General features: G+C 71.4%; 47 protein-coding genes and 6 pseudogenes. 26 read left to right on the top strand and 27 right to left on the bottom strand.

From position 1 onward, the window contains the following. Window positions 1-150: 150 nt before the first annotated feature. The 3 genes from ACFWJB_RS24850 to ACFWJB_RS24840 all read right to left on the bottom strand — a co-directional run bounded on the left by ACFWJB_RS24850 (window position 151) and on the right by ACFWJB_RS24840 (window position 3,589). Complete coding sequence (locus ACFWJB_RS24850) at window positions 151-1,341, bottom strand: acyltransferase family protein (RefSeq protein ID WP_385472619.1); 1,191 nt, start codon at window positions 1,339-1,341, stop codon at window positions 151-153. 191 nt (window positions 1,342-1,532) lie between these two features. Beyond that, on the bottom strand, window positions 1,533-2,525 hold the full coding sequence (gene rfbB, locus ACFWJB_RS24845) for a dTDP-glucose 4,6-dehydratase (protein ID WP_385472623.1): 993 nt from the start codon (window positions 2,523-2,525) through the stop codon (window positions 1,533-1,535). Next, window positions 2,522-3,589, bottom strand: a complete 1,068-nt coding sequence (locus tag ACFWJB_RS24840) for a glucose-1-phosphate thymidylyltransferase (protein ID WP_385472626.1) — start codon at window positions 3,587-3,589, stop codon at window positions 2,522-2,524. The genes rfbB and ACFWJB_RS24840 overlap by 4 nt, the downstream gene beginning before the upstream one ends. 102 nt (window positions 3,590-3,691) lie before the next feature. On the opposite strand from ACFWJB_RS24840, the gene ACFWJB_RS24835 reads away from it, so the two are divergent. Further along, window positions 3,692-4,111, top strand: a complete 420-nt coding sequence (locus ACFWJB_RS24835; RefSeq protein ID WP_386924942.1) for an ester cyclase — start codon at window positions 3,692-3,694, stop codon at window positions 4,109-4,111. Between the two features lie 14 nt (window positions 4,112-4,125). On the opposite strand, the gene ACFWJB_RS24830 is transcribed toward ACFWJB_RS24835, so the two are convergent. From ACFWJB_RS24830 to ACFWJB_RS24820, 3 genes are all read right to left on the bottom strand, one after another. After that, the gene (locus ACFWJB_RS24830) at window positions 4,126-4,797 is read right to left on the bottom strand and encodes a DUF4232 domain-containing protein (protein ID WP_386924940.1); all 672 of its coding nucleotides are present in this window, start codon (window positions 4,795-4,797) and stop codon (window positions 4,126-4,128) included. A gap of 351 nt (window positions 4,798-5,148) precedes the next feature. Further along, a complete protein-coding gene (locus ACFWJB_RS24825) occupies window positions 5,149-6,120 on the bottom strand; it encodes a Gfo/Idh/MocA family protein (protein ID WP_386924938.1) in 972 nt (323 codons plus the stop codon). Then, entirely contained in the window at window positions 6,117-7,523 is a 1,407-nt protein-coding gene (locus tag ACFWJB_RS24820; RefSeq protein WP_385472636.1) for an NDP-hexose 2,3-dehydratase family protein, read from the bottom strand. Before ACFWJB_RS24820 ends, ACFWJB_RS24825 begins: the two co-directional genes overlap by 4 nt. A gap of 194 nt (window positions 7,524-7,717) precedes the next feature. On the opposite strand from ACFWJB_RS24820, the gene ACFWJB_RS24815 reads away from it, so the two are divergent. Next, entirely contained in the window at window positions 7,718-8,899 is a 1,182-nt protein-coding gene (locus tag ACFWJB_RS24815; protein WP_386924936.1) for a glycosyltransferase, read from the top strand. 153 nt (window positions 8,900-9,052) lie between these two features. On the opposite strand, the gene ACFWJB_RS24810 is transcribed toward ACFWJB_RS24815, so the two are convergent. Next, the gene (locus ACFWJB_RS24810; protein WP_386924934.1) at window positions 9,053-10,630 is read right to left on the bottom strand and encodes a condensation domain-containing protein; all 1,578 of its coding nucleotides are present in this window, start codon (window positions 10,628-10,630) and stop codon (window positions 9,053-9,055) included. 153 nt (window positions 10,631-10,783) lie between these two features. Here ACFWJB_RS24810 and ACFWJB_RS24805 point away from each other — a divergent pair, with 153 nt between their 5' ends. Further along, the gene (locus tag ACFWJB_RS24805) at window positions 10,784-11,377 is read left to right on the top strand and encodes a TetR/AcrR family transcriptional regulator (protein WP_386924932.1); all 594 of its coding nucleotides are present in this window, start codon (window positions 10,784-10,786) and stop codon (window positions 11,375-11,377) included. A 46-nt stretch (window positions 11,378-11,423) separates the two neighbouring features. Here the strand turns inward: ACFWJB_RS24805 and ACFWJB_RS24800 are convergent, their stop codons facing one another. The 3 genes from ACFWJB_RS24800 to ACFWJB_RS24790 all read right to left on the bottom strand — a co-directional run bounded on the left by ACFWJB_RS24800 (window position 11,424) and on the right by ACFWJB_RS24790 (window position 13,830). After that, on the bottom strand, window positions 11,424-11,882 hold the full coding sequence (locus ACFWJB_RS24800) for a DUF2871 domain-containing protein (RefSeq protein ID WP_385470636.1): 459 nt from the start codon (window positions 11,880-11,882) through the stop codon (window positions 11,424-11,426). A gap of 129 nt (window positions 11,883-12,011) precedes the next feature. Next, window positions 12,012-13,460 (bottom strand): AAA family ATPase, encoded by a 1,449-nt coding sequence (locus tag ACFWJB_RS24795; RefSeq protein WP_386924930.1) that lies wholly within the window; start codon window positions 13,458-13,460, stop codon window positions 12,012-12,014. Window positions 13,461-13,659: 199 nt separating this feature from the next. Continuing rightward, on the bottom strand, window positions 13,660-13,830 hold the full coding sequence (locus ACFWJB_RS24790) for a hypothetical protein (RefSeq protein WP_386924928.1): 171 nt from the start codon (window positions 13,828-13,830) through the stop codon (window positions 13,660-13,662). 324 nt (window positions 13,831-14,154) lie between these two features. On the opposite strand from ACFWJB_RS24790, the gene tap reads away from it, so the two are divergent. From tap to ACFWJB_RS24755, 7 genes are all read left to right on the top strand, one after another. After that, entirely contained in the window at window positions 14,155-16,371 is a 2,217-nt protein-coding gene (tap, locus tag ACFWJB_RS24785) for a telomere-associated protein Tap (RefSeq protein WP_385470630.1), read from the top strand. A 12-nt stretch (window positions 16,372-16,383) separates the two neighbouring features. Further along, the gene (tpg, locus tag ACFWJB_RS24780; RefSeq protein WP_385470628.1) at window positions 16,384-16,941 is read left to right on the top strand and encodes a telomere-protecting terminal protein Tpg; all 558 of its coding nucleotides are present in this window, start codon (window positions 16,384-16,386) and stop codon (window positions 16,939-16,941) included. Between the two features lie 379 nt (window positions 16,942-17,320). After that, a complete protein-coding gene (locus ACFWJB_RS24775) occupies window positions 17,321-17,521 on the top strand; it encodes a hypothetical protein (RefSeq protein ID WP_385470626.1) in 201 nt (66 codons plus the stop codon). Continuing rightward, window positions 17,518-18,177: an RNA polymerase sigma factor gene (locus ACFWJB_RS24770; RefSeq protein ID WP_385470624.1), complete on the top strand. Its 660-nt coding sequence runs from the start codon at window positions 17,518-17,520 to the stop codon at window positions 18,175-18,177. The genes ACFWJB_RS24775 and ACFWJB_RS24770 overlap by 4 nt, the downstream gene beginning before the upstream one ends. 4 nt (window positions 18,178-18,181) lie before the next feature. Further along, on the top strand, window positions 18,182-18,811 hold the full coding sequence (locus tag ACFWJB_RS24765; protein ID WP_385470622.1) for a hypothetical protein: 630 nt from the start codon (window positions 18,182-18,184) through the stop codon (window positions 18,809-18,811). A gap of 290 nt (window positions 18,812-19,101) precedes the next feature. Continuing rightward, window positions 19,102-19,590 (top strand): hypothetical protein, encoded by a 489-nt coding sequence (locus tag ACFWJB_RS24760; RefSeq protein ID WP_386924924.1) that lies wholly within the window; start codon window positions 19,102-19,104, stop codon window positions 19,588-19,590. A gap of 380 nt (window positions 19,591-19,970) precedes the next feature. Then, window positions 19,971-20,195, top strand: a complete 225-nt coding sequence (locus ACFWJB_RS24755; protein WP_385470616.1) for a hypothetical protein — start codon at window positions 19,971-19,973, stop codon at window positions 20,193-20,195. A 32-nt stretch (window positions 20,196-20,227) separates the two neighbouring features. Here the strand turns inward: ACFWJB_RS24755 and ACFWJB_RS24750 are convergent. Beyond that, window positions 20,228-20,692 (bottom strand): annotated as a pseudogene (locus ACFWJB_RS24750) (FAD:protein FMN transferase); the annotation flags it as partial. On the opposite strand from ACFWJB_RS24750, the pseudogene ACFWJB_RS24745 reads away from it, so the two are divergent. Next, window positions 20,689-21,324: pseudogene (locus ACFWJB_RS24745) on the top strand (sensor histidine kinase); the annotation flags it as partial. The pseudogenes ACFWJB_RS24750 and ACFWJB_RS24745 overlap by 4 nt on opposite strands. A gap of 365 nt (window positions 21,325-21,689) precedes the next feature. Here ACFWJB_RS24745 and ACFWJB_RS24740 read toward each other — a convergent pair. Next, on the bottom strand, window positions 21,690-22,322 hold the full coding sequence (locus tag ACFWJB_RS24740) for an ATP-binding protein (protein WP_386924922.1): 633 nt from the start codon (window positions 22,320-22,322) through the stop codon (window positions 21,690-21,692). 203 nt (window positions 22,323-22,525) lie between these two features. On the opposite strand from ACFWJB_RS24740, the gene ACFWJB_RS24735 reads away from it, so the two are divergent. From ACFWJB_RS24735 to ACFWJB_RS24710, 6 genes are all read left to right on the top strand, one after another. Continuing rightward, window positions 22,526-22,834, top strand: coding sequence for a hypothetical protein (locus tag ACFWJB_RS24735; RefSeq protein WP_386924920.1), 309 nt, complete (start codon window positions 22,526-22,528; stop codon window positions 22,832-22,834). A gap of 243 nt (window positions 22,835-23,077) precedes the next feature. Next, on the top strand, window positions 23,078-23,815 hold the full coding sequence (locus ACFWJB_RS24730) for a lytic polysaccharide monooxygenase (RefSeq protein WP_386924918.1): 738 nt from the start codon (window positions 23,078-23,080) through the stop codon (window positions 23,813-23,815). Window positions 23,816-23,952: 137 nt separating this feature from the next. Further along, the gene (locus ACFWJB_RS24725) at window positions 23,953-25,575 is read left to right on the top strand and encodes a carbohydrate binding domain-containing protein (RefSeq protein WP_386924916.1); all 1,623 of its coding nucleotides are present in this window, start codon (window positions 23,953-23,955) and stop codon (window positions 25,573-25,575) included. A 347-nt stretch (window positions 25,576-25,922) separates the two neighbouring features. Then, the gene (locus ACFWJB_RS24720; protein ID WP_386924914.1) at window positions 25,923-26,486 is read left to right on the top strand and encodes a hypothetical protein; all 564 of its coding nucleotides are present in this window, start codon (window positions 25,923-25,925) and stop codon (window positions 26,484-26,486) included. Next, a complete protein-coding gene (locus tag ACFWJB_RS24715) occupies window positions 26,486-27,625 on the top strand; it encodes a hypothetical protein (RefSeq protein WP_386924912.1) in 1,140 nt (379 codons plus the stop codon). Before ACFWJB_RS24720 ends, ACFWJB_RS24715 begins: the two co-directional genes overlap by 1 nt. 4 nt (window positions 27,626-27,629) lie before the next feature. After that, window positions 27,630-28,118 (top strand): hypothetical protein, encoded by a 489-nt coding sequence (locus ACFWJB_RS24710; RefSeq protein ID WP_385471184.1) that lies wholly within the window; start codon window positions 27,630-27,632, stop codon window positions 28,116-28,118. Between the two features lie 226 nt (window positions 28,119-28,344). Here ACFWJB_RS24710 and ACFWJB_RS24705 read toward each other — a convergent pair whose 3' ends face one another. After that, window positions 28,345-29,205 carry an alpha/beta fold hydrolase gene (locus tag ACFWJB_RS24705; protein ID WP_386924910.1) on the bottom strand — a complete coding sequence of 287 codons (861 nt, stop codon included), beginning with the start codon at window positions 29,203-29,205 and terminating at the stop codon, window positions 28,345-28,347. Between the two features lie 965 nt (window positions 29,206-30,170). Between ACFWJB_RS24705 and ACFWJB_RS24700 the strand changes: the two genes are divergently transcribed. Further along, window positions 30,171-30,365: a hypothetical protein gene (locus ACFWJB_RS24700; RefSeq protein ID WP_386924908.1), complete on the top strand. Its 195-nt coding sequence runs from the start codon at window positions 30,171-30,173 to the stop codon at window positions 30,363-30,365. 349 nt (window positions 30,366-30,714) lie between these two features. Here ACFWJB_RS24700 and ACFWJB_RS24695 read toward each other — a convergent pair whose 3' ends face one another. After that, complete coding sequence (locus ACFWJB_RS24695; protein ID WP_386924906.1) at window positions 30,715-31,803, bottom strand: alcohol dehydrogenase catalytic domain-containing protein; 1,089 nt, start codon at window positions 31,801-31,803, stop codon at window positions 30,715-30,717. Between the two features lie 102 nt (window positions 31,804-31,905). Here ACFWJB_RS24695 and ACFWJB_RS24690 point away from each other — a divergent pair, with 102 nt between their 5' ends. Then, window positions 31,906-32,799, top strand: coding sequence for a LysR family transcriptional regulator (locus ACFWJB_RS24690; protein ID WP_386924904.1), 894 nt, complete (start codon window positions 31,906-31,908; stop codon window positions 32,797-32,799). 506 nt (window positions 32,800-33,305) lie between these two features. Here ACFWJB_RS24690 and ACFWJB_RS24685 read toward each other — a convergent pair. Together ACFWJB_RS24685 and ACFWJB_RS24680 are read right to left on the bottom strand one after the other, a co-directional pair. Beyond that, window positions 33,306-34,280 carry an NADP-dependent oxidoreductase gene (locus ACFWJB_RS24685; RefSeq protein ID WP_386924902.1) on the bottom strand — a complete coding sequence of 325 codons (975 nt, stop codon included), beginning with the start codon at window positions 34,278-34,280 and terminating at the stop codon, window positions 33,306-33,308. 54 nt (window positions 34,281-34,334) lie between these two features. Further along, window positions 34,335-34,730 carry a MerR family transcriptional regulator gene (locus ACFWJB_RS24680; RefSeq protein ID WP_383146718.1) on the bottom strand — a complete coding sequence of 132 codons (396 nt, stop codon included), beginning with the start codon at window positions 34,728-34,730 and terminating at the stop codon, window positions 34,335-34,337. A 152-nt stretch (window positions 34,731-34,882) separates the two neighbouring features. Between ACFWJB_RS24680 and ACFWJB_RS24675 the strand changes: the two are divergent. After that, window positions 34,883-35,128, top strand: a pseudogene (locus ACFWJB_RS24675) (GAF domain-containing protein); the annotation flags it as partial. A 146-nt stretch (window positions 35,129-35,274) separates the two neighbouring features. After that, complete coding sequence (locus tag ACFWJB_RS24670; RefSeq protein WP_383146720.1) at window positions 35,275-35,466, top strand: hypothetical protein; 192 nt, start codon at window positions 35,275-35,277, stop codon at window positions 35,464-35,466. Between the two features lie 908 nt (window positions 35,467-36,374). Here the strand turns inward: ACFWJB_RS24670 and ACFWJB_RS24665 are convergent. Next, window positions 36,375-37,631 (bottom strand): hypothetical protein, encoded by a 1,257-nt coding sequence (locus ACFWJB_RS24665; RefSeq protein WP_386924899.1) that lies wholly within the window; start codon window positions 37,629-37,631, stop codon window positions 36,375-36,377. 207 nt (window positions 37,632-37,838) lie between these two features. Then, window positions 37,839-38,813, bottom strand: a complete 975-nt coding sequence (locus ACFWJB_RS24660) for an NlpC/P60 family protein (RefSeq protein ID WP_386924897.1) — start codon at window positions 38,811-38,813, stop codon at window positions 37,839-37,841. A 423-nt stretch (window positions 38,814-39,236) separates the two neighbouring features. Between ACFWJB_RS24660 and ACFWJB_RS24655 the strand changes: the two genes are divergently transcribed. Further along, complete coding sequence (locus ACFWJB_RS24655; protein WP_385471164.1) at window positions 39,237-39,668, top strand: hypothetical protein; 432 nt, start codon at window positions 39,237-39,239, stop codon at window positions 39,666-39,668. A 173-nt stretch (window positions 39,669-39,841) separates the two neighbouring features. Then, window positions 39,842-41,035: a hypothetical protein gene (locus tag ACFWJB_RS24650; RefSeq protein ID WP_385471898.1), complete on the top strand. Its 1,194-nt coding sequence runs from the start codon at window positions 39,842-39,844 to the stop codon at window positions 41,033-41,035. A 329-nt stretch (window positions 41,036-41,364) separates the two neighbouring features. Here ACFWJB_RS24650 and ACFWJB_RS24645 read toward each other — a convergent pair whose 3' ends face one another. The 5 genes and pseudogenes from ACFWJB_RS24645 to ACFWJB_RS24625 all read right to left on the bottom strand — a co-directional run bounded on the left by ACFWJB_RS24645 (window position 41,365) and on the right by ACFWJB_RS24625 (window position 45,915). Continuing rightward, complete coding sequence (locus ACFWJB_RS24645) at window positions 41,365-41,796, bottom strand: hypothetical protein (RefSeq protein WP_386924895.1); 432 nt, start codon at window positions 41,794-41,796, stop codon at window positions 41,365-41,367. 356 nt (window positions 41,797-42,152) lie between these two features. After that, on the bottom strand, window positions 42,153-42,734 hold the full coding sequence (locus tag ACFWJB_RS24640; protein WP_386924893.1) for a suppressor of fused domain protein: 582 nt from the start codon (window positions 42,732-42,734) through the stop codon (window positions 42,153-42,155). Window positions 42,735-42,799: 65 nt separating this feature from the next. Continuing rightward, a pseudogene (locus ACFWJB_RS24635) lies at window positions 42,800-43,033 on the bottom strand (ATP-binding protein); the annotation flags it as partial. 309 nt (window positions 43,034-43,342) lie between these two features. After that, window positions 43,343-43,552: pseudogene (locus ACFWJB_RS24630) on the bottom strand (hypothetical protein); the annotation flags it as partial. Between the two features lie 1,352 nt (window positions 43,553-44,904). Beyond that, window positions 44,905-45,915, bottom strand: a complete 1,011-nt coding sequence (locus tag ACFWJB_RS24625) for a replication-relaxation family protein (protein ID WP_386924891.1) — start codon at window positions 45,913-45,915, stop codon at window positions 44,905-44,907. 740 nt (window positions 45,916-46,655) lie between these two features. Between ACFWJB_RS24625 and ACFWJB_RS24620 the strand changes: the two genes are divergently transcribed. Further along, the gene (locus ACFWJB_RS24620; protein ID WP_386924889.1) at window positions 46,656-46,865 is read left to right on the top strand and encodes a hypothetical protein; all 210 of its coding nucleotides are present in this window, start codon (window positions 46,656-46,658) and stop codon (window positions 46,863-46,865) included. Between the two features lie 1,056 nt (window positions 46,866-47,921). Here ACFWJB_RS24620 and ACFWJB_RS24615 read toward each other — a convergent pair. Then, window positions 47,922-48,091 (bottom strand): annotated as a pseudogene (locus ACFWJB_RS24615) (transposase); the annotation flags it as partial. 411 nt (window positions 48,092-48,502) lie between these two features. On the opposite strand from ACFWJB_RS24615, the gene ACFWJB_RS24610 reads away from it, so the two are divergent. After that, complete coding sequence (locus ACFWJB_RS24610) at window positions 48,503-49,057, top strand: hypothetical protein (protein ID WP_386924887.1); 555 nt, start codon at window positions 48,503-48,505, stop codon at window positions 49,055-49,057. Window positions 49,058-49,152: 95 nt separating this feature from the next. On the opposite strand, the gene ACFWJB_RS24605 is transcribed toward ACFWJB_RS24610, so the two are convergent. From ACFWJB_RS24605 to ACFWJB_RS24595, 3 genes are read right to left on the bottom strand one after another with little or no spacing between them, the layout of a single operon-like run. Further along, the gene (locus ACFWJB_RS24605; protein WP_386924885.1) at window positions 49,153-51,831 is read right to left on the bottom strand and encodes a Helicase associated domain protein; all 2,679 of its coding nucleotides are present in this window, start codon (window positions 51,829-51,831) and stop codon (window positions 49,153-49,155) included. Beyond that, on the bottom strand, window positions 51,828-52,409 hold the full coding sequence (locus tag ACFWJB_RS24600; protein WP_386924883.1) for a hypothetical protein: 582 nt from the start codon (window positions 52,407-52,409) through the stop codon (window positions 51,828-51,830). The genes ACFWJB_RS24605 and ACFWJB_RS24600 overlap by 4 nt, the downstream gene beginning before the upstream one ends. Before the next feature lie 40 nt (window positions 52,410-52,449). Continuing rightward, window positions 52,450-53,055, bottom strand: coding sequence for an ankyrin repeat domain-containing protein (locus ACFWJB_RS24595; RefSeq protein ID WP_386924881.1), 606 nt, complete (start codon window positions 53,053-53,055; stop codon window positions 52,450-52,452). Window positions 53,056-53,232: 177 nt separating this feature from the next. Here ACFWJB_RS24595 and ACFWJB_RS24590 point away from each other — a divergent pair, with 177 nt between their 5' ends. Next, a complete protein-coding gene (locus ACFWJB_RS24590; RefSeq protein WP_386924879.1) occupies window positions 53,233-53,529 on the top strand; it encodes a hypothetical protein in 297 nt (98 codons plus the stop codon). Window positions 53,530-54,129 lie beyond the last annotated feature (600 nt).

Here is a 54,129-nt window from a genome sequence, read left to right as displayed (position 1 = left end):
GCGCTGGGCCCGCCCCTCGTGCTCGGGGGGGGGGGCGTCGGGGGGGTGGGGGCCTGGGGCGCACTCCCCCCGGGCCCCGGCCGCCGCGGGGGCGCGCCCGGCCCGTCCGCGGCCGTGCCCCCGGAAGAAGGGACGCCGGGCCCCGATCCCTCAGCGCACCGGCGCGGGCGCGGCTGCGGGCCGGGACCGGCCGAAGCGCCGCACGAGCGGGGACTCGACCAGGGCGTAGAGCACCCACGACGCCACCACCGTGGCCACCACCGTGCCGGCCAGCATCGCAAGGCCCGCCGCGGTCGAGTACATCTGCGTACCCAGTTCCTTGCGCAGCCAGGACAGCGCGATGTAGTGCAGCAGGTAGAAGGCGAAGGAGATCTCGCCCAGCCACACCATCGCGCGGTTGCGGAACAGCGTGAAGCGGCCCTCGACGTCCGCGCTCGCCGCGGCCGCGATCAGCAGCACGATCGGCACGATCATCGCCGCGCGCTGGCCGTAGAGGTAGGGGACGTGGAAGGTCAGCCAGTACCCGCCGGCCAGCAGGGCGGCGGACCAGAACATGCCGATGTTGCGCCAGCGCCCGTGCCGCACCGCGAGCGCCACGAGGATGCCGAGGGCGAAGTCCGCCATCCGCACCGGGGGCAGCACATAGCTGAACCAGTACTGCGCCACCGACAGGTCCTGGCCGCTGGGCACCAGCTCGGCCTTCGAGAACAGCCCGTACGCCAGCGCGGGCGTGGCCCACACCGCGGCGATCCCCCCGGCGATCCAGTACTTCAGGTGCGCCGCGTCGATGCGGCCGAACAGCCGCAGCAGCAGCGGGAAGCACAGGTAGAAGAACGCCTCCACGCCCAGCGACCAACTGGGGGAGTCGACACTGAAGTTGGTGAAGTACTCGGGCACCCACACCTGCACCATGAACAGGTTGGCGACGGCGGTGCCGTCGGAGGTGGCCGGCGCGGCGAACAGCCACATGGCGAGCGCCCAGGCGACCACGTAGACGGGGTAGATCTTGACGAACCGGCGCCGCCAGAACGACGTCGTGGTGTCGTCGTGGCGCGCCGACCAGGTCAGCACGAAGCCGCTGAGCACGAAGAAGAACGACACACCGAGCCCGCCGGCCTGGTTGAACCAGCGGTACAGGCGGAACTCCGTGGCGTCGTCGGCCAGCAGCCGCAGCGGCGGTATCGGCAGGAACGCGTGGTGGGCGAAGACGGCCAGTGCGGCGAGGAACCGCAGGCCGGTGAGGGACGGCAGCCGGGACGGCGCGGGGCGCCCGGGCGCGGCGGCTTGCCCGCCGCGCACACCGGCCGGCGCCGAACCGGTCAGTACCTGGTCTGTGGCCATGGGGGTCCGTTCTCACAAGGGGACGGGGAGGACTGGTGCTGTTCACCGTTGTAGGGGCGCCCGCTCGCACAACGCTCGTGAACGGCCCCAGGACCGGGCGCGCCGTCCTCGCGACGCGCGACGGCCGCCCCGGGAATCCGGGACGGCCGTGTTCGCGCTCGTGCTCGTGGCGGCCGGGGGGCCGTTTCCGTTCACAGGGCGGCGCGTGCCTTCAACGGCTCCCACCAGGCGCGGTTGTCGCGGTACCAGGCGAACGTCTCCTTCAGACCCTCGGTGAAGTCCTTGCGCGGACGGTAGCCCAGCTCGGTGGAGATCTTGGTGCAGTCGACCGAGTACCGCAGGTCGTGCCCGAGCCGGTCGGGCACGTGCTCCACGCTCTCCCAGCCCGCCCCGGCCAGCTCCAGCAGCAGCGCGGTCAGCTCCTTGTTGCTCAGCTCGGTGCCGCCGCCGATGTTGTACACCTCGCCGGGCCGGCCCGAGGCGCGCACCAGCTCCAGGCCCTGCACGTGATCGTCGATGTGCAGCCAGTCCCGCACGTTCAGCCCCTCCCCGTACAGCGGCACCGGGCGCCCGTCGAGCAGGTTGGTGATGAACAGCGGGATGACCTTCTCCGGGAAGTGGTGATGGCCGTAGTTGTTGGAGCAGCGGGTCACCCGCACGTCCAGGCCGAAGGTGCGGTGGTAGGACAGCGCCATCAGGTCGGAGGAGGCCTTGGACGCGGCGTAGGGGGAGTTCGGCCGCAACGGGTCGCTCTCCGGCCAGGAGCCCTCGGCCAGGGAGCCGTACACCTCGTCGGTCGACACGTGCAGGAACCGCGCACTGCCGCCGGGCCGGCGCAGCGCCGCGTCCAGCAGCGTCTGGGTGCCCAGCACGTTGGTGGTGACGAACTCGGCCGCGCCCAGGATGGAGCGGTCCACGTGGGACTCCGCGGCGAAGTGCACGATCTGGTCGTGCTCGGCCACCAGGCCCGCGACCAGGTCCCGGTCGCAGATGTCGCCCCGCACGAACCGGAACCCGGGATGGCCGCGGACCGGGTCGAGGTTGGCCGGGTTGCCGGCGTAGGTGAGTTTGTCGAGCACGGTGATGCTCACGTCGCCCGGCCCGCCGGCGCCCAGCAGCCGGCGGACGTAGTGCGAACCGATGAATCCCGCGCCGCCGGTGACGAGAATGCGTGTGAGGGTCATGACGAGATCTGTACCTTGCTGTGGTCGCCGAGGATGAGCCGGTGCGCGGCGGGCGCCCGCGGGGCGGGCGTCACCTCCACGTTGCGTCCGATGATCGACGCCTCCACACGCCGGGCGCCGCGCACGGAGGAATTGTCCAGGACGATGGAGAACTCGATCTCGCTGTCGGTGATGTCGCAGTCGTTCGAGATCGACGTGAACGGGCCGACGTAGGAGGAGCAGATCACCGTGCCCGCGCCGATCACCGCCGGGCCGACGATGCGCGAGGCGGTGACCTTGGCGCCCTCCTCGATCCGCACCCGCCCGATGATCTCGCTGACGTCGTCGACGTCGCCCTCGATGCGCGGCTCCGCGGACTCCAGCACGGACCGGTTGACCTCGAGCATGTCGGTGACGTTCCCGGTGTCCTTCCAGTATCCGGACACGGTCGTGGAGCGCACGTCGTGCCCGTGGTCGATCAGCCACTGCAGGGCGTGCGTGATCTCCAGCTCGCCGCGCCAGGACGGCTTGATGGCGCGCACGGCCCGGTGCACCGCGGACGTGAACAGGTAGACGCCGACCAGGGCCAGGTCGCTCTTGGGCGTGGCCGGCTTCTCCTCCAGGCCGATCACGTTGCTGTCCGGGCCGAGTTCGGCCACGCCGAAGGCCCGCGGGTCGGAGACCCGGGTGAGCAGGATCTGCGCGTCGGGGCGCTGCGCGCGGAAGTCGTCGACGATGGAGGAGATGCCGCCGACGATGAAGTTGTCCCCGAGGTACATCACGAAGTCGTCGTCGCCGAGGAACTCCTGGGCGATCAGCACGGCGTGGGCGAGCCCCAGCGGGGCTTCCTGCGGGAGGTAGGTGACCGTCAGACCGAACTTCGAACCGTCGCCGACGGCCTGCCTGATCTCGGCGGCGGTGTCCCCGACGACGATCCCGACCTCCGTGACACCGGCCTCCGCGATCGCCTCCAGGCCGTAGAAGAGCACGGGCTTGTTGGCCACGGGCACCAGTTGCTTGGCTGATGTGTGGGTGAGGGGGCGCAGGCGGGTTCCGGCCCCGCCGGAGAGTACGAGAGCCTTCATGCCACCGACCCTAGGAACGCGCGCTAGAGCGGGAGTGGGGGATCGCACGCGCCCTTAGGGGCCCTCCAGGGCCGCTCGAGACGCGGCCGTGATGCTCCAGGCATGGCAGACAACCACCGTGCACTCATCCAGGCCTTCGTCGACATGATCAACAACCATGACGTCGGCACCATCGGCGAGCACACCGCGCCGGGCCACATCGACCACAATCCGGTCGTCGCCGACGGCGTGGAGGCCAACGCGGCCTTCTTCCAGGCGATCTTCGACGCGTTCCCGGACGTGAGGGTCGTCGCCCACGACGTGATCGTCGACGGGGACCGGATCGCGGGCCGCTTCGAGTACTCCGGCACCCACCGGGGCACCTTCTTCGGCGTCGAGGCGACCGGGCGCCCGCTGACCTTCCAGTCCATCGACATCTGGCGGGTCGAGGACGGCCTGCTGGCCGAGCACTGGGACCAGCTCGACATGGGCGGCATGTTCCGCCAGCTGGGCGTCGACTTCTACGCGCTGCAGAAGGCCTGACCCACCCGCCGAGGTCAGCTCTCCCCGCCCTGGCCGGCGCTGCCGATCGGGCCGACCCGGACGGGGGAGCCGGCGCCGTCGGTGACGGGCAGGGTCGCGGCGCCCGGCCAGTCGAGGGTGACCGACTTCGTCTCGTCGGGCGGGGTCACCACGAGTGCGGTGACACGGACGCCGGAGCCGCCCGAGTCGTTGACGGGGTAGCTGACGGTGAAGGACACCGACTTGCCGTCCTTGAGCGTCATGGGGCCGGCCTCCTGGCCGGTGCGCTCGGCGGACAGATCGCCCGCGTTGGTCTTCAGGTCGACGCCCGCGTATCCGGTCAGGGCGCAGTCACGGCCGCCGCCGTTGGTGAACGTGATGGCGACCGAGCCCTCGGTGTCGCCGTCGATGGTGCTGTCCGACGCGGTGATGTCCAGTTCGTCGGTGCGGCACGCGCCGGCCCCGGCGGACGTGTCCTGCCCGCCGGAGCCGCCGTCCGTGCTCTGCTCGCCGGAGCTGTCCTTCCCGCCGTCCTGCTCCGCACCGCCGGTGCCCGCACCGCCCGTGCCCGAGGCGCCGTCCGAGGAGGCCGGCGAGGACGCGGACGGGCCGTCGCTCTGTGCCGTGCTGTCGTCGCCGTTGCAGGCCGTGAGCGACAGACCCGCTGCAACGGCCAGGGCGGCGAAGGTGAGCTTGCGAACGCGCATCGTCTTTTTCCTCAGTCTCGGTGACAGGTGCCGGCCGCCCGGCCCCGGGGGGACGAGCGAGCGTCTGTGACCACCAGGACCGCCGCCAACCGGTGAAGCGTTCCGCTCAACGGCCCGCCAGGACATGCCTGTTACATACATCGAGCGCCACGCGCGGGAACGGTGTGCCCCGGCACGCCGGGACACACCGTCTGCGGGCCCCGCCGGCCCGTGTTCCGCCACCGGCCGCGCCCGCTTGCGCAACGCCGCTCGCTGGGACGAACCCGTGACCCGGCAGACCTTGACCGCACCGGCCGTCACCGGCTCCCGGCCCGCCCGCACCGACGGCACGAAGGCCGAAAGGGCCCCCGCTCAGCCGGCCGCCGCCCGCTCCACCTCCTCCACCAGCGCCGCGTGCTCCAGGATGTCGCGTGCGTGCGGGGCGAAGTCCCCGCCCTCCAGCACGGTCCGGGCGAACACACCGGCGATGTTGGTGAAGTGACGGTCCGGCCGCAGGGCGATCTCCCGCACCGTCCCCTCGCGTTCCACCCTCAGCACGGGCGTGTGCTCGTCGGGGGTGCTGAAGGCACGCTCCAGACGCAGCCGGCCCCGGCTGCCCCACAGGCTGTAGCCGCTGCGGTAGGCGTGCTCCACGCCGTAGGCCACCTGCGCGGCCGCACCGGAGGCGGACACCAGCAGCGCACTGCCCGCCGGCCGCGGCCCCAGCGCGCTCGCCGCCCGCTCCTGGGCCCCGGCCACGCGCAGCGGACCCAGGAAGTGCCGGGCCGCACGCAGCGGGTAGGCGGCGACCTCCGGGAGGGTACTGGCCCGCTCCCCGCCGCCGCCCGGCGCGGGACGCAGCGGGATGCCGAACTCGGAGGAGAACAGCTGCACCTCCCCGATCAGCCCGTCCGCCACCAGCTCCCGCACCCGCGCGTGCTGCGAGTGGTGCAGGAACATGAAACTCTCCATCAGCAGCAGCCCCCGCTCCCGGGCGGCGGCCACCGCCTTCTCCGCCTCGGCCGCGCTGGGCGCGAACGGCTTCTCGCACAGCACGTGCTTGCCGGCCTCCAGCGCCCGCAGCGTCCACCGGACGTGCAGCTCGGGCGGCAGCGGAACGTACACCGCGTCGACGTCTTCGCGCTCCAGCAGCCGCTCGTACGACCCGAGAGGCACACCGCCGAAGCGGTCGGTGAACCCCCGGGCCCGCTCCGGGCTCCGGCTGGCCACCGCCGTCACCGTCACCAGCGGCTGGTGCTCCAGCGAGGGCAGCATCCGCCGCCGGGCGATGTCCGCGCAGCCCAGCACCCCCAGCCGCAGCGGCCGCACCGCAGCGGCGCTCACCGGGCGTACCCCCCGTCCGGCGCCCACACCCCGCGCAGCACCGCCAGCAGCGTGCGCGCCTCGATGTTCAGGTAGTTGCTGTGCCGCATCAGCTCGGCGAGCTGACCGGCCGTCAGCCACACGAACTCGTCGGGCACGTCCAGCGGGAAGTCGTCCCCGACCTCCATGAGCACGTACCGGTTGCCGGCATGGTGGAAACGCCCGCCCTCCTCGGACTGCACGACGTCGTACAGCAGCTCGTGCGGCTGCGCCCGCATGACCAGGTCCAGGTAGCGCGGCCGGAGGTGGACGGGCAGGGTGAGCGCCCGCCCGGGCTGGCACTGCACGGTGGGCCCGAACTCGGCCACGTCGAGCACCCCCGCCTCCGACCGCGCCCGCGCCAGAAGGTGCGGGACACCGCCCACCCGCCGGATCAGGAACGCGACCAGCCCCTGCTCCTTGGGCGCCAGCAGGGGCTGCGTCCAGCTGGTGACCTCACGGTTGGCGGCCGACACGGACGCGGCGATGACCGCGAAGTGGTGCCCGCTCTCGTGCTCGATCTCGTAGTCCGTGCGACGCCACCGCTCCACCTGCGCCAGCGGCACCGAACGCTGCACCAGCTCACGGCGCGCCCTGATCTCGGTGAGCCGGCTCAGCACCTCCTCCATGGAGTACAGCGACGGCCCGCCGCGCCCGGCCGGGGCCGGAATCAGCGACAGGACGGTACGCGCGTCCATGTTCACCACGTTCGGCTCGTACAGCAGCCGGTGGATCTGGCCGAGCGTCAGCCACACGAAGTCCTCGTGCAGCTCCACCTCGCCCAGCGCCTCCACCACCATGTTCCGGTTGCGCTTGCACAGGAACCACGAGCCCTGCTCCGACTGAAGCGAGTCGTACAGCACCCGCGACAGAAGCCGCGGCGGCCGGAAGTAGTCGATGTAGCGCACGGCGGAGCCCTTGTGGACACCGGTGTAGTTGCTGCGCGTGGCCTGCACGGTGGGCGACAGCTGCACCGTGTCGAGGTTGCCGGGCTCCATCTTGGCCTGCATCAGGCAGTGCAGCACGCCGTCGAACTCCTTGACGACGATGCCGAGGATGCCCACCTCGGGCTGGTTGATGATGGGCTGCGTCCAGGACAGCTCGTGCCCGTCCCAGGCGCTGCGCACGCTCAGGCCCTCGACGGCGAAGAACCGGCCGCTGTCGTGCACCAGGTTCCCGCCCGGCTCCTCGAAACGCCAGCCGACCAGCTCGGAGAACGGGATGCGGCGCACGTCGTAGCGGTTGGTACGGCGCTGCTCGGCGAACCACTCGCGGAAGACCGCGTTGGGCGTCACCGGACTGTCGGCGGCCCGCGCCGACAGCACGAACCGCTGCACCGTACCCGGGGCGGCGCCCACGGACGCTGCTGCCTGGGTGATGGTCATGAGCGCGACTCCTTCGACTCGTTCCGCTCGCCCTCGGGCAGGCGGCCGCAGCACGACCATGGTCCGTCCCGATCGGGGCGGACCGGAGACCGCCTCGACGCCCGCCGGATCCCCCCTCGAATCCGCTTACTTACCGACGACAGGTTTCCTGTCACTGCTAGACACCGGGGGGCGGCGACCCTACGCTCGACGGCATGAGAATCCTCTTCGCCGGCGCCGGAAACTTCGGCCACGTCTACCCCCTCCTCCCCCTGGCGAAGGCCGCGCGGGCCGCCGGCCACGAGGTCTTCTTCGCCACGGGCGAGCAACTGCACCCCGCCGTCACCGCGGCCGGCCTCGAAGCCGTGCCCGCGGGCCGCTCGGTGCCCGAGGGATTCATGGAAGCAGCCCGCTCCGGAGGCCTCCTCGCACCGGGCGACGCCGACCTCAAGCCGCAGGACGTGCCGCCCGAGGTCCTGGCCGACCTGCACGTGCAGGTCTTCGGCTCCGTACTGCCCCGCTGGGTCACCGAGGACCTGACCGCCGCCCTCGGCCGGCTGCGCCCCGACCTCGTCGTCTACGAGGCACTCAACCCCGGCGCCGCCTTCGCCGCGCACCTCGCCGGCGTACCCGCCGTCGCCCACGGGGTGGGCCCCATGACCGTCGGGCCCGACGACGCCCGCGTCATGGAACAGCTCCTCGTCACCGCCGGCGACCTCGGCGTCGACGTGCCCGGTGGCCAGCTCCTGGCCCTGGCCCGCGCCTTCGTCGACATCTGCCCGCCCTCCTTGCAGGACCCCCACTTCCTCGCCGCCCCCCTCCACCGCATCGAGCAGCGCCCCGTGCCCTACGCCGAACCCGGCGGCGAGCTCCCCGAGCGCATCCGGGCCGCCGAGGGCCGCTTCGTCTACGTCACCCTGGGCACCGCGTTCGCCTCGGCCGAGGTCCTGCGCACGGTCGTCGAGGGCCTGCTGCCGCTCGACGTCCCGGTCCTCGTCGCCGCCGGGCCCGTGGTGCCCGTGGCCGCACTCGGCGAACAGCCCGAACGCGTCGTCGCCGTCCCGTGGGTGGCCCAGCCCGAGGCGCTGCGGCACGCCGCACTCGTGGTCCAGCACGGAGGCGCCGGCACCACCCTGGCCGCCCTCGCCGCCGGCCTGCCCCAGCTCGTCCTGCCCCAGGGCGCCGACGGCCCGGCCAACGCCGCGGCCGTCCACGCCGCCGGCGCCGGCGAGTACGTCCTCGCCCCGGACCTGTCGCCGCAGGCCGTCGGCGAAGCCGCCCGCCGCCTGATGGCCGACGAGTCCTACCGCACCGGCGCCCGCAAGGTCGCCGCCGAGATCGCCGGGATGCCCGACCCCGCCGCGACCGCCGCGAAGCTCCCGGACCTGGCCGCCTGACCCCCCTCCCGGCACCCGCGGGCGGGCGGCCCGCCGGTGCCCCACGACTCCCGGTGCGCGAGCCGACTTCCCCCGCGGCCCGCGCACCGGGCCACACCCCCCGCCCCCGGCGCCGGCCCCGCACCGGGGCCGGCCCGGGCCCGGCGGCGGCACCTAACCGGGCAGCGACGGCAGCGTCGCGCCCGCCACCCGGGCCGCCGGCAGCAGGTCGTCCACCGGGGTCGAGGGAGCCGACAGCGCAAGCGCCAGCAGCGCGGCGCTCACATCCCCGGCCAGCCGTGCCGCCTCGACACGGGTGAGCACCGACGAGGCGAAGTCCAGGCACAGCAGAGGCCGCTCCCGCCACCGCACCAGCGTCAGCGCCGCGTCCGCCTCGGCACCGCCCAGGTGCCCGGGGTGGAAACGCGCCGACACACCGCCCGCCCCGGCGGCCGCCGCAAGCAGCTCGTCGTGCGCGGCGAACGCCACCTGCGCCGGCCCCGGCCGGGACCGGTCACCGCCCGTGCCCAGCGCACGGGCGAGCTCCTCCTCGTCCGTACCCGCGTGGGCCAGGCCCTCGCTCAGCGCGCAGGCGATACCGCGCAGGAAGTAGTCGGCCGTGCCCTCCAGCACGCAGCGCACCGGGTGCGTCACCGCACACGGCACCACCGTGCGGGGCAGCGCGGCCACGGGCCGGCGGGGCAGCTCGGCCCCCACGAGCAGTTCCTCGCGGCCCGAGCGCCGGCCCACGGCCAGGGCCCAGGCGGCCAGCACCACGGTGCTGTGCGGGACCCCGGCCCGCCGGGCGGTGGCGTCCACCGCGTCGCGCACCTCGGCGTCCAGCAGGAACGGCAGCCGCCCGCCGCGGAAGTCGAAGACCGCCGGACGTCGCTCGGGCCGCCCCAGGTCCACCGGCCCGGCGGCGTCGCGCAGCAGAGCGGCCCGCCGCGCCGCCCCGCCGGGAGGAAGCTCCGGCGCCTCGGGCCCCGGCGCCGGGGCCCGGCCGACCGGCAGGCCCCGCGCCGCGCGGCCGTAGTCGGCGAGCAGCTCCCGCCACACCAGCGCGGCCGACCAGGGACCGGCGACGGCCCGGTGGTACAGGAAGGACAGCAGATGCCGTCCGGGTGCCAGCGGCGCCAGCACGAAGGCGACGGGTGGCCGCCCGGCGCGTCCGGCCGGCCACCCCCCGTCCACGGCAAGCCGCCGGTGCACCGCCGCCACGCCGTCCGCGTCCCCCGACGCCGGGGGAGCGGCGAGAAGCGGCACCGTGTACGCCTCCAGCACCCGCCGCACCGGCCCGCCGGCCGACGGGACGAAGAAGGTCCGCAGCCCCTCGTGCCGGGCGCTGAGCGCGGCGACGGCGGTGCGCAGCGCGGCCAGGTCGAGCGGACCGGACAGCTCGGCACTGAGGACACGGTGAGCGGCCCGCCGGCCGTGACGGCCCGTCAGTGCCGCACGCTGCCCGGGCAGGAGGGGACGCAGCGGCCCGCTCTCCGGCGGCGGGGGAGCGGGCAGGGGCACCGCCCGGGCCAGCGCCTCCGTGAGCGGAGCGGGCCCCAGCAGCGCCGCCAGGTCCAGGGACAGCCCCAGCCGCTCGCCGGCCCGCCGCTGGAGCCGCATCGCCTGCTGGAGGGTCCCGCCCAGGGTGACGAACGGCGCCCCCGCCGCCCGGCCCCGCACGGTGCGCCGCTCCTGGCCGGTCACGTCCGCGGCCAGGTCGAGCAGCGCGTCCAGGCACGTCGGGGTCAGCATGAGGTCCGCCCTCTCTGTGGCCGTCTTGCCCCGCATGCTGCCCACCGGCCCTCGAAGGCCGCTCGAGCCGGCCCGGCGCACCCGTACGCTGTCAAAAGCAGAATCCCTATCAATGACAACTTGAGTATCGCTGAAAGTGCTATGGTGGGCGGCATGACCGCCCGTGACCGCCGCCTGCGCGAACAGGCCCGCCGCCACCAGCTCATCCTCGCCACCGCACGCGAGATGGCCGAGTCGGAAGGCTGGGACAGTGTCACCACGCGGCGTCTCGCGGACCGCATCGAGTACAGCCAGCCCGTGCTCTACCAGCACTTCAAGAACAAGGACGCCATCATCCGCGCGGTGGCCCTGGAAGGCTTCGCCGAACTCGCCGCCGCCCTGCGCGCCACCCGCCGCCAGTACACCGGCGATGCGCGCGAGACCCTGCGCGAACTCGCCCGCGCCTACGTTGGCTTCGCGTCCCGCTCACCCGTCCTCTACCAGGCCATGCTCGTCCTGGACACCGGCGACGAGAACGACGGCGCCCGCACCCCGGCCCCGCTCGCCGAGGTCCTGGCCGAGATCGAGGAGACCGTCGCCCCCCTGGCCGCGGGCCGCGACCCCCGCACGCTCACCCAGGTCCTGTGGAGCGCCTGGCACGGCATGGCGACCCTGGCCAACGCAGGCCGCCTCGACGCCGAACAGGCCCCGGAGCGGCTGGCCGTGCTGACCGACGTGCTCACCGGCCCCGCCGCCCAGCCGGCCTGAACCGGACGCGCCACCCGCCGGCCCGGGGCAGCCCCCGGCCGGCGGCTCAGACCGAGGTCCTCGCGTGCTCCGGCTCCCCGGCGGGCGGCCGGTGCTGCCCGGCCGGCTCCTTCAGCCGCTTGCCCAGCAGCACGAACAGCAGGATCAGCCCGACCGTGAGCAGGATGTGCCCCAGCCCCGCGACCAGCGACAGCGCCTCCGGCATCTCGTGCCCGAGCACCGTCAGGCAGCCGTGCACGCCCATCATGCCCACGGACACCACGATTCCCGCGTTGTAGAACCAGAAGAAGTTCGTGAACAGCTTCGACGAGGACAGCCCGAACTGCTTGTCCAGCCCCAGGACGATCAGGAAACCGAACATGCCAAGCGTCAGCAGGTGCGTGTGCATCACCGACAGCTGCGTGTCCCCGGTGAAGTCCTTGATCTTGGTGAACTCCCGGTAGAACAGTCCCGAGACCACCCCGACGATCATGTAGACGTGCGCTGCGTAGAACGACTTTCGCATCGCGGTGCTCGCTCCCTGCGGTCGGTTACCGTGCCGGCACCGCTCATTCAAGCACCCCCGATCGATCCCAACTGCCCCTGACGCAGGCCGTCTCGAGCGCGCGTCCAGTGAAACTCGAGCGGCCCGGCGTCAGCCGGCGACCGCGTCCGCCCGCGCCCCCTGCACCAGCGCCTCCGGCAACTCCTCCCGTCCCCGGATGCGCAGCTTGCGGTAGATCCGCGTCAGCCGCTGCTGAACCGTACTCACCGACAGCAGCAGCCCCGCCGCGATCTGCCGGTTCGTCAGCCCACGCGCCGCCAGCGCCGCCACCCGCTGCTCGGGGGCCGTCAGCGGCTCCCGCTCCACCACCGCCGCCGGCGAACCCGGCCACAGTGAGATCTCCGCCATCCGCAGCTCGACCGCGGCCCGCGTACCCGCGTCCGGGCACACATCGTGAGCCAGCCCCAGGATCCGCCCGGCCTCCTCCGGCAGCCGCTGCGCCAGGAGTTCCTCCGCGACGTCCCGCAGCACCTCCAGATCACCCGGCCGCACCGGCCGCCGTACTCCCTGCGCGACCGGCGCCAGGAAATGCCCCGCCACCACCGCGGCCGGTGCCTGCGCCTCACGCAACGCCAGCGCGGCCCGCCGGTGCAGACCCGCACGGGTACGCGGCGCGGCAAGCGCCAGCACCACGTCCCGCACCGCCGGATGCCCGAAACGCAGCCCGTGCAGCACGCCGCAGGCACGCAGCGCCGCGAGCCCCGCCCCCGGTGTCCCCGTGCCGAGCATCCGCGCCAGCACCGGCTCGGCCGCACCCGCACCCAGTACGGCCACCGCCCGGGCCGACGCCACGGCAGCCGGGCCGCAACGGTCCAGACACGCGGCGACAGCCCCCGCGAAGGGCCCGTCCGGGGCGAACCCCACCGTCCCGTCCGCGTCGTCCTCCTGGAGCAGTGCCCGCAGCAGCGCCGGGTTGCCCCCACTGATGCGGTACGACTCCTCCGCGGCGCGCGCCGAGCGGCCCCCGACGGCATCCGCCACCTCCCGCGGCGACAGAAGCCCCAACGCGATCCGCCGGACACCGGCACGTCCCGTCAGCTCCGCGACGGCCGCCGCATGCCGCTCCTGCGCGTGCGCGGCGACCGTCACCACGAGCAGCACCGCCGCCGGCCGGGCGTGCCGGGCGAGGTGATCCAGATAGCGCAGCGACTGCGGATCGGCATACTGCACATCGTCCACGCACAGCACCACCGGCCCCTCGACCGCCAGCGCACACAGCCGCGCGCAGAACTCCCGCACGGCCTCCTCGCGCAGCGCCCGGTGCTCGGGCCCGATACGTCCGAGTGCGGACGCCGGCGCACTGCCCACCGCCTGACGCAGCACCCCCAGCGGCGTCCGGAGCCCCTCCTTTGTCGCGGCCGCCCTGAGCACCAGGGCCCCCGCGGCACCGGCCCGCTCGGCCACCGCACCCAGAAGACGGCTCCTGCCGCACCCGGCAGCCCCCTCGACGACCACCGTCCCCGACCGTCCCGCCGCACACATCGCGAGGACCGTCTCCAGGGCCCCGGCCCCCGACACCCCGCCCGCCGCCTCCGTCATCGAGCCGCCCCTTCGCCGTCGTCCGCATACGTCCACTGATGCAGCACGAGGATCCGAGCGGCCGCTCTAGACCGGGTCGAGGACCGACGGAGATCACCCGCGACCGCACAGGCCGAAGCCCCCGCAACGGCCACGAGGACCGGACGGGGGCATCCCGGCGAACGCCACCGACGCATCCGCATCGACGGCCGGGCCGGCGTCAGAGGACGCTGTCCTGCGGAGCGGCGGGCCAGCCGACGTCGTTCGTGCTGTCCTGCGCCGCAGTGGGCCGGCCGATGTCACCGGCCGTGGCCGCGGAGGCGGTACCCGCGGTGGTGAAACCGGCGACGACGACGGCGGCGACTGCGGCGATCCGGGCGATGCGCTTCATGGCTGGCTCCTGGGGGGTGACAAGACCGTGTTCGCTGTTTGGCAACCTCTTGCCCCAAGGCTGGCAACCCCCCCTCGTGACCCGTTGGAGAACCGGCCGAGAACCGCTCGAGAAACACCCCGGACACCGCCCACCCCGGCACGAGGACCCGCGCCCACCTGCGAGGCCCGGCCGGCCGGAAACCGGCACACCTGCTTGGCAACGCCTGGCAAACCGCGGACACCGGACACGGGACGCGTAAACGCAACGCCGGACGAGGTACGAACCGGGTACGTGGTCCGTACGCGATCCGTACGGAACTAGGGTGTGGGCAGGAGGTGCTCCATGTCCGAGTTGTTCGACGCGGTCGACGCGCTCGTCGCTTCCCGCTCCGCGCTGCCGCCGGCGGAGGAACGCAAGCGGCTGCGCACCGCGCACGGCCTGACGCTGGACGAGGTCGCCGCCGCGCTGAAGGTCCGCCGGGCCACGGTGTCCGGCTGGGAGTCGGCCAGGAAGCCGACCGAGCCGCGCGGCCCCGAGCGTGAGGCGTACGCGCGGCTGCTGAACCAGCTCGCGGAGCTCTACCCCGCACCGAAGGAGCCGCCCGCCCCGGCACCCGCCGCGTCCGCCCCGGGGGACGCACGGACACCGGCCGCGGAGCAGTCATCCGGCGCCCCGGCCACGCCGGCACCCCGCAAGGACCGGGCTCCCGCCCCGGCCGCCTCGCCGGTGGCCGCCGCCCCGGCCGCCGCGCCGCGTCCGGCACGCAAAGCCACCCCGTCGGCGGCGCGCCGTGCGGACGTGCCGGAGGCCGCCCCGGCGCAGGGCAGCGATCCGCGGTTCCGAAACGGGCCGCTGGCGGTCGTCGACGTGGACGCCGACGGCAGGGTGCTGGCGTACTGCACCGGCGGCCCGGTCCTGGACGTGCCCGCCAAGTCGGTCCCGGCCCTGGTGGAGTGGGCCCTGGAGGAGGCGCGGCTCGGGCAGCCGAAGCTGTCCGGTCCGGGCAAGGACGCCGACCCGCTCCTGGTGCTCACCGAGGCAGCGCTGGAGCGCTACGGCCTGCCCGTCGCCCTCACCGAGGAGGAGCGTCACGCCGGGCGGCTCCCGGAGGGTCACAAGGTCGTCAAGCAGCTGGTCCGTGCGGAGTGGAAGCTCACCAAGCGCGGGTTCGGGCCGTGGGCGCGGATCTACCGCCCGGCCACCGGCCCGGACCGCCGGTGCGTGCAGCTGTGCATCCCGTCGTGGAACGCGCTGGACACCCGGCACTGGGGGAGGGCGGGACAGCTCCCGCCGGCGGACCTCGCGCGCGTGCTGGGCGTGTACGCGTCCCGGGTGATGACCCCGCGCGGCTCCACCGCCGTGACCGGCCTCGAGCTGATGACCGCCCTGCACCCCGCGACCCGCGCCTCCGAACCGGACGCCGACGGCCGCCGGCACCCCGAGCACAACCCCGGCAGCCTGGGCAAGGACCCGGTCGACCCGGCGCCGTGCGAGGCCCCCGACGGGCACCCGCTCCTGGCGGACCTGCCGCGCTTCCACGTCCGCGGCCCCGGCGAGAAGCTCTTCGAGGAGGCGTACGACTGGGCGCGGCCGATGACGGACGACGAGTGCACCCTGCGGTACCTGGTCGGCATCGACGTGAACATGGCCTTCGCGGCGGGCGCCAACGGACTGACCGTCGGCCTCGGCGCGCCGACGCACGTCAAGGCCCCGGCGTTCGACCCGAAGCTGCCCGGCTCGTGGCTGGTGGACCTCTCCCGCGCCGACCTGTCGAGGGTGAGGCTCGGCAAGGAGTGGGTGGAGCTGGACGCCTCGATGCTGCCCAGCCCATTCACGCCGAAGGGCGAGCGCCCCGAGGGCCCGGCCTGGTACGCCACGCCCACCGTCGCCTACGCGGTGGAGCTCGGCTGCGAGGTGCGCCCGATCGAGGCGTGGGTGCGCTACGAGACCGGCCGCTACCTGGACGGCTGGTACAACCGGCTGCGGGACGCCTACCTCGCCACCATGGCCGACCTCGGCGTCACCGCCGACCTGACGCCGGCCGGCTTCCTCGCCGCGATGGACGGCCACCGGGACCGTGACCCGGAGCTGGCGGCCGTCGTCTCGGCGATCAAGGCGACGGTCAAGGGCGGCCTGGGCAAGCTGCGCGAGCGGCCCCGCGGTGAGGGCTGGCGGCCCGGCCGGCCGTGGCGCGCCCTGTCCCGTCCCACCTGGCGGCCGGACATCCGCGCGGCCGTCATCTCCCGCACCCGCACCAACCTCCACCGCAAGATCGTCAAGCATGCGGCGTACACCGGGCAGTACCCGGTCGCGGTGCTCTCCGACTGCGTCGTCTACGCGGCCGACGGGCCCTCACCGCTGGACTTCCTGCCCTACCGCGACGGCAAGCCGCTGCCCGGCGGCTTCAGGCTCGGCGTCAACCCCGGCCTGGTCAAGCACGAGGGCACCCAGACCGTGCTGTGGGGCGAGGAGGTCCGCGAGCGGTTCGACGCACCCGGCCTCAACCTCGCCCGGTACATCAAGGACGGCACCGTCACCGACGCCGACGGCGGAGAGTAGGAGGAGGCGCCCATGAGCCTGTTCGGGGACGGCCTGGACGCCGCCGTGCAGAAGGCGTTCACCCGCCCGGCGCCCAAGGGCGCCGGGGCGCGGATGCGGTACCTGGTCCGGCAGCTGGGCGGCACCAGGGCGGCCGCCCGGCTGCTGCGGATCTCCCAGCGCACCGTCGAGCGCTATGTGAAGGACCAGATCAAAAGGCCCCGCCCGGACCTCGCCGCGCGCCTGGAGCGCGAGGTGAAGGCCCGGTGGCAGCCGCAGGTCCGGGCCAGGGCCCGGCGGCAGGCGGCCACCACGAGCGGCATCGTCATCGACACCCGCGCCCGCATGGGCTACACCGCGCCGGTCGGGTCCACGGACCAGGACCGCGTCCGGCACCTGACCGTCGCCCTGCCCCCGCAGTACGCCGCCCGCCTCTTCGACGCCCGGGAGGCCGGCGCCGGCGAACACGAGCTGCGGGAGATCGCGGCCGAGGGGCTCAAGGAGGTGTACTTCCAGGACGGCGGCCGCCGGGCCGGCTCCCTGGAGGAGGTCCGGTTCACGGACATCGAGCACCTGGAGTTCGGCCTGTAGCCCTCCTTCCCGGCCGAGGACCGTGCGGCGACCGGCCTGTTCGGCTCCGGAAACGTTCCACCCATGTGATACCCGTCACGTGTTCGATGGTTCGGCAGTACGTTCGGAGTGGCGGGAGGGACCGGTTCCGTGCGGCGCGGGAAGCACGTTCCCGCAGCTCACGCATGGTGTCCGAGCGGTAACTCAACGCCGTGGTCTATGCCTGTGCGTGCTGAAGCGATCACGAGCCGTAAAAATTTGGTCGAGAAGGGCATGCGCGTTTGACCCCTCTCATCGGAAATCCTGCAGCCGAGGACCCAGAGCGGCGTCCTCCGCAGCGTCATCTCACCTTCCCACGGGCGGAGTTGACGCCGTGTTGGCAGGAGAGGACCAGGTCCCGATGACCGTGAACGATCTGCTCGCGCTGCTGGCGGCCACCACCGCCGTGCGCGTCTTCCTCCCCGACGTCGTCGCGGGAGCGCGCCGGATGCTGCGCGCCGGCGCCCGGGTCGGCATCGCCGAGCTGCTGAGCACCCAGCCGGCACGCACCGCGGCCACCGAGACCCCCGGCGCGGCACCCGTCCGCAACGAGGAGGCATGACGATGGCCATCCCCGAGGACAGCAACGCCCCGCACACCCTCCCCGAGGACGGCAACGCCCCCTTGAGGGAGCTGAACTCCCTGCAGGGCGTCCACTACGAGATGCCGTCCGACCTGGACGCCTTCTACCGCATGTACGCCCGGCCGCAACTGCGCTACGCCGCCACCGTGCTGGGCGACATGAAGGCCGCCCAGCAGGTCGTGCGCCGCCTCTACAGCCACCTCGCCCTCAACTGGGCCGTCGTCCTGCTCGAGGACGGCGGACCGGAGGCCTACGCCTGGCGCCTGCTGAAGATGCGCGTCGAACTCCACCTGCGCATGAACCTCGGCCCCGCCGCCGACGGACGCAGCACCGCGCCCGCCGGAACCGCGCGAACCACCGCCGTCCACGACGCCGTCCGTGCCACGCTGGAACGCATGCGCACGCAACTGGCGGCCATAGAGTCCCCCCTGGGCCTCTACACCGCCATCGCCACCCTGCCGGAGCGCCAGTTCGACGTCATCATCCTCCAGTACGTCCTGGGCTACTCCTGCAAACAGGCCGCCAACACCATGGGCATCACCCCGGCCACCGCCCGTACCCACCGCCGCCTGGCCCGTAAGCGCATCGCCGCCAAACTCGGCATAGACCTGGGTGACGACGAGGAGAAGGAGTAACACCGTGCCACGCAGCATCGACGACCACCTCGATCGGACCGCCCTCGCGGACACGGTCACCGACGCCGACCTCGACACCCTGCGCCAGGAGATCGTCCGCGACGTCACCGCCACCCTCATGTTCGGCGCCCGCCCGGCCCCCGAGGGCTACTACCCCACCGCTCTCGACGAGGCGCGGTCGGCCCTGACCGCGCTCTCCAGCGAACTCATCCGCCGCACCGACGCCGCCGGACACCTCGCCCGCATCGCCGACGTCCCCTACGACGCCGACGGCGCCCTGTACTTCGGCTGCCTGCTGAGCCTCGCCCAGGAACCCGACAGCGCCCTGTGGTGGTGGCAGTTCGCCGCCGGCGCCGACAACGCCACCGCCGCCTACTGCCTGCACCTGCACCACCTGCTGCGCGGTGAACTGCGCGACGCCGACCACTGGGCCCACCAGGCCCTCCACCTCGACGACGCCATCCCCCTCGCCCCCGCCGCCGCCTGGCCCGCCCGCCGCCTGCCGCACCCGGCCCTGGCGCTGCGCGAGGCCGTCGAACGCCTCAGGGTCGAGGAGGAACTGGCCGGCGCCCCCTTCCACCACCCCGACCACCGGCTCGCCGACCAACTCGAGGAACTCACCGGCGCCTGCTGAACCCGGAAGACGAACCCGGCAGACAGAAAGGTCCCGCCCCCCGCATCGGGGGACGGGACCTGATGGAGCGCCGGGCAGGCCTTGCACCTGCATTTCCCCGCAGGAAGCGGGGCGTCCTTCCTTAGACGACCAACGCACAGCGGACGGCCGCCGCAGCGGCCCGCCTTGCAAGATCAATCATACCGGCAACCGCCCCCCGGTGCACACCGCCCCCGACCGCGCTGAACGTCCGGCACCCCGGCCTTGCCCCCCGGCTCTCGGCGACCGGCCCGACTCGCTACCTTGAGCGCATGTCAGGCAACGTCAAGCTCCGCCTCGTCCCGGCCGGCATCGCCCAGTACGCCGTAGCCGGCCTCGCCGCCGCCCTGCTTCTCCTCACCGCGTGCGGCAGCGATGCCGAACCTGCTTCCACCAGCCGCCCGGACGAGGTCACCGAACCGCTGACGGAGGAACCGGCCGCCCCCGAACCCGCCGTCGAGTCCCAGGACACCTCCGTGCAGGACTACCTGGACGAACACGGCATCACCGACGCGATGGTGAGGCGGCTGGCGGCCGTCGCCGAGGCCAACAACTACGCGGACCCGCCGATGGGCGACGAGAGCGCCAGGCTGTTCGCCACGGTCATCGGGGACCACTGCGAGACGGTCGCCTCCGGTGAGCGGACGTGGAACTACTACAAGGAGGACGACAAGAGCACGGGCGGCACGCAGGCGCAGGTGGATGCGTTCTACGGGTTCACGCAGGACACCTTCTGCCCGTCGATGAAAACGGGGGAGTAGGGGCGTCGCCTGCCGCCGCTCAGCCCTCCGTGCGGGCGGGGCCGCCCGCCTCTTCGTGCGGGGCGTCGTCCCGGCCGCGGCGGCCGGCCCGGAAGGTCGTGCCGGCCACGACGCAGCCGACGGCCAGGATCCTGCCGGCCCCGTGGACTCCGCGCCGACCTTCTGCTGGTCGACGGCGACCCGCTCAGCGACATCGGCGACACCCTCAACACCCGTGCCCTCTGGCGCCGCGGCACCCGCCTGGCGGCATGACCGCGGCACTCCCGAGGCCTCCACGGCAGGCCGGCCCCCCCTCGTGCCGCCGGGCATCACGCCGCAGCGCCCGGCCGGACCCGTCACCCGGCTCGCCGCAGGGCCGCCTGCGGGCGCAAGCTGGAGGGGTGGGCAGTGCGCCGATCGTCGTGCACGGCCGTTCCCTCTCGGGCGGCCGGAGGGTCACGGTGCACCGTCATGGCGGGGACGAGGTCCTCGGTACCGCCTACAGCGACCACGACCTGGCCGTGTTCCTCGAAGGCGCCGGCATCGCCGACCCCGGGGCCGTCCTGGACGATCCGCGGTGGGTGGAGTGGCGCGACAGCCCCGCCCACGACTTCGCAGCCGCCTGACCCCTCCCTCCCGCCGCCACCAGGCACCCCGCTCACGCCGCGGCCCCGGACGGGCCCCGCGCCGTCCAGGTCCCCCCGTCCGCCGTCACGGCGAACGCGGTGACGCCGGGCAGCGAGGAAAGCCAATCCCGGGCCCCGGCCCCCATGCAGTACGCCGCCGTCGCCAGCATGTCGGCCTCCGCCAGAGAGGGGCAGGTCACGGTCAGCGAGGCCAGGGCATCAGCGGGCGGCGCCCCGGTGTGCGGGTCGACGAGGTGGCAGCCGCGCTCGGCGGGACCGGAAGTGGCGATGGCCACAGGCCCGCCGGCGGACTCGACGACCGCGGCGCACCTGCCGGGCAGAAGCGGGTGGGAGATCCCCACGCGCCACGGCCCGCCGTGCAGCTGGACGTCACCGCCGCCGTTGAGACACAGGTGCTCCCCACCCGCCTCGCGCAGCAGGAGCGCCGCGCGTTCCACCGCCCAGCCCTTGACCAGACCACTGGGGTCGAAGACTGCGCACCCCTGTGGCATCGGTGCGCGGCCACGCCGAACTGGCACTGCTGCACCCCGGCCCCGTGCCGCCGGAGGTGACCCGGGCGCTGGAGCGGATCGCCGCGGAGTCCACGCGCATGGGCGCCATGGTCGACGACCTGCTCCTGCTCGCGCGCCTCGACGCGGGCCGCCCCCTGCGGCGCGAACCCGTCGACCTGGCACGGCTCGTCCTGGACGCCGTCACCGACGCACGCGCCGCCGGCCCGGAGCACCACTGGTTCCTGGAACTGCCCGAGGAGCCGGTCCTCGTGCCCGGCGACGAACACCGCCTGCACCAGCTCCTGGCCAACCTCACGTCCCATGCCCGGCTGCACACGCCTCCCGGCACCACCGTCACCGTCGGCGTCGCCCCGGGCGACGACGGCACGGCCCACCTGACGGTCACCGACAACGGCCCGGGAATCCCGGCCGCGCTGCGCGGCGGCCTCTTCGAACGATTCGTCCACGGCGAAGGCCCGCGCGGCGCCGACGGCGGCGGCACGGGCCTCGGCCTGTCCATCGTCGTCGCCGTCGCCGCCGCCCACGGCGGCACGGCGACCGTGACGAGCGACCAGGACACGACCCGCTTCACGGTCCGCCTCCCGTACCCGGACCCGGACACCGCCCATGACCCTTCAAGATCACCCCCCGCCGCGCGTCCTCATCCGGTCGAGAGTGCCGTCCAGACCCCCGGCGGGTGCTCGGCCGGCCCGAGCCACAGCCGCGGCTGCGACTGCCGGTAGCGCTCGCCGGTCCCCGGCTGCCAGAGGAAGCGGCCGTCGGCCTTCGGCGAGGGACTGGGGTCCGGCCATGGAATCGGTGGAGGACGGTGTCCGCAGTCGACGCACCCTCGCTGGATACTGCTTGCCACCGTTAAGGTCGCCGCCCCGAGGGCCGTATCGCAACCGTGGAGCGCCGGCGTCCAACCCGTCGCTGATCGTCGCGCTGCCGCTCTTCTCCCGGGCCTCTGCACGAAGCGAGATCATGTCGCCCTGCCGCGTCGGTCGTCGACGTGGACCTCCAGGTCGGACCAGTGCGCGGTCCACCGCGTCAGGGCGTCAACGGTCAACGCCCCTGGCGGGCGAAGCGCGCCGGCCGGCAGAAAGCGGACGAGCGTCCCGGTGGTTGCGTCGGCCTCGATGGGCATCGGCTCGGTCACCGGAACGCCGTGCTCATAGCGCTGGCTCCAGGCCCCGTTGCGACGCCGGTTGGTGTGGATCAGCCACTCGCTGAGCGCCGCCACGACGGACATGCCGCGACGCGGATGCCCGTCCGGAAGGCGCTGGGCATCCGGGGCGTCGAAGAACCGCAGGTCCTTCGACGCCATGACCGGTTTCTTCACGACCCGTCCGTGATCATCGATGCGGGTGTCGGTGCCTCGTCCGTCGTCCGCGACGGACACGGAGCCGTCGTCGTGCAGAGTGATCAGACATCGGCCCTGCCCTCGACTCGATGCCTCGTCGGCGGCATAGGCAACGGCTTCGAGGACAAGGTGTCCCGGGCCACCGGGAGCGAACTGCTCCGGCGCCCGGCGGATCCGGGCGAGATGAACCAGGTCCACGTCACGGGCCCAATCGTGAGTGGTGTTGACCCAGCCGGCCCTCGCTCCGTCCATCCCGCGAGTATCCGGCATTCCGGTCCGTCGCAGAACGCAGCACCACCCGGCCCACATCACCCGCCGTGCGGCAGTCAGCCCCCGAACCGCGAACGCCGCCTCGTCGACAAGCGATGCCGCAAAGGTGATCGAAGGCGGACAGAGCGTCACTGCCGTCCAGTATCCTCGCCTCCGACTCGCCACAGACCAGGACAGGAGCCGGCATGCCCACCCCCACGGAGACGGCCTTCACCTCCGGTGACGCAACCCACCGGCTCACGGGAGACAAGGTCCGGGCTGCCGCCGCTCACCTGACACCCGCCGACTCCGCCCATCCGCACCCCAACCGGAGCTGGTACGGCCTTGTCGGTACCCACCTGTACTACGTGGTCGACCTGGTCGAGGAGGCCACCGGCGCTGCGGACGTGAAGGTCAGGACGGCTCGTCTCGCCCTCGCCGAGCTCGGCTTCCCCGTCTTCGCCCTGGCCTGGAACACCCTGCTGACACAGGGCCATCCCGGCCACACCGGCTGAGTCTCCCGTCCGGTTCCGACGCCAGGAAGCACCTGACGTCACCTGGTGCGACCGCCACCGATCCCCGTGCCGAACCGGCCCTCCCGGCGCCCGACTTGGCCTGCCGACGCCCTTGACGCTGCCTGCCGTGGCGCTAAGGTCTAGACCTGCGCACGTAGGTCTAGACCTACGTGGTGTTGCCTGATCGGCAACGTCGTGGTCCGGGGCGGGCTGGTTCGACGTGACCGAAGGGATAGGAATGTCATGAGCATGAAAAGAGGGGTGGCCGTCGCGGTCGGGGCGCTGATCGCCCCGCTGGTCGCCGTCAGCCTCCCGGCCAGTACGGCGAACGCCCACGGCTGGGTGGTCTCACCGAACAGCAGGCAGGACCAGTGCGCCTCGCGTGTGGTCAACTGCGGCCAGATCAAATGGGAGCCCGCGAGCGTCGAGGGCCCCAAGGGGCTGCGCAACTGCAGCGGCGGCGACGCCCGGTGGGCCGACCTGGATGACGACAGCAAGCCCTGGAGGGTCTCGCCGGTCGCCACCAACCAGACCTTCACCTGGCGCATCGAGGCACGGCACGCCACCTCCAACTGGCAGTACTTCATCGGCAACCAGAAGATCGCCGAGTTCCCCGGGCGGGGCGCCCTGCCCCCCGTGGAGGTCAGCCACCAGGTGAACTTCGGCGGCTTCACCGGCCGCCAGAAGGTGCTCGCCGTCTGGAACATCGCGGACACCGCCAACGCCTTCTACGCCTGCATCGACGTCAACATCGGCGGCCCCGGCGGGGGCGGCGGAGACGGCGGCGGTACCGGCGGCGGAGACGGCGGCGGCGAGTCCGGCGACTGCACTGCGGCGCCCTGGGCCCCCGGCACCGTCTACAACGGCGGCGAGACCGTCTCGCACAACGACCGCAACTGGCGCGCCAAATGGTGGGTCACGGGCGAGGAGCCCGGAACCACCGGCCAGTGGGGCGTCTGGGAAGACCTCGGCGCCTGCTAACACCCCCCTGCCGCCCGGAACGGCCGAGGCCGGCGCACACCCACCCGGGCGCGCGCCGGCCTCGGCACACACCCTGCCACGCCGCACCGCCACTCCACCGGCTGCGTCCTCCCCCCTTCCCCCAGGAGCCCCTCGCCATGAGAGTCCGACACAGAATGCTCGCCTGCACCGTCGTCGCTCTGCTCGGCGGTGCCGGCACGCTGGCCACCCCTACCGCCGCGCAGGCCGCCAACGTCCTGTCCAACCCCGGTTTCGAGTCCGGCAACCTCCAGGACTGGTCCTGCTCGGGCGGTACCGGATCGGTCGTCCCCAGCCCCGTGCACGGCGGCACCAAGGCACTGGCGGGCGCGGTGACTTCCGCCGACAACGCCCGGTGCGCACAGACCGTCACCGTCCAGCCGAACACCCAGTACACCCTGTCGGCCTGGGTACGCGGCAGCTACGTGTACCTCGGCGTCGGCGTCGGCGGCGGCACGTCCACGTGGACCGCGTCCGCAACCGACTGGAAGCAGCTGAAGGTCACCTTCACCACCGGCGCCTCCCAGCGCACCGCAGAGGTCTACCTCCACGGCTGGTACGGCCAGGGCACCTACTACGCCGACGACATCAGCCTGGACGGCCCCGGCGGCACCGACGACCGCGAGGCCCCCTCCGTCCCGGGCTCCCCGCGAACCACCGCGGCGTCCGCGACCAGCGTCTCCCTCGCCTGGAACGCCTCCACCGACAACGTCGGCGTCACCGGCTACGACGTCTACCGCGACGGGACCCTGGCCACCTCGGTGACGGGCACCACCGCGACCGTCTCCGGCCTGACGCCCAGCACCGAGTACCGCTTCACCGTGCGGGCCAAGGACCGCGCGGGCAACACGTCCGCGGAATCCACGGCCGTCATCGCGAAGACGGGTGAGAAGGGCGACGACGGGGACCGCTTCATCCAGGCCGCGCCGTACCTCTACCTCGGCTGGGGCAACCCGCCCAGCGCGACCGAGGTCATGAACGCCACCGGCATCAAGTGGTACACGATGGCCTTCGTCCTCGCGCAGAACGGGTGCAACCCCGCCTGGGACAGCCAGCGCCCCCTCACCGGCGGCGTGGACGAGTCGACCATCCGGGCCGTCCGGGCGGCCGGCGGCGACGTCGTCCCGTCCATCGGCGGCTGGAGCGGGAACAAACTCGGCCCCAACTGCTCCACCACCGAGGCACTGGCCGGCGCCTACCAGAAGGTGATCGACGCCTACGGCCTCAAGGCGATCGACATCGACATCGAGAACACCGACGAGTTCGAGAACCCGGCCGTCCAGGACCGCATCCTCGGCGCCCTGAAGATCGTCAAGCAGAACAACCCGGGACTGCGGACGATCCTCACCTTCCCCACCCTCAATACCGGCCCCAACTCCTGGGGCAACCGCCTCATCGAGCGCTCCCAGGCCCTGGGCGCGGACATCGACAACTTCACCATCATGCCGTTCAACTTCGGCGGCCAGGCCGACATGTACGGCAGCACGGTACGCGCCACCGAAGGGCTGAAGACCAAGCTCATGTCGGTCTTCGGCTGGTCCGAGGCACAGGCCTACGCCCACGTGGGCATCTCCGGCATGAACGACGGCAGTGACACGGGAGAGGTCACCACCGCGCAGATCTGGACACAGATCCGCGACTGGGCCAACTCCCACCACATCGGCAGGCTCTCCTTCTGGGCCGTCAACCGCGACCGGCCCGAGTGGAAGTTCACCTCCATCACGGCCGGCTTCACCGGCTGACGGGGGACCGCGCAGCCGCCGAGCCGTCCTGTGGCCCCGGCGGCTGCGCGGTCCCGCGGCCCCGCGACCGTGGCGAACCGGCCACCGCCACGGCCGCGTCCCGTGCCGCCTGCGACCACGACAGCCCCGCTTGCCAGTGCCGCAAGCGACGCCCCTCAGCCCCCGGTGGGCCGCCCAACGAGCGCCCGCAGCCCCCGGCGCGGGCCCCTACCGAGAAGACGCGCCGCAACCGGCCCCGACGCAGATGCGGGGCCCGGCCCGTGCGCGACCGCGGCAAGGCGGAGCGATGTGATCACCCGGCCTTCACCATGATTACCTGAGGGGCGACACCGAACGGGGGACCACACATGAGCGAAAGCAAAACAGCAGGCAGTGACGGCAAACCCACAGGAGACGACCGGCTTCCGGAGCCCGACGGGGCGAAGCTTCCGCTGTCCCCGGACGAGATCGAGCGGCACAAGGTCCTCCCCGGCTGGGAGGGCCACTACACCGCGCCGCCCGCGGACAGCACCGCCGACCCGCTGAACCGGCCGCAGCTGCTCCCGGACCCTCCCGGCCTCCTCCGCCCACCGCCCTCCGGCGGACGACCGGTCGACCTGAACATCGCACCAGGAGTCCTCAAGAAGGCCGCCGGCCAGATCGACGACATCTACGACCACTTCTACAAGCCGGCCGCGTCGCTGGAGGAGCCCGCGCTGAAGGCGGTGGGCGCGCTGGAGGGTCTGGAATCGGCGCGGGCGGTCCGGCTCGCCCACCGGCAGTGGGAGCGGCAGGCCGGCACGGTCACGGCATGGCTCGCGCACATCGCCGAGAGCCTGCGCCTCAGCGACGGCAGCTACACCCGGGCCGACATGGCCGTGGAACAGGCCGTCGGCCAGGTGCGGCTCCGCTCGGCGCTGGAGGACTACTGATGGCGGAGACCTTCTACCTCACCCTGCTGGCCGTGGACCTGTCGGCGCTGGACGGCCTGGCGGACCGCTGGGAGAGCATCCACCGGGACATCAAGGGCCTCGGCAAACGCATGCACGACGAAGCCCTCACGCCGCTGCGCGACAAGGGCTACTGGGAAGGGGCGGCCGCCCCCTACGCCTGGAAGATGATCGACGACATCGAACGCCAGCTGGAGAGCGCCGCGAAGGTGGCGGACGCGGCCCGGCGCGTCGTCGAGGACGGCGTGGGTGATCTGAGGTCCGCCCAGAAGGACCTCAAGGACGCCACCCGCCGGGCCACTGAGAAGGGCCTGCACATCAAAACGGACGGGACACTGTCCCCGGACGTCATCGGCAACGTCTGCAAGGTCGAGCTGACCGACGAGGAGAAGAAGACCATAGAGGCGGCGGACCGGGAGATCGGCCAGATCCTCAAGCGCGGTGTCACGGCCGACCGCAACCTCGCCTTCAGCCTGATGGCCGACATCGGCCTGGGCCAGTGGTTCAACAAAGAACCGGGACTCACCGACATCGACTCCACGAAGAAGATCAGCGAGGACGCGTACAACGCGCTGGACCTCGCCCTCCAGGGAAAGAACCCCTATCCGGGGCTCAGTTCGGACGACCCGTACTCACTGGGCTGGGACTGGGTGACCGGCGACGGCGCCCGGCACCGCGACTACTACTACGGCGACGAGATGACCGAGCTGATCAGATCCAGCGACAGCATGGAGCAACTGCGGCTGGACACGCTGGAGCAGTGGCACTCCACCGGCCAGCCGCAGGGCAGCGTGGCGTACTCGATCTCGGAGAGCGGCAAGCTGGGCGCGTTCAAGAAGCTCATCACCACCGACCTGCCGGCGATCGTCACCGGCGACGAGGACCACCTGGGCGAGGCGTTCACCGGCTCCTACAACCTCAACTACACGGTCAAGGGCCAGGACCCCGACGGCTCCCTGGTCGTCGAGTACACCCTGAAGAACAACACCAGCAACGCGTCGTTCCTGCACTACATCGGCTACTACGACTGGCTGGAGAAGGCCAACCGCGAAGAGGGCGCCTTCTCGTCCGTGGACCAGAAGGTCGTCTGGACCGAACGCATCCCGGCGAAGGAGAAGTGAGCCGGTGTCCCGAGTACGTCTGCCGGCGGCCGCCGCCGTGCTGGCACTGCTGACCTGCCTGCCGGGCTGTTCCTCGGCGCCCACCGCCGTCGAGGCCTGCATGGGGAAGCAGGCGGTCGGCGCCACCTCCGGGCAACTCGCCGGCACCTACCGGGGCGAGGGCGACGCGGAAGGCGTGACACTCACCCTGAAGGCGTCCGGCAGCAAGCCGGGCAGCGGCACGGTCACCGTGCACCACTGGCCGACCGGTGACTGGTACCGGAGCGAACTCGGCGAGACCTTCGACGGGTCCGGCACCTGGTCCGTGGTACAAGGCGGAACCTCGGCCACCGAGTTCGCGCACATGTCCCTGTCCTTCACCACACCGAAGCGCTTCCTGAACGGGGACACCCTCGACTCCCTGTCGATCGCCGACGGCGACGGGCGCACCTACCTCTACACGGACGACGACCCGGACGTCTGCCCCGCCTTCCGGCTGCGGCAGAGCAGCTGACCCCCCGCACCGCACCGCGCGGCAGCCGGTGAGCGCCCCCAGGACCCTCGGTGCTGTGACCGGACACGTTCGCCGGGCCGGCGGTTTGAGCGGGTGAAATGACGTCCGCTGCGACCGCTGGAGGCGCGGTGGCCGAGCCCGTACGTGTACGCAGAAATGCGTGCGCTACCGGCGGGCGAAGATCTCGGCCGGGAAGGGGCCTCTCCGGCGGCGGAGCAAGGCAGCGTCAGCCGTTGAAGAAGTCGCCCAGGCTGGCGGAGAGCGGGCCGGGGGCCTCCTCGGCCACATGGTGGCCGGCGTCGATGCCGTGGCCCCGGACGTCGTCGGCCCAGTCGCGCCAAATGGCGCGCGGGTCGCCGTACAGGTCCTCCAGATCGTCTCTCAGCGACCACAGGACCAGGACGGGACAGTCGATCCGCGTGCCTCGGGCGCGGTCCGCCTCCTCGTGTTGGCGGTCCACGGTGAGCCCCGCGCGGTAGTCCTCCAGCATGGCACGGACGACGTCCGGATTGCGGGTGGCGGCCCGCCACTCGTCGTGGTTCTCCCGCCCCATGGCATGGGGGTCGCCGCGGTACCAGGCGTCGGGGTCGGCGTTGATGACGCGTTCGGGGATCTCCGGCTGGGCGAAGAAGAACCAGTGCCACCACGCGGTGGCGAACCGGGCATCCGCACGGGCCAGGTGCTCGCTCAGGGGCAGACCGTCCACAAACGCCACCCGGGTCACCGCCGAGGGGTGGTCCAGCACCATGCGGAGCGCCACGGCAACCCCCCGGTCGTGGCCGACGAGACCGAAGCGCTGGTGCCCGAGCGTCTGCATGACCTCGATCATGTCCCTGGCCACGGCGCGCTTGGAGTGCGGAACATGATCCGCCGCCGGCGCCGGGCCGCGGGAACGCCCGTACCCGCGCAGGTCGGGGCAGACGACGGTGAAACCCCGCCGCACCAGGACGGGCGCGACCCGGTGCCAGGTCGCCGACGTGCGCGGGTGGCCATGCAACAACAGGAGAGGCGGGCCCTCGCCCCCGTACCGAACGAAGACGGACGCCTCACTGGTGCGCACCGTCCTGGTGGCGAACTCCTCGAACACGAGACGACCCTTCCGCTCCGGGGCCAGGCCGGCGCCACCCCGCCGTCCCACCTGCCCGTGATGAGCCCCGGCACTCCGTTCATCGCCAACCAGCGTGCTCAGGCGCCAGATATCGCGCTCGGTCACAGCAGCCTGCGAGGCGGGCCTACCGGGAGCGCCTCACCTGGCGTTCACTTCTCGGTTCGAGGCGGCCGACGCCGGCCGCCGAGACGGGGAAGTCTTCCAGCGGCTCATATCGTCCAGCCGGTCCCGAAGCTCCTTGTCCAGCTTCAAAGGGTTGGGAAACTCGGTGACCTACTCCGGTGAGAACAGGCACGGCTCCGGGAGGTACCGACTGTCCTGGACGATCGGCGGCTCGGGTGCGCGTCGAGACGTCGGTGACGGTGGCGGAGGACCGCCAGAAGAGGGCGGTCTTCGGGTAGGCCATCTAGCGCTACCAGCCGGGCCGCCGGGGCTGGATCAAGGCGTCGGCCCGGGCCGGCGCGGAGGCCCGTGGTCACCGTCGTGACGGGCCGGGTGACCGCGCCGTCGACGCTGCTGCTGGGCCGCTACGACCCCTCGGCCGGCTCCGGTTCATGGCCTCGCGGGTGCCCCAGCCGACGGAAAAGCGGCGTCCCGCCCAAGGGTGGGTGTCGTCGCCCAAGTAGAGGAGGCCGTCGAGCTCCTGGCGGGCCGTCGCCGACAGCGGTGCCGTCCGGACGCCGCGCGCTGCCGCACCTCCGCGACCCGGCCGACCCGGCTCGCATCGACCGCCGCGTTGGACGCCGTCAGGCCAGGGCATGGACGCCGGCGCCATCGGGGCGGCCCCCTGAGGACTGATTTGGTCTGGACCATTGCTCTCCGGGTCGGTGTGCGGGAAGCTGCTCACCAAGCGCCGGATCATCACGAACGGAACGCCCGCACGCTCGCCCCCGGAACAGGAAGGCAGCACCACACCCATGCGCAAAGCGATCTCGACCCTGAGCTTGACCGGACTGCTTGCCGCGGCTTCCCTGCTGCTCGCCCCGTCCGCCCAGGCCGCCGGCCTCGTCTACGTCGGCATGTACCCGACCGCCGCCGCCTGCGACGCGGCCGGCAAGGACTACGTGGCGCGCGGCCTGACGGTCAGCTACTTCTGTGACGTCACGCCGTACGCCAGCCGCCTGTCCATCTGGGGCTGACCGCACCGGTTCCCGCCCAGCCGAACCACCGGAACGAGGACCCGGCCGACGACCCGCGCGGCCGGGCGGAAGCCAGAGAAGCGGGAGTCGACCTCGACCTCGGCCTCGGCACCGGGCCCTGGGGGTCTGCGGGACGAACGCGTCGGCCACACCCTTGCCGGCCTCCAGGCGGATCTCCTCACGGCGGGCAGTGACGTAACCGCGAACCGTCCGACATGAGATGCCGACGGCGTTGCACTCGTCCAGCAACCGGTCGCAGATCCGCTTGACCGTGTGCCGCTGCTTCCGCGGAGCGGTCAGGTCCGCCTCCAGGACGGCGTCGATCGCGGGGCGAGGCCCCTCGGTCTTGTCAGCGAGCCGGTGGGGTGAGGGTGGTGCGGTCGAACGGGCCGCCGTGTGCGGCGGCGTACGCGACGGCGTAGTTGACGTCGTCGAGGCGGAAGGACCGGAGCCGTTCAGGGGTGAGGTCCAGGGCGCCTGAGGCGAGGAGCCGGATGATGCCGACGTTGGCTGCGCGCGGGTACATCCACTGGCCGCGGACGGTGATCGAGTTGCGCATGATCCATGGGTACGGGAGTGCGAGGTCGTCGCCGCCGAGCATGCCGACGCCGCCCATGAGGACGACGCGGCCGTACTCGCGCACGGTCATGGCCGCCGTGCGCGCTGCCGAGCTGGGTGCGCTCGGCGGTAGCAGGTCGATCACCATGTCGATCGGGCCGCCGGCCGCAGCGGACATCGCGGTGCGGTCGTCGGTCTCGTCCCCGGTGAGGGACACCGGGCGCACGCGCGGACCGAACCGGTCGGCGAGGAGGTCGAGTGCGGCCCGGTTGCGGCCCGGGGCGATCACGCGGCCCGCCCCCATGGCGAGCGCGACCGCGACCGCGCTGCTGCCGAGGTTGCCGGTGGCCCCGCTGACGAGCAGCGTCTCGCCCGCTGTGAGCCCGCCGGCCAGCAGCCCGCCGTAAGGGATGACGTGTATGCCGAGCGCGGCCCAGCGCGCCGGGTCGTCCCCCGCCGCTGCGGGGAGCGGGAAGACGTTCTCCGTCGGGACCCGCATGCGCTCGGCATACGACCCGTCGTGCAGGTAACGGGCCAGGCGTGCGCCGCCCTCGCCGCGCGAACTCCAGCCCTGGAGCGTGATGTCGGGTGTCAGGGCGTCGTCCCTCGCGCGCACCGTCGAGTCGCACCACACCAGATCCCCGGGGCGCAGCCGAGTGGCGTCCGGACCCACGTGGACGACCCGTCCCACGCCGCCGATTCCGGGCACGACGGGAGGTACCAGGGGGTATTTCCGTTCGCCGCTGAACACCTCGGCCGCATAGGGCGCCACGCCGGCGGCGAGGACCTCGACCACCACCTCGCCCCCGCCGGCCTTCGGTTCGGGGACCTCCTGCACCGTAAGCGGGACCCCGAACCGTGTCAGAACTGCTGCTCGCACGTGATGACCTCCGTGTCCGTCCGTGTTCGTCGTGACCGACATTAGGTACGCGGCGGGCATGCAGGAAGCGACGATCAAGCATGTGTGGTATGCGTTTTCCGCATGGACGTTTCCAGTACGGGCCTGCGGGTCCTGCGGCAGATCGCCGAGTCCGGCAGCTTCACCGCAGCAGCCGCCCGGCTCGGCTACACCCAGTCGGCGGTCTCACGGCAGGCGGCCTCTCTTGAACGAAGCGCGGGCACCGCCTTGTTCGGACGTCGTCCCGACGGAGTGCGGCTCACCCCCGCCGGTCTGACTCTGTTGCGCCACGCCCGCACGATGCTGGACTGTCTGACGGCGGCCGAGCGCGACCTCACCGGCAGTACCTCGCGACCCGAACCGGTCAGGCTCGGGCTGTTCCTGAGTGCGGGGGCGGTCATCCTGCCTCCCGCACTCGCCCGCCTCGCGGCGACCGACCCGCAGATCACGGTCACCACCACCGAGGGCACCACGCCCTCCCTGATCCGGGCCCTGCGCGCAGGCTCGATCGACCTCGCCGTGCTGACGTCCCGGCCGCCCCACCGGTCTTTGGACGGCGAGTCACCGCGCCTGCACGTCGAAACCGTCACAGACACGGAACTGGTCGTGGCGGTGGCAACGACCGGAGAGTTCGCCGGCCGTAGCGCGGTGCACATTGACGAACTGATCGACGCCCCGTGGATCGCCGCCCCGGCGTCGCACGCCGAGCCCCTGCTCGGCGTCTGGCCCGGTCTGCCCGGACGGCCGGACATCGTCCACTGCGCGCGCGACTGGCTGACGAAGCTACAGCTGGTCGCCGGTGGCTTCGGAGTGACAACGGTGCCCTCGCGGCTCTCGCCGGTCCTACCGCCCGGGGTGAGCCTGCTGCACGTCGAAGGCGCACCCCCCGAGATCCGACGGGTTCTCACGGCGCGACTCCCCGGCCGCCCCACCCCGGCACTCACGGCCGTCGCCCGGGCGATTGTTTCGAGCACCTGATACGTGCCGCCGACCGTCAGATTCGGTGCCGTAGCCCGCCGAGCGCGCACCACGTGAACAAGCGGAGACGGAACGCGAGGATGACTGGTGTGTGCGCCGTGCCGGCCGTAGGGCTGCTCATCGGCGCCGGGGGAGGGCCCGCGATGGCGGCGGCTCCCGGCGCGGGCCCTGCCCACGGCAGAGCGGTCGCCGCCCAGGCGCGGCACCGGACGCCCCCCCCAGCGGGACGAGCACCGGCACGCCGACGGCCGACGCTGAAGCAGCGCCAGGCCGTGGACGCCCCGTGGGATCGCGCACCGACTGGCCCTCTTCGGGCTGTCCGCCCACTGAACCCCCCGGGGCCGATTCACCTCAGAGAGCGCTCCAGCCGCCCCACTGATCGTGAGATCGAACGCCCGGCACAGAACGGCGGCTGCGGATGACCACGACGCCTGCCGTACGACACCTACCGTGAGGTGCGGCGGACGGGCGAGCGACGGCCGGCAGTGTCAGCGGCCGGGCACCTCTCATCCCACCTTGATGACAACCTTGCCCGAGGCATGACCGTTCTCCACGGTGGCGAGGGCGGCCGGGGCGTCGGAGAGCGGATGGACCGCGGTGATGACGGGTGCGAGGAGTCCGTCGAGGGCCAGCCGGGCCGACCGCTCCAGGTTCTCGCGGTCGACGCGACGCTCGACGAAACGCCCACCGAGATCAGGCACAGACATATCACCCACAGCGATGACGTTGCGGGGATCCTGGGCCAGCGGAGCGACCGTCCGCAACGAGGTGCCTCCGGCCAGATCGACGATCCCGTCGAAGCCGTCCGGAACCAGCTCGCGTACCGCGGCGGCGACATCCTCGGCGGTGTAGTCGATGAACTGCACCCCGATGGCCTCGGCATGCTCGCGTTTGGCGGTACTCCCGGTGCCGATCACACGCAGCTCGCGCCCGATAGCCAGCCGGGCGACGGCTAGGCCGACCCCGCCCCCGACTCCGTTGACCAGGACCGTGGCACCGGCAGGGAGGCCGAGCTGGTCGAGCACGTCCACCGCGGTCGTCCCGGCCACTGGCAGCGTTGCCGCCACGATCGCGGACAGGCCCTGCGGGATGCGCGCGGTGTTCGGCGCGGACAGCACCGTCGTCTCGGCGTAGGTGCCGCCACCGGTGAGTGCGAAGCCGAAGACCGCGTCACCCACCTCGAGCCCGCTGGCGTCCTCGCCCCGGGCGAGAACGGTTCCGGCTGCCTCCATGCCCAGCACACGGGGAAACGGACGCCCGCCGTCGAGCCCGTCGACCAGACCCGAGCGCAGAAGGTGGTCGAGGGGATTCACACCGGCGACCTCGACCCGGATCAGCACCTCGCCGCGACCGGGAACAGGATCGGGACGATCGAAGAACTCCTGCACCTCGGGCCCGCCATACCTGCCGAAACCCCACGCCTGCCCCATCTTCACCGCCTCTCGTACAACCGCCCCGGTGATTCCGGGCGTTGTCGCCATCCTCACCTCTGACATTGATGTGAGAGGCAACCGGCTGAGACGCAGATCACAGCATCAGGCCGACTGCGCCACCGATTCCGGGGCCGTGGACAGCTCCGCCCGGTGTCGGCTGTTTGCCCTGATCAGCACGTCGAGTGCATCCCGGGTCTCGATCAGGTGCGCGATGCCGGCGTCGATCCGGTCGCGCTCGCGCATCATCGCCGTGAACGTCTCCTCGGCAACGCCCACGTCACCCGGGACGTCCACACACGGCAGCACAGTCACGATCACCCTGCTGGACATACCGGCGTCGAACAGCTGGCGGATGAGCGACACGCGCTGGACCGCGCCATCGGAATAGTGACGCTGCCCCGCGTCGGAGCGTGAGCTGGCGAGCAGGCCCTGCTCTTCGTAGTACCGCAACGAGCGCGGACTCACGCCCGTGCGCCTGGACAACTCACCGATCCGCATCCTTCAGAGCCTACGCCCGCGCGCTCCAGGTCCAGACCGCCGACGAGTCATGGACGCTCGCGGACACCCCCACGGCCGCAGGGCTGCCCTCCCGGTCCCACGACTGAGCACGCTCGTCTGTACACGCCTGAGCACTTTTCCCGGTACGCCGACAGCTGGGGGAGGGGCCGTGTTTCGACGCTGCCCGCCTGAAGACGGGGGAGCGGACCTACCGCATCGCGGACTTCACCCAGGAGCAGCCCCGCTGGCCCCCCTACGCGCCCCGGGCGCATGAGCTGGGCGTGGGCAGCACGATGGGCTACCTGCTCTACATCGACGATGAGGAACTCGGTGCCCTGGACCTGTATTCCCGAAAGCCTGGGGCCTTCACCGAGATCACCGCTGCCGGCGGGTCCCTGGGCGAGCCGCTGGTCCTCGACGGGGAGCTGGTCGTCGCTACGGAGGGCCGTGTCGACTTCGGCGGGCCCGGGCCTGTGCCCTCGACACTGCTGACGGCCCGCTGCTGGACGAGCCGTACCGGGCGCGGAGGGCCCGGCTGGAGGCGTTGTTCGCCGAGGGGGTGCTTGCCGCGCCGTTCGTCCTGTGCCCGGCCACCACCGACCGGGCGACCGCCGAGGACTGGCTGGATCCGGCGTGGGGCGCGGCCGGCATCGAGGGCGTCGTCGTGAAAGGCCTGGCCCAGAAGTACCAGCTGAGCCGCCGGGGCTGGATCAAGGTGCGGGCCTTTGGTCGGTAACGCGTCCTCAACGGCCGGAATCATGCAGGATCATTCATGTCTGGTGTCCGGCTATGAGTTTCGGTGGGTGTGAATGGCGTTGTGTGGACGATCCGACGTGTATGAAGGGCCCGCATGATGGAAGGCACCACGCACGTATTCGGCGTACAGCTGCCTGACTCCTATGTGCTTATTGGCGTCAGCTTGGTGGTGCTGCTTGTGATGGCGCTCCGAGGACGAAGCGCGCTCCGACGCCGGGGCCTTCCGTCGCGGTCAGCGCGGTCTGCTAGTGGACAACCTCAGACGCGGCCAGAGGGGCGGCCGTTCCTGACCATTGCTGCGGAGGTTGCGGGCGTCATTGGGCTGGTGATTGCTGTAGTCGGCCTCATCAAGCAATGAGGGCGGGCTACGCGTCGTCGTCCTCGACGGGTGGGCGCGGCGGCGCGGCGCGTACGTAACCGCTGGCCTACGCGGTACGCCGTAGATCCTCGGTGACCCACACATGGCATCCCACTGTCTCGTTGCGCTGGCTGCCTGGCTGTATCCACTCATGCCGATTGGCGTTGCCCCACGCCCGCTTGTCCACGACCGCATCTTGAAACGCCGCGGCCGCGTCGGTGACGCTCACCGTCTTCTCGCCATGCGGCCCCTTGAGCCCGGGCCCAGTGTCCTCGCAGCCGCTGATGGCCGACACAGTCCAGGACCACGCCGACGGCCGTCTTCCCCCATGCTCGTCTCCCCATGGCCGGGGATCATCGCACGAGGGGGCGGACACGGACACGAGGCGGGAACGTCCGCCTCACCGAGACTCCGCCCACCGAGCCCGGAGCCGCCCTGTGCGCCCTCGCCGAACACCTACGCGGGCAGGGGGGCGCCGGCCATGTAGCTTGGGCCAGCCGGCGTCGCGTTCAGTCGATGCGAGCCGTGAGTCAGGCTGTGGTGATGGTGAATGCCTGGTCGGAGTCTCCGGTGCAGGCGGTCTGTATGGCTTCGGCGCCGTCGGCGACCGGGGGGAGGAACCCGATGCACAGGCCGCTGTGGAGCGGCCGGAGCCGGAAGCCGCCGGTGGAGGCCTCCAGGCGGAATTTCTGGCTGTCGTTTGCCTGGCAGTTGTCCCACGGGACGAGGAGGGCGCCGGGAGAGGTGGAGGCGTCGTCGACGGTGAGGCATCCCAGGCCCTTGTCGGGATCGGGGTGGTACCAGCGGATGCGGTAGACGTCCTGGCTCAGCTTTTCGAGTGTGACGCGGGGCAGGGGGGAGTCGGCGCAGGAGCGCTGGACGGCGATCGGGTCGGTGCGCCCGTTGCGTTCGCGGCCTTCGGTGAGGCAGCGGGAGGGTGCGGAGGCGGGATGGATGCGGGCCGCTCCGGAGGCCGGCATCCGGGCGGTTGTCGCTGTGCGCGCGTGGGTGGGGTCGGTGCTCGGCGTCGTTTCTTCCTGCCCGGCCGGCGGGTCGGCAGGCGGGGGGACAGGCTCGGTGGTGGGGGAGGGGCCGGGGTCCTTCGTCTCCCCTCCCGTGCCGGGCGCGGTTGCCGAGGGCCGGTCGCTGGTGGGCGCGCTGGTCGTGGTGCCCGAGGAGGGAACGCCGGTGGGCGCACGGTCCGCGCGGTTGCCGTCGGAGTGGTTGTCGTGTGGCCAGAACGTCAGTGCCAGCACCCCGGCGACGGCGCAGGCGGCGATCGCGACCTGAGGGTTGTGGCGCCGCCACACCGACGGGGCGGGCGTGGCACGGGCCGGGTTCCCGGCCGGGTGAGGGTCTGCTTGCTCCGCCGGGTGGGACGCGGGTGTCGCGTCACAGGAGCCGGTTTCTTCGGCGGGCTGGTCGCCGTCGCCGGTGTCCGGGGCGCCTTGGTCCTCGTGGGCATGGGCCGCGAGGTCCCGCGGTGTCTCCTGGGGGGTGTCCTCGTCGTCCTGGGCAGCGGCGGTGGCGGGCGCGCCCTCGGGAACGGGCGGTGGTGCCATGGGGTCGGTCATCGACAGGCGCCGGCGGGCCTCGAGCCAGGCGGCCACCGTTTCGTCGTCGCCGCCGCAGGCTCGCACGTAGGCGGCCAGGAGTTCCTCGCGGGGCAGGTCGTCACGGCCGAGGGCGGCCGAGATCGTCGCGCGGGGCAGGACGTCGCCGGCATCGGTGGCGTTGCGTTCCAGCTGCCGGTAGCTCACGTCCGCCCAGCGGCGTAACTGCCGCATCACTGCCACGAATTCAGCCGGGCTGCTTGCCGCAGCCGGATCCGGCCCCTGCCCCATCAGCTCTCCCCTGTTCCTCGGGTACCAGGGGAGCCTAAAGCCCGTTGATCTGTTCATGAGTACCGTTTCCCAGCTTCGTTCGAATACGTTCGACTGCTCGGTGGCAGGACCTGTCCACGACCGCGTCAGCACGCGCTGCGTGCGGCTCGGTCAGGCCCGGATGTGTCGGTAGGCGACGACGTCGCCGGGGGCGGGCAGCGGCGCGACGGTGACCGTGGTGCCGGGCCGGGGGGCGTGGATGACCCTGCCCTTGCCGATGTACAGCCCCACGTGGCCGCCGCCGTAGGACAGGACCAGGTCACCGGGCACCAGGCGGCCGCGGGTGGTGGCGCTGCCGGCGCGTATCTGGTCCCAGGTGGTGCGCGGGAGCTTCACCCCGGCTGTGGCCCAGGCCCGCATCACCAGCCCGGAGCAGTCGAAGCCGCGAGGACCGGCGCCGCCCCAGACATAGGGCTTGCCCAACTGCTTCCTGGCGAACGCGATGACGGTGCTCGGCGCCGACTTCGCGGACCTGGAGGTCTTGGGCTCGGCCGTCTGGGGCTCGGAGGTCTTGGGCTTGGCCGTCTGGGCGGACGGCCTGTCGTGCGCGGAAGCTGACGCCGGGGACTGCTGCTGTTCCGGGTGGGCTGCCGTCTTGCCGGCGGGCACGTTCAGTTTCTTCCCGGCGTAGATCAGCGTCGAGGAGCCCAGACCGTTGAGCCGCTGCAGGATTTCCACGCTGGTGTGGTGGGTGCGGGCCAGCTTCCACAGCGTGTCACCGGACTGCAGGGCGACCTTCTCGACCTTCTTCGGTTCCTTGCCGTCATCGGGCTTGGCGGGCGCGGGCGGCACCTGCGAGGGCTCGGTGCTGGACGGCGGTTCCTGCTGGAGGGTGACCGACGAGCTGTCGGCAGCCGACGACGAGTCCGTCGGGCCGTGCACGGCCAGCAGCACACCGGCGATCAGGGACAGCACGAAGGCCACGGCCAGTCCGGCCGTGCCCCACACGATGCCGCGGCCCCTTGTGGTGCCGGTGTTTCGAACGCGTGGCTTGCGGTGCGCCCGTGGTGCCGGCCGGGCCTGGGGCTTGGGGGCCGGCTTCCGGTGAGTCCGCGCCGGGGGCGGGAGCAGGGTCCGCTGTGCCATGACGACCTCCTTGGGCAGGGCCGCGATCTGCGGCCTGGAAGGAGGCTGTTGCGCCGTGCGGGTGTCTCGCTAGCTCTGGTGGCGTCCGGGACAGTCCCGGCCTGTCCGCGCCCCGCAGCACCGCGGCGAGAAGGCGGCGTCTACCTGCGGGCACCGGCTGTGACCTGCATGGACGATGCGGGACTGTCCGAGCCGCCGCTATCTGTTGCCCCGCCCTCAGCGGCCGGGCAAAGCTTTCCTCACCGCCCCGAACCGCCCGGTCGGTGCCTCGTTCAGGCGCCCTCCCGGCGACGGGTGCTGACCCCTCCCGCCCGCCCGGCATGCGCTCTCACCCGGGCCCGGCAGGAGCGTCCCTCTTCCCCGCTCGGTCGCCGTCCTTCGACCGATGCGAGGAAGTCCATCACTGTCACGAGGAGCATCAGCATGCGCAGCACACGAATGTCCAAGACCCGGGCGATGGCCGTCGCCGCCGTCGCCACGGGGCTGCTGGCCGGCGGGGTGGCCGCCGGCACGAGTGGCGCCTTCACCACCGCCAAGTCCGCGAGCACCACCACCGACACGGTCGTCAACGCGGGCTCCGTGGCGGCCCAGAAGAAGTTCTACGGCACCTTCCAGCAGATGGACGGCTGCCCGTACCTCGTCACCTCGGGTGGCACCCACTACTACCTCGAGGGCTACACGATCGGCGGCAACGGGGGGCTCTACAAGAAGCGGGGCGGCTTCATCGCCTACCCCGGCTGGCGCATCCAGGCCAACGGCACCAAGAAGTACCGCTCCGCCAGGAGCACGACCCTGTGCACCACCTGGGGGGCCAGCCCGTACCTCAAGGCGAAGTCGATCTACAGCATCCGCTGACCCACACGTGGCATCCCACTGTCTCGTTGGGGCCGGGGGGCCCGGCCCCCCCCCCCCAACGAGACACCGCCACCCGCAGCGAAGCCTGCAGGACGAGAACCACCCGCAGCGCGATGCCGTCACCGCCCTGCGGCATGGCATCGCACCATTCCTCACACACAAGGAGCATCAGCATGCGCAGCACCCGTACGAGAAGGACCCGCGCGCTGGCGGTGGTCGCCGTCGCCTCGGGGCTGCTGGCCGGCGGGATCGCCGCCGGCGGCGTCATTACCGTGGCTGGACCCACGGATACCGCCACGGACACCATCGCCAACGCAGCGGCGGGCGAACCCGGGAAACCGTCTGCCGTGAAGGGGCTGAAGTTCACCCTGGGCGACCGTTCAGTGAAGCTGGACTGGAACAAGGTCGCCGGTGCCGACGACTACCGCATCTACGCCGAGTACTCCTGCGACAACGTGCCCCACAGCACCAGCAGCTACCAGCTCATCAAGGACCGCCTCGGGAAGACGACCGAGTGGATTCACCAGAACATCAAGACCCCCTGCGTCAACTACGCGGTCGCCGCGGTGCGCGACAGCCAGCAGGGCGTTCTGCCCTCGGTCGGCAAGCGGGTGGTGGTCTTGATGTCCAACCGCGACCACTCCGCGGCCGAACAGCGGTTCTTCAGCGCCGTCCCCCGCTCCGGCGACCAGGTCGCCAGGACCCGCGTCGCTCCCGGCAAGGACCGCGGGATCGTGCTGACCCGCGCCTACATCCGGAACAAGACCGGTTTCACCGACGCCATCGGTGACCACCGCAGCTGGACCGCAGACCCGGCCGCCTCCGCGAAGATAACCGTCGCATGGAACACCGGCACCGGTGAAGTCGCCGCATACGCCCACAAGTCATGCGCCGTCGGCGCCACCGTCCCCAGCGGCTCCGTGGAGACCCTGTGCCGTGATGCCCTCCCCCTCGCGTTCGTCTCCGATGCCGCCTCCGTGGGCGACCCGTCAAAGGACGCGCGCAACCTGATCAGCGTCTCGCGCACCGGTTCCGGCGGCCTGTCCGTAGGCGTCTCCGCCATGAACTCCTGGGAGCGCACCTGCGTCGGCGATACGTGCGTCGGCCCCGGCTTCGGCCGGATCAACGCGCGGTTGACCCTGTCACCGAGAAAGGACACCTTCACCGCCTCCCTCACCGCCGACAAGTTCCCTGCGTGGGAAATCCTCCGCTACCCCCACTTCGTTCAGGGCGCACCCCTCGGTGAGGCCCAGATCATCGGCTTCCGCGACCAGACCGAGATCGGGGACCTCACCAGCGGCCGGCAGTCCACCTGCACCAGCAAGGGACCCGAGACCCTGCAGTTCACCAACCCCATGTCCTGCTGACCCCAGTACAGCGCAACAGGCCGTTCCCCCCGCGACACAGGGCGAGGCATCGGGCCGGGGCCCCGCCCCGGCCCGAGCCCGTCCCCGCGGGCGGGACCTGGTTCGGGTTCGTGGACCAGGCGGCCAAAGCTGCGGGCGTCCTGTCCGACGGCTTCGCTGTAGCGGACGATGGTGTCGAAGAGGTACGGCGCCGAGTTCTTCGGCGCCCCGCTTGCGGGCGTTGCGGTGGATCTGCCTGGATGCGCTGCCAAGAAGGGCGCGCAGCAAGCACCAAGCGGTCACAGAGGCGCTCTCTCGCCCAACCGCCTCCACACGTGCCCGGGAGCGGCTCACGTGCTCCCGTCGTGGTAGAAGGTCGTGCTGTCGCAGTTGAAGTCCCTACCGCCGGCTCCGTCGCGCAGGCACACTGTCAGTGTGTAAGTGCCGGTTATCGGCGCATCCAGCCAGCCACCGGTCACCCCGTCCTGAGCGCCGCCGACACAGCTTCCGCTTCCGCCGGCCGCCTGCCGCTGGACGTAGAAGCTCCCCTTGGTCAAGCGGCCGACCGCCCGGTAACCGTCTGCCGTACCTCTGTCACAGACCCGCAGCCAGAACGCGTCACTCGACAGCATTGCATTCGCTGTACCCCAGCCGCCCTTCGTGGACGAATACGAGACGACCGATGCCTGCGAATACGCGCTGGCCGGGGCTGCGGCAAGCAGCGTCACCGCAGCCGCGGATGCCACACTCCCCACACAAAGACCTCGACTGATGAAACGCATGTCCCCTCCCCAGCCGATCCCAAGACTGCTGCCGGGTCCATCGTGGGCGGCGTCCGACCCTCGGCAAAGAATGGAATCGGCCCTTTGTACAGACACCTGGCATGACCGGGAGTTGTCGCCAGCTCTCGAATCGGCTTGCCCAGTCAGAGGCCTACGAGGACCAGCGGGCTGTTCCTCATGCGGACGACGCCGTCCAGGTAGCGAGCAAGTGGCTTCGCTCATGATGAAGACGGACAGCGTTTGTCGATGACTCTGGGCAGCGATCGGTGATCACTGGCCCTCAACAGGTCGACGAGTTCTGACGGCACTGGAGGACCTCCCGGCTGCCATCTGCGCCCGGACTGTGCCCGCGAGGTTCAGGCGACGGACGGACGCCAGGGATCGGTGGGGACGATCGCGTGCTCGTCGAAGAGCTGTTCAAGGGCTTCGTGGCCGTGTTCACGGCGGTATGCCATCTCGGCTTCGGTGACCGGCAGGGCCCGGAGGATGCGGGCATGGCCGTCCGGCAGCGGGCAGTGCTCCAGGTCAGGGCCATGGAGGTAGGGGAGGCTGATCAGCAGGTGGTCGCAGTGGGACCCGGGCAGCCACGGCTCCCCGATGGGCAGGCTGTGCTCGAGATCGAGGTGGTGATCGGCGTGGTAGTAGGCGGTCATGGCCAGGAGATCAGCGAAGCGTTCGTCGCGGACGGGAGCGGTAAGAACGAATTCGAGGCCGTGGCCGTCCGTCTCCACGGTGGACCAGCAGCCGGCGGTGATGTAGGCCCAGCTGTCGGCGCGCGGTCCTGGGCTGACGGTGAGGATCCTCAGGTTGGGAACCGCTTCCCTTCGCCCAGGTCCCAGGTCGTAATCGCTGACGGTGATCGCCTGGCCGGTGAAGAAGTCGCGAACGTGGGCCTCGACGCCTGCTATCGCCCGCTGGCTGCGCTCGCTCTCGAACATGATGGAGAGGATCTCACGGCTGGCCCAGATGTCCTGGTTGTGTGTCCGCCCCCGCCGCAGGCGGGGCGGTCCTGACGTTCGGTGAGGACTTGGAAAAGGAACTCGGCGCCATGGCGGTCAAGTTCCATGTAGACGAGTTCGTCGATGCAGAGGAGACCGACACGGCCGTACTGGGCGATCGTCTTGTTCAGCTGTTTCTCGTCCGCGGCCTCGACCAGCTCATTGACCAGCTTCGTCGCGAGCGTGTAGCGGACTCGGTAGCCCTTCGTGGTCGCCTCGGTTCCCAGCGCGATGAGCAGGACGCGGGTACGGGGTTCGGGGAGGCGGGCACGGCCCCAGCCGGACTTCTGCATGGTCGGGGACGTCGTCAGTTGACTTCCCACGCGGTGCTGTGACCTGCGGTGGTCGGGTCTGGCGGCCCGGGCCCGGCGTCCGTGGTCGGGCCCGGGAGGGCGTGCTGTGTGTGCATCCAGTCGACGCGGTGGTTGGGGTCGGTGACGGGGTGCCAGACGGGTGTGGTCGGGCCGTGTTGGAGTAGGTCGGTCATGGCTGCGGCGAGGACGGGGACGTCGCGTAGGAACACGGCGAGGTCCGGCTGCCGGGCGGCAGTCGCCGTCCATGAGGACGCCGGGTGCGATGTCGGGCAGAACGCCATGGGGTTCGTTCTCCGCGAGGTGGGCGAGGTGGCGGTAGTGGCGTTGTCAGTCCAGGGGCCAGAGGCAGTTCCAGTCTGGGTCGATGGCGGTCAGCTGCTGCGCGCGGAGGGCAGCTCGTTCGGGGTTCTTGCCGAGGCCACCCTTGCGACGCAGGTTGGCCACAATCACCCGGACCACGCCTGCGGCTGTGAGTGGGACCACCCCTGGCGCATGGTCTGGGCACAGGGCCTTCCACCTCGATGGCGGACACGTTTGGTTGAGCAGACGGCGAGGGTGAGCGGCCCGTCGACCGGCCTCTGTCCGATCGCTCGGTCAGAGACGGATGAAGGGCTCGTGCTCGTACGGGGCGCGGGCTTCGGCATGGCGCGCTGCCGGGCGCGTTCGCCGCCGCCGCCGTGCTCGCGGGTCGGCCGTGTGGCCGTGCCGTGCCGGTACGCCGGCTGCTCTGAGTTCGGCGAGGACGGCAGTGGCCGCGCGCTCCCGCTGCGCGCGGCCGGGGACTCCGCCTTGGTTGTCCCGGCTTTCGCCCGGCTGCTGCCGAGCGGTCTGGGTTATCCGGCTGTGGAACCGGGCGTCTTCCGAGCCCGTGTACATGCGACCCCGGGGGAGTGCTGTTGGGGTTCTTCCCCGACGGGTTCGGGTTGCCGGCGCGGCGGGTTCGTCGCCAGCGCGTCGACGAAGCGGGCGCCCACCGCGAAGCCACCCGGCTCCACACAGAACGCTTCTCCCAGGCCGTCGAGCAGCTCGGTTCGGACTCCCCGGCCGTTCGGCTGGGCGGCGTCCATGCCCTGGCCGGGCTCGCCGATGATGCCCCGACGACAGCCTGCGCCAGACCTGCATCGACGTTCTGGGCGCCTACCTACAGCTCCCCTTCACCCCCGACCCCGGCGACGACCCCGCCCACCAGGAGGAACACCACCGCTACCTGGCCTTCCGCAAGGTCCGGCACACGATCCTGCGCCTCATCGGCGACCACTACCGACGCCCCCAGGGGACGTATCGCTCCTGGCAGGGCTGCGACCTCAACCTCACCGGCGTCACCATCGACTGCGACATGGACTTCGGCGGCGCCACGTTCTCCGGCGGCAGGGTGACCTTCAATGACGCCGCGTTCTCCGGCGACACGGTGACCTTCCTCGGCGCCACGGGTCCAGCCCTCGACGGACTTCTCGCCGCCGCCCCTCCCTCTCCTGTGGCGGTCAGCCTTCCCGCAGATTGGCTGACCTCATCTCCATAGCGCCAGGGAGGCGTAATCGGTCACTGAATCACTCCGGTGCGCCGCCCCGTCGGAACCACCGTCGGCGGGGCGGCGCTGGAGGTTCCAGCACTGAGGCCAGCGCGTCGTGGAAGGGGGACAGGGCCCCGGTGATCTGGTTGTCGTCCTGTTCCCCCGGGGCCCAAAAGAAGCGTCCTAGACAGCCAGCGCCGACGGTGGCCTCCACCACCTCCCCCCATTCACACCGGGGATGGCATCGGCCCATGGTCGGGGGTCGGGGCCGTCGTCAGCTGGTTCCTCACGTAAGGCTGTGACCTGCCGTGGTCGGGCCTGCAGGCCTGGGCTCGGTGTCCGTGGTCGGGGCCGTCCACGCGTCCCTGGAGTGCATCCAGCCGACGCGGTGGTCGGGGTCGGTGACGGGGTGCCAGACGGGTGCGGCCGGGCCGTGCCGCAGGAGGTCGGTCATGGGTGCGGCCAGGACGGCAACGTCGCGCAGGAGCGCGGCCTGTCCGAGTCCTCGGGCAGCGGCCTGCAGAGCCTCAATCCGGGTGTGGATGCCGGCGGGGCCGGTGCCGTCCAGGACGAACAGCAGCCGTGGGAAGAGCGGGTAGCGTCGCCGCCAGCTCTCCTCCTTCACGGCCAGGGGCCGGCGGGCGCTGGGTGGGGGTGCGGGTACGTACTGGTGGAGGCGGGCGTAGGCGCCGAGTTTGGCGGCCAGGCGCTCGGGTCCCATCGTGGCTCGGTCGACTTCCAGGAACGCCCGTAGCATCGACCCGCCATCCCCGCTGCTGTCCGTCCCGCCGGTGCCGCGGCTGCGGTAGTAGAGCAGGGCGTCGGGGATGACGGCTTCACCGCCCCCGAGGGGGTGGTGGACTTCGGGGATCCAGTCGAGGGGCTGGCACAGGTCGCCGCGGCGGCGGGCGTCCTGCAGGAACGCCAGCCCGGTCTCGGTGACGGTCAGGCCGTGTCCGACGCCCAGCCGTACCGCGGTCCGGTCGTGCGCGCCCCGCGGGGGACGGCGGCCGCGCAGCTCGGGCCACTCGGACGCCACCTGCGCCCCGTAGCGGGTGGGGTGCCAGACCCGCATCCGTCCAGCCTGCGGCAGCGTCACCTGGTCGATAAACCCTTCACCGCGCAGCTTCATCAGCCGGCGCCGCGTCTGCTCGATCCGCACCTCAGGCGACAGGATCAGGTGCATCTGTTCGGTGGTGGCCATCCGGTACTGCGCGAGCACCGCCAGAGCCAGCCGGTCCCGGCTGCCCGTATCGACGTCATGCCGGTTCCGGCTGCCCGTGTCGATGTCCGTCATGACGAACTCCCTCGTCCAGCGGCACCCACTCTGTTGTCCGGGTGCCGCGTCTACGAGGCAGGGCATCAGCCGGCCCCGACCACCACGGCGACCGCCATGACCCGACCACGGTCACGATGCGACAACACCGCCCTCGGCCAGGCCCACAACCGGTCCGGCAACCCTGCCGACAACTGTTTCCACCCCACCAGCGCATGATCAGAGAACCAGCAGGTCACCACGCTGATAGTGGCTTGGTCGGCAGCCCGACATCCCCCTCTGCACACCCCCTGCGCTGGTCCCGGACCGGAAAGAAGAAAGGGATGGGAAGGGACGGACAGGCGGCGGGGTGGCGTGCGGCCGGGGGATCGGGGCCGTCCTGGTCCTCTTGCGCGTCGGCCCAGGCCTTCGCGCGCTGACCGCAGAACGGCCTGCCTGCGCCCCTAAGTCGGTCTGGTCTCGGCTTGGAAGCGGGCCCTGTCCCGTCGCGGCCCGAAGAGCCGTGGGTTAACGGCCGCAAGCGTCATCTGGTCGGAGCACATGGTCAGACGAAGGCCGTTCCGGTGTCCGGTGATTGTCAGGCATACGATCAAGTTCGACGGTCGTTCGAGGTCCGCGGGGGCGCAATGTCAGAGATCGCTCAGTGGCTCAAGGACTGGCATGCCGCACATGAACACAAGCTGCGCTCTCGTGGGATCAGTTCTGCAGTGAAGCGGCCCGTCCCAGGAATCCCGTCCCGAGGTCGGCCGAAGGCCACGGCAGTGAGTCTCACACTGGAATCGGACGAGCGCATGGGGACGGTGTTCCTCTGGGAATCGGGTGCCACTTCGATGCTCTTCATCGATTCCGGAACCGAGCGCACCTGGCAGGGCCACGCGGTGCTCAACTCCGAGAGCGACCTGCCACAGATCCTGGCGCCCCTCGTGAAGCTAGTCGAAGCAACTGCCGAAGGTGGCTATAGAACAAGCTGAGCTCGGCACGAGCATGAACGGGAGGCGATGACCCGTGACTGCGCCGGGTTCTGTCCGTTGGGCAGGGTGACACGCGTGCATCGGTGCCTTGCGGTTCGCGTTCTCGCCGGCGTGGGCCTGGGAACCGCTGGCGCTGGTGCCGCTCTGTCATGGCAGGTAGCCCCCGGCCTACCCCTCGAGGGCCGGGGGCTCTCGACGTCGGGCGAAACCAGAGTGGCGAGGCCCCCCTGTGAACGTCCCCGACTTCTCTCAGCGGCGCCGACCGGACACCGGCCGCACCATCAGAGACGTCAGAGCGCGGGCTGCGCCGGGTGCGCGGCTGCTTCCGTGTCGTCCTGGTCCTGGCCGTGCTCACGCTCGTACTGGGCGCGGGCTTCGGTCATGGCGCGTTGCCAGGCGCGCTCGCCGCCGCCGTGTTCCCGCGCCGTGCGGCCATACCGCGCCGGTAGCCGCCGGCCTGCCGGAGCTCGGCGAGGACAACAGCGACCGCATGCTCGCGCTGGGCGCGCCCGGGGCCACCCCCCTGGTTGCCCCGGCCGTCTCCTGGACGCCGGCCAGCAGCTCCGAGGCCCGGTACCGACATCGGCCTTCCACGCCGCCCAGAACGCCTCCACGGCCTCCTGCACGTAGTAGTGGGTCCGGTTCACCGTGCACACCGCCTCAGGGAACCGAAGCTCCTCGGGGTACCGATCCCGCTAGACACACCACCGGTTCACCGCCGACACCGACGCACCCGTGTACTGCCCCACCCAGGCCCGGCTCACCACCCACCGACCGTCCATGATCCGACGCGATACCCCGTCCTCGCCCATCCCCGACACTCCCACCCACCGACCACCCGCGCGATACCGCCCCAGCAAGGCCCGCCATGCACACCAGTACGCGCACGGTCCTGTACGACCCCGAGGGGCTCATCGAGGCGGAGATCCCGTTCGACCGAGAGCCGTACGATCCTGGCCTGGACGGGCCCGGAGGCGCTCGCCGAACGCCACTACGAGCAGATCGCCCTCCAGCTCACCGGCCACGCCCACCCTCGCCTCCGACGTCCGCCGCCGTAGGCAGCAGTTGCCGCCAGGTACACCCCGTCGTGACCACGACAGGATCGCCGCCAGCACCTCGCGATCACCGTAGCGCCGTCGTCCACCGCTTTGCGGACGCACCGGAGCAGCCGCGACCACCCGCTGGAACAACTCCCACAAGGCGTCTGGCACCAGACACCCCACCATCGCTATCACGACCGTCAGCTTAAAGATCAAGCCAGTTGAGACGACCTCTTAGGCGAGGAACCTGCCGCAGTCGCCCTTCTGCAGCGGGGATCCTGCTTCAACCGCTCTCGCAGGCCCGGAGGATTTCCTGCGGATGTAGACGGGCGTCACCAGGAGAAGACGGAGAATAGGAAAGTGACACGGCGCCAGGTGCGTGAGCTGCGCGTCTGCAGTGCTGACGGCTATGGGGGGCGAGTGGCGAACGAGGCAGAGCGGCCGGTCCGGATACGGCTTGCGCGGCAGCGGAAAGCTCCAGACCGCGTCCGAGCGCGAGTTCGTGAGGAGAGGCATGAGCCAGTGCCTCAGCCCGAACCGCCGGCGACACGGTGGAGGAGGATCGACTGGGCAAGAGTCGCCACTATCGCCGGAGTCGTGGCAGGTATCAGTACGCTGTTCTTTACGGGAGTGGCCACGTACTACGGCGCCAAGGTGTCCCAGGATCAGCTCGCCCAGTCGAGAGACGACGCCGAGCGTGGCGCGCTGGCCCAAGCGCGGCTTATTTCTTGGTGGGAGGACAGAAACCGAGATTCGTCGCTCCGCGCTGTCCACGTGATGAACAGATCACCGGATCCCGTATACAACCTATTCATCAAGTTTGTCCTGAGTCGATCGGAGCACCGCTGGTATCCCGTGGTCCTGTTTCAAGCCAGTATTGCCCCATGCACCGTCGTGACCATCAGACCGGAAGATGTAACGTGGCGTTCTGATCCCAAGGGCGAGACACAAAGTGCAGCCGAGCACCCGCTCCTTGGAATCTATGAGCTGGAATTCTGGGACAGCGGCGGCCAGCTCTGGAGTCGTGGACAGGACGGGATCCCGGAGCGGGGCTCCAGCGCCCTTGATGCGCCGAAGGCGTCGATCTACGCCCAAGAGACCAGTCCTCTGTCGACCAAGCGCGCGGAGCCATGCGGAGGCGACTCCCGATAGGCGGCAGACCGGTCTGACCCATCTTGTGGATGCCCGCACCAGTGCCCGGCACCGAGACTTCGTGCAGTGCTTGCCCAGACAGTCTCCAGCCCCTACTACGCCCACTGCATGCCCAATTCCCGCAAGGCGCCGAGTTGCTCGGCGGTGAGTTTGTCGCGTCTGGCGCGTGTGTTCGATACCCATACGCCCAGGCGCACAGACACCGGTTCTGCCTGGCCGTCGACCGCGATCTCCACGACGGCGCCGCGCGGGATGGGCCGCTGGGCGCCTTCCCGCTCGGCCCACTGCGCCAGGGCGGCCAGCCCGCGCTGGAACGCCTGCTGGGCCTTGCTCGGCCCCTTCGCCGTGCCCTTGGCCGCGGGGGTGGGAGGCGGTGCCTGGGCGGGCTGCACGCCCAGCTTCGACAGCCGTTCCTGCTGCTCGGTGGACAGCTGTTTCCAGGTGCCCGGGTTCTTCTGCCGCTCCAACCACCGGCCGATGTCGTCGCCGTCCATCAGCACGCCGGGCTGGATGTCGGGCAGGACTCCGCCGGGTTCGTCCTCGGCGAGGTGGGCGAGGTGGCGGTAGTGGCGTTGCCAGTCCAGTGGCCAGGGGCAGTTCCAGTCGGGGTCGATCGCGGTCAGCTGCGCCGCGCGTGCAACCGCCCGCTCGGGGTTCTTGCCGAGGCCACCCTTGCGGCGGAGGTTGGCCATGTGCTGCCCGATGGGGACGAGTTCGCCTTCGGCGTCTCCCCAGACCGCGTCCTGCCGGGGAGCGAGGTGCCCGGTGGCCCGCCGGTAGGAGCGCAGCGCGGCGAGCTTGGTCTCCCAGGCTTCTTCGCCCGGTTCCCAGACCATCCCGGCCTCGGGCGCGTCCAGCAGCTTCTTGCGCCGCGGTTCGAGCTCCCCGGCCCGCCGCGCCTTTCGCTGCTGGTGGACCCATCGCCCTAGCGGAAAGGCCTTCGTGGCGCCGACCTCGGTCTCCGTGTCGTAGGGGACGGCGTGCAGGCCGGTGATCGCGTGCTCCTTCCGCCAGCGCAGCAGGGCCTGGTAGCCCTCCAGCCAGACCAGCGATTCGGGCCGGTAGACCCGGGTGCGCAGGAACGCCGCGATCGTGGCCGCGTCGCGCGGGCTGGAGAAGTGGAGCAGTGCGGACTCGACCGCCCCGTCGGTGCCACCCTCCTGGTCCTTGTCATCACTCCCACTCTCACCGCTGATCCCGATGATCCGCCCGTCGGTGGCGCGTTGGATGTGGGTCTTGCGTTTGCCGCTGGTGAGAGCGCGGGAGGCGAGCTGCTCGACGAGTCGCTCATCGTGGCTGCGTAGGCCCTGGAGGACGGCCACGAGCGGCTTGAAGCTCGCGGAGGCGACCATGTCGGTCGGGTTTTCGCCGGGCTCCAGGAACACCGGCACGATGATCCTGGCCACCTTAGTGGAGCCGTCCTTGTTGAGCCTCAGCGCGCGGCCGATGTTCTGCACGATCTCCACCTGCGAGCCGCGCGTGTCGGCGAAGCACACGGCCTCCACCCCTCGTTCGCCGGTGATGTCGACTCCTTCGCCGAGGACGCGGCAGCTGGCGAGGAAGGCGCGGTGGACCCGGCGCCCGGCCGCGTCGATGCCGTTGGCGAACTGCCGCAGGACCTCACGCCGCTCGGCGACGAGGTGGTCCCCGCACAGCCATGCCGACCACACCCGCTCCGGCGGCACGTGCCGGCCGGCCTCCAGCTCGTACAGCTGCGCGCCGATCGACGAGACGGGCAGCTCGTCCGCGGCCGCCAGGCCCTCGTCCGAGGCATCTCTCACGTACAGCTCGGCTGCCGTCTTCGGCAGCTTCTCCGCGAACGCCGCCGCCTCCTCGACCTTCTGGTGGAACGTCATGACCGTACGCAGGTTGTAAGCCGCCGCGTGCTCCAAAAGTGCGGTCTGCAGCAGCGCCAGGCGCCGACCCCGCCGCGCCTCCTCCGACTCCCCGACGATGGGGGAGGGGTCGTGGATTTCGAGGACGTCGATCTCGAATCCGGCGAGGATGCCCCGCTCGATCGCCTCCGCAAGGCCCAGCTCAGCGTCCGGAAGCCACGCCCCGAAGGTGCCGTCCGGATCGTCGGCCATGCTCGCAAGCTCCACCTCCATCCCGCCCGCGCCCTTCTGCGGGCGGGGCGAGGCGAGGATCCGCGGGGTGGCGGTGAGGTAGAGCCGGTAGTCCGCCGGGATGCGGGCGTTGTCGTGGATCGCCGCCCACGGCCGACCAAGATCACCCGCGGTTGAGTGGGCTTCGTCCACGATGGCGAGGTCGAACGGGGCCATGCGCTGGCCGTAGAGCCGTTCCCCGCCCGCCAAGGCGGCCTCCAGCGGCCCGCGGACCGTTCGCTCGCCCGTCGGGTCCTCCGGGTCCTCGCGGTCCACCAGGGAGGCGTACGTGGCGAACACGACCACCGGCCCGGACCCGGCCCACAGCGCCAGCTGGATCGCATTCGTGGTGGTGCGCACCCCCAGCGCGCCCAGCACCGGGTCGTTCTCCAGCGAGCACACCGCCACCATCGGCGCCCGGTGCCCGACCGCCCGCCACGCCTGGGCGGTCTGCGCGAGCAGGTCTAGGGTCGGTACGGTCACGAGGATCCGCCCGCTAGGGAAGCACTCCAGCGCACTCGCAGCAGCCGTGATCGTCTTACCGGATCCGGTGGCAGACACCAACGTGCCCCGGGCCCCCTCAGCAGGCACAGAAAATCTTGCAAAAAATCTGACCCATTCCCAAATGGCCGTTTTCTGGGTCACCTGATGTTCCCGGAGGCTGATCACGACAGTCGATCCTTTCTTTTTCCGGGCGAAATCAGGTTTCTCCACCACGTGCTCACGGAAGCAGCGGACCCGCCGGAGCCAGAGGCGGGGAGCGGGTACCGTTCGATGCCGCCGTGTGCGGGCAGCTCGTCCTCGAAGTCGCAGGCGGCTACGGCCTTGAAGCCCCCGCGCCACAGTGCTCCGAGCACGGCCGTGACGGCCTGGACCACCTCCTCGGCCGGCGCTCCCGCGGTGGCCTCGCATTCCAGCACGGTCGGCCATTCAAGGAAGTCGAAGGGATGGGCACGCCGGCCTGTGGCGTAGTCGTTGGGCTCGCCTTCCACGTGCACCGGCCCGACCACCAGTTCCGCGCCGTCCTCGACGAGGCCGAGGGCGTCTCGAAGCCGGTCCACGACCCGCGGAGCGGCCTCCGCGTCGACGTAGATCGAGGCGCCGCTGTAAGCGGAGTCCAGGCCGAGGGGCGACGGCCCGCGATCATTCGTCACGCGCGCTCCCTGCGGATTTGCCGGGGTGAGGGCGAGGAAGCGCTGAAGCAGCCGCTGGGCCGGTTCGTGGTGGTAGTACTCGGCGATCTGCACGAGTCTCGCCGTCGGCGGCTGGCAGGCGCGGGTCGGCACCTTAGGCCAGCAGGATCGCCGTGGAGGTCGTGTCGAGCGGGCAGTTCGCCTGCACGTGGCCTTGGCCTTCCAGGTCAATCGCGTGAGTCAGCAGCGTGTGCCCGAAGCACACCTCGTCTGGATCGGCACCAGCGTCCAGGAGCACGGCGAGCGTCTCGTAGTCATCCATCTCCACGGCCTTATGCGCGGGCGTCCACGACTCCACCTCAGGGCAAGACCCGCGATCACCTCCACGCGCCCTCTCCGGAGTTTCCTCCGGTGCAAGGAAGCGCTGGAGCAGCCGCTTGGCCGGTTCGTGGTCGTAGCTCTCGGCGAACTGCAGCGGAGTCTCCCCGCTGGCAGACGGCAAGTGCGGATCAGCACCGTAGGCCAGCAGGATTGCCGTGCCAGCCGTGTGCAGGAAATGCCCCGACTGCAGGTGGCTGTCGCCTTCTGTGTCGATCGCGTGAGTCAGCAACGTGAGCTCGAAGAACACCTCGTCCGGGTCGGCACCAGCGCCCAGGAGCACGGAAAGGGTTTCGCACTCACTCAGCTCCACAGCCTCGTGCGCCGGCGTCCACGGCTCCACTTTCGGAAAGGAGCTAGGCCTCAGCGCATCGGAATCCATCGCGTTTCCCTCCCCGCCAGCCTTGCTAGGCCGGTGCGGACACCTGCTACCGGATGTCCCTGCTTTACCCCAATGCTACATGCTGCATCACTTCGAGAGGCGGGACTTGCGGAACCCTCGAACGATCCCCTCCATCCGACCCCGGTGGGCATCGCGCATCGGGGTACACGGTGCCGCATGGCACCGAAGACCGAACGCATCCAGTTCCTGCTGGCCGATCGGCAACTGCGCCGGATCCGCTCCTTCTACGCTGCGGCCATTCTGCTGTGGACGGGGACCACTGTCTGGACGGGCTGGCAGGCACCCGGGAGCCGGCAGATGTGGGTGTCCGTTCTCCTCCTGGCCGTCTTCACCGCACTGCTCATCACCGCGAGCCTCGCCCTGCGGCGTTTCGCCGTTCCCGCAACGGGCCGGCCCGTGCACCACGCTGCCCCGCACAAGCTGCCAGGCACCCGCCGCCACGCCCACGCCTGAGGTCCCGTCACCGGTGTAGCCATGACGTCTCCTTGCCGCTCGGGCTGGAGGCCGGTAGCTCCGGCGTAGGTTCGTTCGTGTGACTGATGCTTCCGACTACGAGAGGGCCATACCGTGGCTTCGCGACCAGGCGATGCGGTATGAGAAGGCCTTGACTGAGGTTCGCGCTACGCATGCTGGCAGGCCGGCGCCTGAGGTGAAGAAGGCACTCCTGGCCGCGGGTGAAAGGAATGGGGTGCAGATCGCTAACGAGGTCGCGCAAGACGCGGCTGAACGCATCGCTGACGGCACGCTATAGACGATCAGCATGCAGAGTCACAGTCCCCGGCCAGCCTCTCCCCTCGCTGCCCGGGCCGAAGACCCGTTGGCCGACCCGCGCAGCGGGGCCGGCCTCCTGGGCGCGCAGCGCCCTGGTGGCTGGAGCGCAGCGGAAGCCCCCCTCGGGGCCGTAAGACCCCGCAGCTCCGGGAGCGCAGCGGACGGAGCGTCACCAACCCGGCGCAGCCGGGCTGGTGAGCGGGACGCGCAGCGTCCCGCTAGCGCTCACGCGGAGCGTGAGCGCAACACCCGCGCGCAGCGCGGGTGTTCGCTTGCCCATCG

This window comes from Streptomyces sp. NPDC127100, from assembly GCF_042724095.1.
In the GTDB taxonomy this organism is placed as follows: Bacteria; Actinomycetota; Actinomycetes; order Streptomycetales; family Streptomycetaceae; genus Streptomyces.
Note: the sequence above shows the minus strand (reverse complement) of the source record. Positions and strands in the feature narration are given on the sequence as shown.

Excerpts from the sequence above, each read along its gene's own strand:
- ACFWJB_RS24800 (WP_385470636.1), bottom strand. The coding sequence starts at position 11,882 with ATGCGAAAGTCGTTCTACGCAGCGCACGTCTACATGATCGTCGGGGTG.
- ACFWJB_RS24690 (WP_386924904.1), top strand. The coding sequence starts at position 31,906 with ATGGACGTTTCCAGTACGGGCCTGCGGGTCCTGCGGCAGATCGCCGAG.
- ACFWJB_RS24665 (WP_386924899.1), bottom strand. The coding sequence starts at position 37,631 with ATGCGGCAGTTACGCCGCTGGGCGGACGTGAGCTACCGGCAGCTGGAA.
- ACFWJB_RS24595 (WP_386924881.1), bottom strand. The coding sequence starts at position 53,055 with ATGGATTCCGATGCGCTGAGGCCTAGCTCCTTTCCGAAAGTGGAGCCG.
- ACFWJB_RS24590 (WP_386924879.1), top strand. The coding sequence starts at position 53,233 with ATGGCACCGAAGACCGAACGCATCCAGTTCCTGCTGGCCGATCGGCAA.
- ACFWJB_RS24760 (WP_386924924.1), top strand. The coding sequence starts at position 19,102 with ATGTCAGGCAACGTCAAGCTCCGCCTCGTCCCGGCCGGCATCGCCCAG.
- ACFWJB_RS24730 (WP_386924918.1), top strand. The coding sequence starts at position 23,078 with ATGAGCATGAAAAGAGGGGTGGCCGTCGCGGTCGGGGCGCTGATCGCC.
- ACFWJB_RS24770 (WP_385470624.1), top strand. The coding sequence starts at position 17,518 with ATGACGATGGCCATCCCCGAGGACAGCAACGCCCCGCACACCCTCCCC.
- ACFWJB_RS24640 (WP_386924893.1), bottom strand. The coding sequence starts at position 42,734 with ATGTTCGAGAGCGAGCGCAGCCAGCGGGCGATAGCAGGCGTCGAGGCC.
- ACFWJB_RS24655 (WP_385471164.1), top strand. The coding sequence starts at position 39,237 with ATGCGCAGCACACGAATGTCCAAGACCCGGGCGATGGCCGTCGCCGCC.
- tap (WP_385470630.1), top strand. The coding sequence starts at position 14,155 with ATGTCCGAGTTGTTCGACGCGGTCGACGCGCTCGTCGCTTCCCGCTCC.
- ACFWJB_RS24735 (WP_386924920.1), top strand. The coding sequence starts at position 22,526 with ATGCCCACCCCCACGGAGACGGCCTTCACCTCCGGTGACGCAACCCAC.
- ACFWJB_RS24815 (WP_386924936.1), top strand. The coding sequence starts at position 7,718 with ATGAGAATCCTCTTCGCCGGCGCCGGAAACTTCGGCCACGTCTACCCC.
- ACFWJB_RS24810 (WP_386924934.1), bottom strand. The coding sequence starts at position 10,630 with ATGCTGACCCCGACGTGCCTGGACGCGCTGCTCGACCTGGCCGCGGAC.
- ACFWJB_RS24740 (WP_386924922.1), bottom strand. The coding sequence starts at position 22,322 with ATGGACGGAGCGAGGGCCGGCTGGGTCAACACCACTCACGATTGGGCC.
- ACFWJB_RS24830 (WP_386924940.1), bottom strand. The coding sequence starts at position 4,797 with ATGCGCGTTCGCAAGCTCACCTTCGCCGCCCTGGCCGTTGCAGCGGGT.
- ACFWJB_RS24805 (WP_386924932.1), top strand. The coding sequence starts at position 10,784 with ATGACCGCCCGTGACCGCCGCCTGCGCGAACAGGCCCGCCGCCACCAG.
- ACFWJB_RS24660 (WP_386924897.1), bottom strand. The coding sequence starts at position 38,813 with ATGGCACAGCGGACCCTGCTCCCGCCCCCGGCGCGGACTCACCGGAAG.
- ACFWJB_RS24835 (WP_386924942.1), top strand. The coding sequence starts at position 3,692 with ATGGCAGACAACCACCGTGCACTCATCCAGGCCTTCGTCGACATGATC.
- rfbB (WP_385472623.1), bottom strand. The coding sequence starts at position 2,525 with ATGACCCTCACACGCATTCTCGTCACCGGCGGCGCGGGATTCATCGGT.
- ACFWJB_RS24625 (WP_386924891.1), bottom strand. The coding sequence starts at position 45,915 with ATGACGGACATCGACACGGGCAGCCGGAACCGGCATGACGTCGATACG.
- ACFWJB_RS24790 (WP_386924928.1), bottom strand. The coding sequence starts at position 13,830 with ATGAAGCGCATCGCCCGGATCGCCGCAGTCGCCGCCGTCGTCGTCGCC.
- ACFWJB_RS24820 (WP_385472636.1), bottom strand. The coding sequence starts at position 7,523 with ATGACCATCACCCAGGCAGCAGCGTCCGTGGGCGCCGCCCCGGGTACG.
- ACFWJB_RS24850 (WP_385472619.1), bottom strand. The coding sequence starts at position 1,341 with ATGGCCACAGACCAGGTACTGACCGGTTCGGCGCCGGCCGGTGTGCGC.
- ACFWJB_RS24840 (WP_385472626.1), bottom strand. The coding sequence starts at position 3,589 with ATGAAGGCTCTCGTACTCTCCGGCGGGGCCGGAACCCGCCTGCGCCCC.
- ACFWJB_RS24720 (WP_386924914.1), top strand. The coding sequence starts at position 25,923 with ATGAGCGAAAGCAAAACAGCAGGCAGTGACGGCAAACCCACAGGAGAC.
- ACFWJB_RS24795 (WP_386924930.1), bottom strand. The coding sequence starts at position 13,460 with ATGACGGAGGCGGCGGGCGGGGTGTCGGGGGCCGGGGCCCTGGAGACG.
- tpg (WP_385470628.1), top strand. The coding sequence starts at position 16,384 with ATGAGCCTGTTCGGGGACGGCCTGGACGCCGCCGTGCAGAAGGCGTTC.
- ACFWJB_RS24650 (WP_385471898.1), top strand. The coding sequence starts at position 39,842 with ATGCGCAGCACCCGTACGAGAAGGACCCGCGCGCTGGCGGTGGTCGCC.
- ACFWJB_RS24725 (WP_386924916.1), top strand. The coding sequence starts at position 23,953 with ATGAGAGTCCGACACAGAATGCTCGCCTGCACCGTCGTCGCTCTGCTC.
- ACFWJB_RS24715 (WP_386924912.1), top strand. The coding sequence starts at position 26,486 with ATGGCGGAGACCTTCTACCTCACCCTGCTGGCCGTGGACCTGTCGGCG.
- ACFWJB_RS24775 (WP_385470626.1), top strand. The coding sequence starts at position 17,321 with ATGACCGTGAACGATCTGCTCGCGCTGCTGGCGGCCACCACCGCCGTG.
- ACFWJB_RS24645 (WP_386924895.1), bottom strand. The coding sequence starts at position 41,796 with ATGCGTTTCATCAGTCGAGGTCTTTGTGTGGGGAGTGTGGCATCCGCG.
- ACFWJB_RS24680 (WP_383146718.1), bottom strand. The coding sequence starts at position 34,730 with ATGCGGATCGGTGAGTTGTCCAGGCGCACGGGCGTGAGTCCGCGCTCG.
- ACFWJB_RS24685 (WP_386924902.1), bottom strand. The coding sequence starts at position 34,280 with ATGGCGACAACGCCCGGAATCACCGGGGCGGTTGTACGAGAGGCGGTG.